Annotated in this window: 52 protein-coding genes and 1 pseudogene (2 of these 53 cut by a window edge); 27 read left to right on the top strand and 26 right to left on the bottom strand. The window is 40.2% G+C overall.

What is annotated here, in order from left to right; translation table 11 throughout:
* Positions 1-658, top strand: partial view of a 2-methylaconitate cis-trans isomerase PrpF gene (gene prpF / locus CAP51_RS02040; protein ID WP_087619080.1) — the 3' portion only. It extends 533 nt beyond the left edge of the window; the window shows 658 of its 1191 coding nt (coding positions 534-1191); the start codon falls outside the window, past its left edge; the stop codon is at positions 656-658.
* 199 nt (positions 659-857) lie between these two features.
* Here prpF and CAP51_RS02035 read toward each other — a convergent pair whose 3' ends face one another.
* Complete coding sequence (locus CAP51_RS02035) at positions 858-1772, bottom strand: MBL fold metallo-hydrolase (protein WP_171294710.1); 915 nt, start codon at positions 1770-1772, stop codon at positions 858-860.
* Positions 1773-2082: 310 nt separating this feature from the next.
* Between CAP51_RS02035 and CAP51_RS02030 the strand changes: the two genes are divergently transcribed.
* A complete protein-coding gene (locus CAP51_RS02030; protein ID WP_087619074.1) occupies positions 2083-2433 on the top strand; it encodes a zinc ribbon domain-containing protein YjdM in 351 nt (116 codons plus the stop codon).
* Between the two features lie 14 nt (positions 2434-2447).
* Complete coding sequence (locus CAP51_RS02025) at positions 2448-3344, top strand: polyprenyl synthetase family protein (RefSeq protein WP_087619072.1); 897 nt, start codon at positions 2448-2450, stop codon at positions 3342-3344.
* Between the two features lie 9 nt (positions 3345-3353).
* Here CAP51_RS02025 and CAP51_RS02020 read toward each other — a convergent pair whose 3' ends face one another.
* Positions 3354-3902, bottom strand: coding sequence for an NUDIX hydrolase (locus CAP51_RS02020; RefSeq protein WP_087619069.1), 549 nt, complete (start codon positions 3900-3902; stop codon positions 3354-3356).
* Between the two features lie 181 nt (positions 3903-4083).
* On the opposite strand from CAP51_RS02020, the gene CAP51_RS02015 reads away from it, so the two are divergent.
* Together CAP51_RS02015 and CAP51_RS02010 are read left to right on the top strand one after the other, a co-directional pair.
* Entirely contained in the window at positions 4084-4683 is a 600-nt protein-coding gene (locus CAP51_RS02015; protein WP_087619066.1) for a CoA pyrophosphatase, read from the top strand.
* Between the two features lie 96 nt (positions 4684-4779).
* Positions 4780-5313: a gamma carbonic anhydrase family protein gene (locus CAP51_RS02010; protein WP_087619065.1), complete on the top strand. Its 534-nt coding sequence runs from the start codon at positions 4780-4782 to the stop codon at positions 5311-5313.
* Here CAP51_RS02010 and CAP51_RS17275 read toward each other — a convergent pair.
* On the bottom strand, positions 5310-5477 hold the full coding sequence (locus CAP51_RS17275) for a hypothetical protein (protein WP_171294709.1): 168 nt from the start codon (positions 5475-5477) through the stop codon (positions 5310-5312). The genes CAP51_RS02010 and CAP51_RS17275 overlap by 4 nt on opposite strands.
* 86 nt (positions 5478-5563) lie before the next feature.
* On the opposite strand from CAP51_RS17275, the gene tsaB reads away from it, so the two are divergent.
* The 13 genes from tsaB to CAP51_RS01945 all read left to right on the top strand — a co-directional run bounded on the left by tsaB (position 5564) and on the right by CAP51_RS01945 (position 21137).
* The gene (tsaB, locus tag CAP51_RS02005; RefSeq protein WP_087619062.1) at positions 5564-6232 is read left to right on the top strand and encodes a tRNA (adenosine(37)-N6)-threonylcarbamoyltransferase complex dimerization subunit type 1 TsaB; all 669 of its coding nucleotides are present in this window, start codon (positions 5564-5566) and stop codon (positions 6230-6232) included.
* Between the two features lie 17 nt (positions 6233-6249).
* Complete coding sequence (locus CAP51_RS02000) at positions 6250-7074, top strand: undecaprenyl-diphosphate phosphatase (protein WP_087619060.1); 825 nt, start codon at positions 6250-6252, stop codon at positions 7072-7074.
* Positions 7075-7884 (top strand): class I SAM-dependent methyltransferase, encoded by an 810-nt coding sequence (locus CAP51_RS01995; RefSeq protein WP_087619058.1) that lies wholly within the window; start codon positions 7075-7077, stop codon positions 7882-7884.
* 166 nt (positions 7885-8050) lie between these two features.
* Positions 8051-9469 (top strand): C13 family peptidase, encoded by a 1419-nt coding sequence (locus tag CAP51_RS01990; protein WP_087619057.1) that lies wholly within the window; start codon positions 8051-8053, stop codon positions 9467-9469.
* Between the two features lie 3 nt (positions 9470-9472).
* Positions 9473-10318: an S-formylglutathione hydrolase gene (fghA, locus tag CAP51_RS01985; protein WP_087619054.1), complete on the top strand. Its 846-nt coding sequence runs from the start codon at positions 9473-9475 to the stop codon at positions 10316-10318.
* A gap of 106 nt (positions 10319-10424) precedes the next feature.
* A complete protein-coding gene (locus tag CAP51_RS01980; RefSeq protein WP_087619053.1) occupies positions 10425-11561 on the top strand; it encodes a YjgN family protein in 1137 nt (378 codons plus the stop codon).
* Positions 11562-11576: 15 nt separating this feature from the next.
* The gene (locus CAP51_RS01975) at positions 11577-12575 is read left to right on the top strand and encodes a M48 family metallopeptidase (protein ID WP_087619052.1); all 999 of its coding nucleotides are present in this window, start codon (positions 11577-11579) and stop codon (positions 12573-12575) included.
* Between the two features lie 74 nt (positions 12576-12649).
* Positions 12650-13336 (top strand): ribulose-phosphate 3-epimerase, encoded by a 687-nt coding sequence (gene rpe / locus CAP51_RS01970; protein ID WP_087619050.1) that lies wholly within the window; start codon positions 12650-12652, stop codon positions 13334-13336.
* Between the two features lie 99 nt (positions 13337-13435).
* Positions 13436-14005 (top strand): dCTP deaminase, encoded by a 570-nt coding sequence (gene dcd / locus CAP51_RS01965; RefSeq protein ID WP_087619048.1) that lies wholly within the window; start codon positions 13436-13438, stop codon positions 14003-14005.
* Positions 14006-14304: 299 nt separating this feature from the next.
* Positions 14305-16356 carry a hypothetical protein gene (locus CAP51_RS01960; RefSeq protein ID WP_245809054.1) on the top strand — a complete coding sequence of 684 codons (2052 nt, stop codon included), beginning with the start codon at positions 14305-14307 and terminating at the stop codon, positions 16354-16356.
* A 15-nt stretch (positions 16357-16371) separates the two neighbouring features.
* Positions 16372-17097, top strand: a complete 726-nt coding sequence (locus CAP51_RS01955; protein WP_245809053.1) for a DUF6160 family protein — start codon at positions 16372-16374, stop codon at positions 17095-17097.
* A gap of 21 nt (positions 17098-17118) precedes the next feature.
* Entirely contained in the window at positions 17119-19548 is a 2430-nt protein-coding gene (locus tag CAP51_RS01950; protein WP_087619046.1) for a DUF6160 family protein, read from the top strand.
* A gap of 26 nt (positions 19549-19574) precedes the next feature.
* Positions 19575-21137: a hypothetical protein gene (locus CAP51_RS01945; protein ID WP_087619045.1), complete on the top strand. Its 1563-nt coding sequence runs from the start codon at positions 19575-19577 to the stop codon at positions 21135-21137.
* A gap of 177 nt (positions 21138-21314) precedes the next feature.
* On the opposite strand, the gene CAP51_RS01940 is transcribed toward CAP51_RS01945, so the two are convergent.
* The 8 genes from CAP51_RS01940 to hflX form a co-directional block, all read right to left on the bottom strand.
* Entirely contained in the window at positions 21315-23030 is a 1716-nt protein-coding gene (locus tag CAP51_RS01940; RefSeq protein ID WP_087619044.1) for a proline--tRNA ligase, read from the bottom strand.
* A 228-nt stretch (positions 23031-23258) separates the two neighbouring features.
* The gene (locus CAP51_RS01935) at positions 23259-26363 is read right to left on the bottom strand and encodes an efflux RND transporter permease subunit (RefSeq protein WP_087619043.1); all 3105 of its coding nucleotides are present in this window, start codon (positions 26361-26363) and stop codon (positions 23259-23261) included.
* A gap of 45 nt (positions 26364-26408) precedes the next feature.
* Complete coding sequence (locus CAP51_RS01930; protein WP_245809052.1) at positions 26409-27521, bottom strand: efflux RND transporter periplasmic adaptor subunit; 1113 nt, start codon at positions 27519-27521, stop codon at positions 26409-26411.
* Positions 27522-27568: 47 nt separating this feature from the next.
* Positions 27569-28150: a hypothetical protein gene (locus tag CAP51_RS01925; protein ID WP_140404391.1), complete on the bottom strand. Its 582-nt coding sequence runs from the start codon at positions 28148-28150 to the stop codon at positions 27569-27571.
* A gap of 364 nt (positions 28151-28514) precedes the next feature.
* The gene (locus CAP51_RS01920; RefSeq protein ID WP_087619040.1) at positions 28515-28973 is read right to left on the bottom strand and encodes a DUF2147 domain-containing protein; all 459 of its coding nucleotides are present in this window, start codon (positions 28971-28973) and stop codon (positions 28515-28517) included.
* Between the two features lie 297 nt (positions 28974-29270).
* Positions 29271-29963 carry an LrgB family protein gene (locus CAP51_RS01915; RefSeq protein ID WP_245809051.1) on the bottom strand — a complete coding sequence of 231 codons (693 nt, stop codon included), beginning with the start codon at positions 29961-29963 and terminating at the stop codon, positions 29271-29273.
* 36 nt (positions 29964-29999) lie between these two features.
* On the bottom strand, positions 30000-30365 hold the full coding sequence (locus CAP51_RS01910) for a hypothetical protein (protein ID WP_087619039.1): 366 nt from the start codon (positions 30363-30365) through the stop codon (positions 30000-30002).
* Between the two features lie 53 nt (positions 30366-30418).
* Positions 30419-31756 (bottom strand): ribosome rescue GTPase HflX, encoded by a 1338-nt coding sequence (hflX, locus tag CAP51_RS01905; protein ID WP_087619858.1) that lies wholly within the window; start codon positions 31754-31756, stop codon positions 30419-30421.
* 198 nt (positions 31757-31954) lie between these two features.
* On the opposite strand from hflX, the gene CAP51_RS01900 reads away from it, so the two are divergent.
* Positions 31955-32770: a lysophospholipid acyltransferase family protein gene (locus CAP51_RS01900; protein WP_087619038.1), complete on the top strand. Its 816-nt coding sequence runs from the start codon at positions 31955-31957 to the stop codon at positions 32768-32770.
* A 55-nt stretch (positions 32771-32825) separates the two neighbouring features.
* On the opposite strand, the gene CAP51_RS01895 is transcribed toward CAP51_RS01900, so the two are convergent.
* The gene (locus CAP51_RS01895; RefSeq protein ID WP_087619037.1) at positions 32826-34355 is read right to left on the bottom strand and encodes a phospholipase D family protein; all 1530 of its coding nucleotides are present in this window, start codon (positions 34353-34355) and stop codon (positions 32826-32828) included.
* Positions 34356-34696: 341 nt separating this feature from the next.
* Here CAP51_RS01895 and CAP51_RS01890 point away from each other — a divergent pair, with 341 nt between their 5' ends.
* Complete coding sequence (locus CAP51_RS01890; RefSeq protein ID WP_087619036.1) at positions 34697-35695, top strand: metallophosphoesterase; 999 nt, start codon at positions 34697-34699, stop codon at positions 35693-35695.
* Between the two features lie 128 nt (positions 35696-35823).
* On the opposite strand, the gene CAP51_RS01885 is transcribed toward CAP51_RS01890, so the two are convergent.
* From CAP51_RS01885 to CAP51_RS01835, 11 genes and pseudogenes are all read right to left on the bottom strand, one after another.
* Positions 35824-36174, bottom strand: a complete 351-nt coding sequence (locus CAP51_RS01885) for a hypothetical protein (protein WP_087619035.1) — start codon at positions 36172-36174, stop codon at positions 35824-35826.
* Between the two features lie 304 nt (positions 36175-36478).
* Positions 36479-37204 carry an amino acid ABC transporter ATP-binding protein gene (locus CAP51_RS01880; RefSeq protein ID WP_171294736.1) on the bottom strand — a complete coding sequence of 242 codons (726 nt, stop codon included), beginning with the start codon at positions 37202-37204 and terminating at the stop codon, positions 36479-36481.
* Positions 37205-37218: 14 nt separating this feature from the next.
* Entirely contained in the window at positions 37219-37902 is a 684-nt protein-coding gene (locus CAP51_RS01875; protein WP_087619033.1) for an ABC transporter permease subunit, read from the bottom strand.
* Positions 37902-38648 carry an amino acid ABC transporter permease gene (locus tag CAP51_RS01870; protein WP_087619032.1) on the bottom strand — a complete coding sequence of 249 codons (747 nt, stop codon included), beginning with the start codon at positions 38646-38648 and terminating at the stop codon, positions 37902-37904. Before CAP51_RS01870 ends, CAP51_RS01875 begins: the two co-directional genes overlap by 1 nt.
* A gap of 72 nt (positions 38649-38720) precedes the next feature.
* The gene (locus CAP51_RS01865; protein WP_087619031.1) at positions 38721-39668 is read right to left on the bottom strand and encodes a transporter substrate-binding domain-containing protein; all 948 of its coding nucleotides are present in this window, start codon (positions 39666-39668) and stop codon (positions 38721-38723) included.
* Between the two features lie 698 nt (positions 39669-40366).
* Positions 40367-42634, bottom strand: a complete 2268-nt coding sequence (locus CAP51_RS01860) for an ATP-binding cassette domain-containing protein (protein ID WP_087619030.1) — start codon at positions 42632-42634, stop codon at positions 40367-40369.
* A gap of 350 nt (positions 42635-42984) precedes the next feature.
* The gene (locus CAP51_RS01855) at positions 42985-44136 is read right to left on the bottom strand and encodes a sterol desaturase family protein (RefSeq protein WP_087619857.1); all 1152 of its coding nucleotides are present in this window, start codon (positions 44134-44136) and stop codon (positions 42985-42987) included.
* A 185-nt stretch (positions 44137-44321) separates the two neighbouring features.
* Positions 44322-44525 (bottom strand): annotated as a pseudogene (locus CAP51_RS01850) (hypothetical protein); the annotation flags it as partial.
* A gap of 2 nt (positions 44526-44527) precedes the next feature.
* Positions 44528-44824, bottom strand: coding sequence for a type II toxin-antitoxin system RelE/ParE family toxin (locus CAP51_RS01845; RefSeq protein WP_087619028.1), 297 nt, complete (start codon positions 44822-44824; stop codon positions 44528-44530).
* 6 nt (positions 44825-44830) lie between these two features.
* Positions 44831-45016 carry a hypothetical protein gene (locus CAP51_RS01840; protein ID WP_087619027.1) on the bottom strand — a complete coding sequence of 62 codons (186 nt, stop codon included), beginning with the start codon at positions 45014-45016 and terminating at the stop codon, positions 44831-44833.
* 67 nt (positions 45017-45083) lie between these two features.
* Positions 45084-48029, bottom strand: coding sequence for a valine--tRNA ligase (locus CAP51_RS01835; RefSeq protein WP_087619026.1), 2946 nt, complete (start codon positions 48027-48029; stop codon positions 45084-45086).
* 155 nt (positions 48030-48184) lie between these two features.
* Between CAP51_RS01835 and CAP51_RS01830 the strand changes: the two genes are divergently transcribed.
* The 3 genes from CAP51_RS01830 to CAP51_RS01820 all read left to right on the top strand — a co-directional run bounded on the left by CAP51_RS01830 (position 48185) and on the right by CAP51_RS01820 (position 50495).
* Entirely contained in the window at positions 48185-48850 is a 666-nt protein-coding gene (locus CAP51_RS01830) for a hypothetical protein (protein ID WP_087619025.1), read from the top strand.
* A 28-nt stretch (positions 48851-48878) separates the two neighbouring features.
* Positions 48879-49670: an SDR family oxidoreductase gene (locus tag CAP51_RS01825; protein WP_087619024.1), complete on the top strand. Its 792-nt coding sequence runs from the start codon at positions 48879-48881 to the stop codon at positions 49668-49670.
* Positions 49671-49853: 183 nt separating this feature from the next.
* Positions 49854-50495, top strand: a complete 642-nt coding sequence (locus CAP51_RS01820) for an HD-GYP domain-containing protein (RefSeq protein WP_171294706.1) — start codon at positions 49854-49856, stop codon at positions 50493-50495.
* Positions 50496-50598: 103 nt separating this feature from the next.
* Here CAP51_RS01820 and lolA read toward each other — a convergent pair whose 3' ends face one another.
* The 3 genes from lolA to rplU all read right to left on the bottom strand — a co-directional run bounded on the left by lolA (position 50599) and on the right by rplU (position 52079).
* Positions 50599-51291 carry an outer membrane lipoprotein periplasmic chaperone LolA gene (gene lolA / locus CAP51_RS01815; protein WP_087619022.1) on the bottom strand — a complete coding sequence of 231 codons (693 nt, stop codon included), beginning with the start codon at positions 51289-51291 and terminating at the stop codon, positions 50599-50601.
* A gap of 202 nt (positions 51292-51493) precedes the next feature.
* Positions 51494-51748 carry a 50S ribosomal protein L27 gene (rpmA, locus tag CAP51_RS01810; RefSeq protein ID WP_087619021.1) on the bottom strand — a complete coding sequence of 85 codons (255 nt, stop codon included), beginning with the start codon at positions 51746-51748 and terminating at the stop codon, positions 51494-51496.
* Positions 51749-51767: 19 nt separating this feature from the next.
* Positions 51768-52079, bottom strand: coding sequence for a 50S ribosomal protein L21 (gene rplU, locus CAP51_RS01805; protein ID WP_087619020.1), 312 nt, complete (start codon positions 52077-52079; stop codon positions 51768-51770).
* A gap of 400 nt (positions 52080-52479) precedes the next feature.
* Between rplU and sdsA the strand changes: the two genes are divergently transcribed.
* The 4 genes from sdsA to CAP51_RS01785 all read left to right on the top strand — a co-directional run.
* Positions 52480-53463 carry an All-trans-nonaprenyl-diphosphate synthase gene (gene sdsA / locus CAP51_RS01800; protein ID WP_087619019.1) on the top strand — a complete coding sequence of 328 codons (984 nt, stop codon included), beginning with the start codon at positions 52480-52482 and terminating at the stop codon, positions 53461-53463.
* A 31-nt stretch (positions 53464-53494) separates the two neighbouring features.
* Positions 53495-55525 (top strand): site-specific recombinase, encoded by a 2031-nt coding sequence (locus CAP51_RS01795; protein ID WP_087619018.1) that lies wholly within the window; start codon positions 53495-53497, stop codon positions 55523-55525.
* A 402-nt stretch (positions 55526-55927) separates the two neighbouring features.
* Positions 55928-56545 (top strand): phosphatase PAP2 family protein, encoded by a 618-nt coding sequence (locus CAP51_RS01790; RefSeq protein ID WP_087619017.1) that lies wholly within the window; start codon positions 55928-55930, stop codon positions 56543-56545.
* A gap of 10 nt (positions 56546-56555) precedes the next feature.
* A protein-coding gene (locus CAP51_RS01785; RefSeq protein ID WP_087619016.1) for an efflux RND transporter periplasmic adaptor subunit crosses the window boundary here: on the top strand, positions 56556-57671 show its 5' portion. Its footprint extends 147 nt past the window's final position; only the first 1116 of its 1263 coding nucleotides appear in the window; it begins with the start codon at positions 56556-56558; its stop codon lies off the right edge, out of view.

Below are 57671 nucleotides of genomic sequence, written 5' to 3'. Positions count from 1 at the left end.
TCTTGATCCGGCTGATGACGGTGAAGATGGTGGTGCAATGTTTCCGACTGGCAATCTGGTGGATACACTACAAGTACCAGAAATAGGCACATTTGAAGCAACTTTTATTAATGCTGGAATCCCGACAATTTTCCTAAATGCAGACGCACTTGGTTATACAGGTACCGAGCTACAGGACGCGATTAATGGCGATGAACAAGCGCTACAACGCTTTGAAACCATTCGTGCCTATGGGGCAGTACAAATGGGATTAATACAGGACATTGCCCAGGCTGCGACAAGACAGCATACCCCTAAGATCGCTTTTGTTTCTCCACCGAAAAGCTATATTTCCTCCAGTGGTAAAACAGTGAATGCCGATGATGTGGACTTGTTGGTACGTGCCTTGTCGATGGGCAAACTGCACCATGCCATGATGGGCACAGCAGCAGTAGCGATTGGTACCGCAGCAGCCATTCCTGGGACACTGGTTAATCTGGCTGCAGGTGGGGGCAATCGTGAAGCGGTTCGCTTTGGTCATCCATCGGGGACATTACGTGTAGGCGCACAGGCAATACAGGATGAGCAGGGACAATGGCAGGTGAAAAAAGCTATTATGAGCCGTAGTGCCAGAGTTTTAATGGAAGGCTGGGTAAGGATTCCTGCGGATACATTTTAGTTTTATCTAGGAAAATTTAGAGCCAAAATCTAAAGTGGATTTTGGCTATTTACAGTTAATTTTTATCATGATTTGCTTTAAGGTGTTTCTTAAATGCATTTCAAAAATAAATCAGAACAAGCAGCATGACTATAATAACAACGATAAGTCATTCTTGTAAAAAGTCCTCATAGACTCATTGTTTAGCTAAAAGAAAAACCTATTTCTTTTCAGTTAATTCCCGATAGACTACTTCTGAAAATGGTGCAAAACGTGGTGGTGGGCTACCTGCCGGAGTAGGTGGTGGATCACCAACAATTTTTTGAATTTCTGCTAAGGTTTTCTTTTGCGCAACCAGTGTCTTGATTTGATTTCTTTCATCAGAAACCAGTTTTACCCGTTGCGCAATACCCGCTTTATTCTGTACATCACCATGTCCCACCACAAATGTATCGGCATCAAGGGCCAGAATGTTTTGTGCATTGGTGACCCATCCTTCGGAGCTGCCTTGTTTGTTATAGTGAATAAGGGTGCGTGGCTGATTTAGGGTGAAGATATCACCAGTAAATACAGTGTGCTGCTCGGGTAGATAAACGATCAGATCACCAGCGGTATGTGCGGGTCCCCAGTGTAAAAGTTTTAAAGTAATACCTTGACGGACAATGGTTTCTTGTTGATCAATAAGATGGTTAGGTAAGTATTGGGCTGCATTGGCAAAGGTTGGACTATTTGCAATATTTTTGGCTGCATTCTTTTGCGCGATGATTTCTATATTTGCTGGAAAAGCAGTAAGACCATTTACATGATCGGCATCTTCATGGGTAAGAATTACAGTAGTGACAGGTTTATCAGTAATTTTTTTAATGCCAGCAAGCAACTGTTGTGCTGTGTCGGTAGAAACAGTGGTATCAATTACGATAACGCCTTGCGTACCAATAATGATCCCGACATTACCAACACCGCCACTGACCCAATAAATATTGGGTGAGAGTTGATGAAACTGTAAAGATTGAGTGGCTTGGGAAGCGGGTGAAACAGCGGTTGAAGCCTCTGTTTGGGCAAAAGTGGTTTGTATGCCCATCGCACTAACATTAAGACCAAGGATTAAAGCGGAGCAAACAAATATACGTTGCATGGGACACACCTCACTATTGTATATCGTATTTATATTAACCATATCCATTAAAAATACTATGATTTTTTTGATATGGATGTATCTGCTATGTTGATATAAACACGAATTTGATACAGGCGATCAAATGGATAGAGGGCTTGGCTGTGGAAGGAATAGTGAAGCGGATTGCTTGTTTTTATCGAGTGGAATCAGGGGAAAACCAGTAAAAACTGCCCGATTAAAATAGACCAACCAGATTTGTTGCTTGCTTAAAACAATCGATACAAACTAAACTAGAACTTTAATTTTTCTCTTTATTTGAGTTTTTATCATGTCTGATCAACTTCCTGCATGTCCACAATGTCATTCTGAATATACCTATCAAGACGCAGATCTGTTTATTTGCCCGGAATGTGCAAATGAATGGAAAGAAAATGAAAACCTCGGACAGGATGATCAGATCATCATTAAAGATGCCAATGGCAATGTTCTGGCTGATGGTGATAGTGTCACTGTTATTAAAGACTTAAAAATCAAGGGGTCATCATCTGTAGTCAAAGTCGGTACCAAAGTCAAAAGTATCCGTTTGGTTGCTGATGCCAGTGATGGTCATAATATTGATTGTAAAATCGATGGTATCGGTGCGATGAAATTAAAATCAGAATTTGTCAAGAAAGTTTAATTTAGAGCTTTGTCATGATTCTAGCCCCTCAAGCCTTATTGTCTGCTCAGCAACAAATTCAGCGTGATTTGCACAGTTGTCTGGATTATTTTGATCTCCCGCATCCGTTAAAAGATGCTGTTCATCATGCTGTGATGTTGGGTGGAAAACGCGTCCGACCTGCATTGGTGTATGCGTCAGCACAACTGAATGGTGATGTCATTTCTGCGGCTGCGCGGCGTGCTGCGGTTGCTGTGGAACTGATTCATTGTTATTCATTGACCCATGATGATTTGCCTTGTATGGACAATGATGAATTACGTCGTGGTCAGCCCACTTGTCATGTTGCTTATGGTGAAGCAACGGCTTTACTGGCGGGGGATATTCTGCAATCTATGGCATTTGAAGTATTGGGAAGCCGCATGTTTGAAACAGCAGATCTCCCCGATCCAGCGATTGCTTTACGTCAGATGCAGCTACTTGCAACAGCCAGCTCGAAAATGGTGTGTGGTCAGGTATTGGATTTACAGGCAGAAGGTCAGTCGATTGATCAGTCACATCTGGAAAATATCCATCGTAATAAAACTGGTGCATTGATTCAGGCGGCTATCATGCTAGGGGCGACGACAGTATTGCCTGTGGCTCATCCGTCATTTACGCATTTGCGGGTATTTGGTCAATCACTTGGGCTGGCATTTCAGGTACAGGACGATATTCTGGATATTACTGCCGATACAGAAATATTGGGTAAAACCGCAGGCAAGGATATTCAGGTGCAAAAATCCACGTATCCTGCTTTGCTGGGACTTGAAGCTGCACAGGTTTATGCACAGCAATTGCATGATCAGGCGTTAGAGGCTTTACAACAGGTTAAGGGTAATACTCAGCCATTACAGGATGTTACACAGTTTTTATTACATCGGCAGAGTTGATATTTTAGTTTAGCCTGTATGATCTAGACGAGTTCCCAATGTTTCAAGATGCATTGGGAATTCATCGTTCTGACGGTCTATAAAATAATGTTCTAGTGTGCGTTTGACACTTGGAAATGCCAGATCATCCCAAGGAATGTCCTGTTCTTCAAACAGTCGGCATTCTATGGTTTCTTCGCCTGCACCGAATTTACCCTCAATCAGATTTGCCTTAAATAGCACATAGATTTGTCCGATTCGCGGAATATTATACATACAGTAGAGTTGTTCGATGTCCACTTCGGCTTCGGCTTCTTCTCGGGTTTCTCGAGCTGCACCTTCTTGCATGGTTTCAAACAGTTCCATGTAGCCAGCTGGCAGCGTCCATAAACCATAGCGTGGTTCAATTGCCCGACGACATAATAAAACTTTGTTCTCCCAAACGACCAATGCGCCGCAAATCACTTTTGGATTCACATAATGAATTGTGCCACATGATGTACAGACTTCACGGGGCAAGCTATCGCCTAAAGGTATTTTGGTGGTTGTGGGCTGGCCACAACAGGAACAAAAACTCATATAATATTCGGTAAATCAGGTTAAAATAAATTAGCCATGAGCATAACTTAAAAAGTTTAGCACTGCATCAATATCTGTGTTATAGAGTATAAATTAAATAGAAATAATCGTGTTTGTTGATCATTGATAAATGAATGATAGATGAAATATCAACAAGCCCTCACTGATTTTAGAGGTTATCATGTCACGGCTATTGGAGCAGCCAGCACTTATTGAACAGTTACAGCAGAATCTATCTTTTCAGACCAGAACCCGATCTGCGGATGCTGCGGTACTGATTGCCATTACGCAGGAGCAGAATCCACAAATTTTGCTGACGCGTCGTGCTGCACAAATGCGCACACATGGTGGAGAGGTATCCTTTCCTGGTGGAAAGCGTGAAAAAAGCGATACCAGTAATATTGTTGTGGCCTTAAGAGAAGCCCATGAAGAAACGGCACTCAATCCTTATGATGTGAGTTTGCTGGGTGAGTTGCCAATGCAAAAAGCCCGTAGTGGCATGCTGGTCAAACCGATTGTGGGCTTGATTCAGCCTGAAATTCCTCTGATTCCGGAACCTAGTGAAATTGATCGTATTTTTTATATGCCCTTGCAGGAATTTATGCTGAGTACGCCACAAGCCTACCATGTCAAATATGCAGAGCAGAGTTTATATTTCCCTAGCATTCAATTTGATAATGAAGTGGTTTGGGGGCTCACTGCCAGAATTTTAGTCTCATTATTACAACGTGGTTTAGGCTATCATAAAGAATGGCCATTTTTATTAAATCCACCCCGCTAGTATCTATATAAAAAAGTGCTTCGTGCAGGCATGATTCATGCAAAAGATGTCCATACTATAGAGATTCGGCTAGGTATTTTAAACAAGGAAGAATGTATGCTTTATCAATTAGGAGAGTTACACCCAACAACAACGGTAACGCCATGGAATGGTTGGGTGGCCGACAATGCCACTGTCATCGGGCAGGTCGAGCTAGGGCAGGAGGTCAGTATCTGGTTTGGTGCGGTCATTCGGGGTGACAATTCCCTGATTAAAATCGGTGATTTTAGTAATATTCAGGAAAATGCTGTATTGCATACCGATGCCGGGATTCAGCTCAACATTGGTCAATATGTTACGGTTGGACATCAGGCGATGCTGCATGGTTGTACCATTGGTGATAACACTTTGATTGGTATTAATTCGGTGATTCTCAATCATGCCGTGATTGGTAAAAACTGTATCATTGGTGCCAATGCTTTAATTCCGGAAGGTAAGGTGATTCCCGATAATTCTGTGGTAATGGGATCACCGGGTAAAGTCGTTAAAGAAGCCTCTGAACAAGTGGCACAAATGATTCGACTCAGTGCTTTACATTATGCTCAGCACTTTAAAAAATTTAAGCATGAGTTAAAGCCTTTTCAACTTTAGCGCGTATCGGTGTTGGGATTATTCTCTTGCTGTTCTTGTACTAATGCTTCTTTATCTTCGGCTTGTTGCGTTTTTTCAGCAAGCCAAAGCAGCATTTCTTCATTATCTACCTGATTAAATGTTTCGACACTCTGTGTGTTAAACGTCAATGGCTTATTGATCATAACCTAAAAATAACAGATGTCCTGACAAGTTAAAAAAGGTATCATAACGCCCTGTTGAGATGAACCACGAGCAACCCTTTATTTATATGAAAATCCTTGCACTTGAAAGCGCAAATGAACAGTGTTCAGTCGCATTGATTGATGGCAGTCAACTTGTGTATTTTGAGCAGTATGATGAACCTCGTGCACAGACACAGCAAATTTTGCCCATGATTGAGCAGGCTTTAAAACAAAGTCAAACGACATGGCAAGACCTTTCTGCGATTGCTTTTAGCCGTGGACCGGGCTCATTTAGTGGTGTACGTATTAATGCCGCAGTGACTCAGGCACTGGCTTGGGCCAATGATTTACCCGTGATTGCTGTATCTACCTTGCAAGCATTGGCACAGCAGGCTTATCGTGAGGAAGGATTGGCGCAAGTGACCGCTGTGCTTGATGCGCGGATGCAGGAAGTTTATTTTGCACAATTTGCATTGAATGAGCAGGGCATTATGCAGGTGGTAGGTGAAGAGCAACTACTCAGTTATGATCAGGCGATTACCCAGATACAATATCCTGTGGTAGGCAGTGGCGCGACGTTACTTGGTCACCAGAGTTATACAAAAATACGCTATGCGAATGCGCAGGATATTGCTGAAATTGCGCAAGCTGAATTCCATCAGGGGCATACCGTCTCCGCAGATCAGGCTTTGCCAGTCTATTTGCGTGATAATGCATGGAAAAAAATAAGCGAACAAAACAAATCATCTTCTTAACCAAATAAGTGAACATTATGGATTTAATCCTCATTCTTAAAGCCATTGTCATGGGTATCGTTGAAGGTATTACCGAGTTTTTACCGATATCCAGTACTGGACATTTAATCCTTGCCTCAGAAATCATGAACTTCTGGACCACAGAAAAAAGTGCGGTATTTGTTGTTGCAATTCAAATGGGGGCAATTGCAGCGGTTATCTATCAATATTGGTCCCGTCTTTGGGGTGCAGCGACCGGGATCATTACCGGAGAACCCCAAGGGCGTCGTTTGGGGCTGGGCATTATCGTTGCTTCAATTCCAATTATTCTGATTGGTCTAACGCTTGGTCAAACTGTAAAAACTTTGCTTTTTAATGATGTGGCTGTTGCCATTGGTTTGATTGTCGGTGGTTTGATTATTATCTGGGTAGAAAAACATCCATTCAAAATTAATGCACCTGAAGTTGAAAATATTACTTTTAAACAGGCTGTTTATATTGGTTTGATTCAGGTCCTGTCATTGATTCCGGGAACATCACGTTCGGGTGCAACGATTATTGGCGGTATGATGTTGGGTTTGTCGCGTAAGTCTGCAACTGAATTTTCTTTTTTCCTCGGGATTCCTGTCATTATCGGTGCTGGCTTGCTGGATCTATGGCAAAGTCGTGGTGTGCTGCAAGGCAGTGAGGACTGGACCGTTTTGGCTGTGGGTTTGATTACGTCTTTCGTTTCGGCTTTATTGTTGATTCGTGCCTTGGTGGCCTATGTGGCAAAACGTGATTTCATGGTTTTTGCTTGGTATCGTATTGCATCTGGTTTGGTGATTTTATTATTCGCATTTACTGGCTGGAAATTGTGGTAAATGCAGGATTTGAATTTTCTCCTGTATGCAGCGCCCGGACATCAGACTTGTGCACTGGCATGGCAAAAGCAGTTATCTGATTTGAATGTGCACACCCAGATTGAATGGGTTGATGAGATAAATGCACGTTTTTTACGTTTTCATCCGGAACTCGGGTTAATTGTTGATGAACATGGTTTATGGCTTGCTGCAAATGGCATGAAAATGCAACCTGCTTGGCAAGCTGAGATACCACGTTTAAAGCGTGCGAGTCCTAAAAATGAGTTAATTGCCCGTGCCTGTCAGGTGAATAAAGTTGAAACAATACTTGATGCAACGGCAGGTCTTGGGCATGACGGTCTGTTGCTGGCATGGTTGGGTGCAAAGGTGACTTTACTGGAGCGCCATCCTGTTTTGTTTGCACTTTTGCTCTCGGCACTGGAGCAGGCAAAACAGGATCCACTATTGTCTGATGTGGCACAGCGGATAGAATTATTACATGTCGATGCAGAACACTATTTAGATTTAGCTGATATCGCATCTGATCAGTATGATGTCATTTATCTTGATCCAATGTTTCCTGCCCGGGATGCCAACCAAAAACAGGAAAAGAAACAAGCACAAGTTAAAAAACAGATGCAACTTTTACATACCTTGTTGCCTGTTGATGGCGTCATGGATTTAGGTGAAAATCTGTTAAAACAGGCACGATTGAAATGCAGTCGTGTGATTGTGAAACGTCCAAAACATGCGGTTTTTTTAGCGGATCAAGTACCGCAACATCAATGGCAGGGCGATGCCTGTCGTTTTGATGGTTATTTCCAGATTTGATTTTTCGCAAAGTATAATCGGAAAATTCATTATCATTTTGTTATTACAGTTGTATTTCTCATTGTCAAAAAAAAATAAGGACTTACACTATAAGGGCTTGTTGAACGCTTCTTTTGAGTGTCATGAATAATCAACAACCCCTAATCAACTTGCTGCTTGTCAAAATATGATTGAGATTAAAGCTACGCCCTTTTTTTTACGCAATTTACGTAATAATCAAATCGCAGGAATGTGGTTGTTTCTCGGCTCTCGGCGTTGTTTTGACTGGGTTGCACCGACACCTTTACAATTTTTGTTCTGGGGACTTGCAGGCTGTTCTGCCAATACTTTATTTAGCTGGTTGATTGCCAATGGTCAGGGTGAGTTTAATTCTCAAGGGCTGATTAGTTATTTACTGTGGCCTTTTCTGGCTTTGATTGCCGGTATTTTTATTTCACAGCGTACCGAAATGTCACGGGTTATGCTGGTGCCTGCATTGTTGTGGCTGATTCTCGATGTGCATGTCGCCTTATTGCAAAGTTTATTGCAATATTTGGGACAGCTGGACCTATTACCTTATTTTACCTATAGTTTTTTACCACATCTATTTATGTTGCTGTTTGTCTGGCAAAGTCTGGCTGTGGTATGGGTGTTTTCTCGTGCATTGAAATGGCCATGGTGGGAGCGGGGATTGATCCTTGCGGCAACGTTGTTTACGTTGGTGGTGTGGCAATCGTCGGTCAAAAGTCAGCCGATCTGGAAAATTGAAGATGTCGAGCCGACACTTTCAGAAAAAGCATTGTATGAACAATCTATATTGCTTAATGAAAGTTTACAGGCTTTGCAACCTAGTAATTATACCGATACCCAATGGTATTTTATGGGTGTTGCAGGTGCGGGCTATCAGAATGTATTTAGATCCGAAATTGAACGAATCAAGGAGCAATTCGATACTCGTTTTGGTACTTATGGGCGTTCTATTGCTTTAATTAATAATGATGCGACGACCGAAACCCTACCGATGGCGACCCATATCAGTATTCAAAACAGCCTCAATCGTATTGGTGCGTTAATGAATCGTGAGAGTGATGTGCTCTTTCTGTATATGACCTCTCATGGGCTGGTGAATCAGTTTGAATTGTCACAAGAACCGATAGCCATGCAACCAGTTGATCCTAAATGGTTGCGACAGGCACTGGATACAGCCGGGATTCGCTGGCGTGTGATTGTGATTTCATCATGTTATTCTGGTAGCTTCATTCCGGCATTACAATCACCGGATACCTTGATTATTACCGCTTCGGCAGCGGATCGTAGTTCATTTGGCTGTAGTAATGAAATGGATTATACCTATTTCGGTCGGGCATTTTTTGATGAAGCGATGCGGGAAAATCATTCATTAAAAACTGCATTTGCACAGGCACAAAAAACTGTTAAACAGTGGGAAACTGCACAGGGCTTTGAACCTTCTGAACCGCAGTGGGTGATGGGGGAGAATATGAAACTAATCCTGCCACAATTTGAGCGTCGATTATTTCCGGATACCACACTGAATATGCCACCTCAAACCACCAATATTCCTTTTTCACTGAAAGCGGAGCATTAATTCATGACATTAGAATGTATACAAAAGCATCAATGTTTTGCTGGTGAGCAGCAATTCTATCAACATCAGGCAAATACTGTTGCTTGCAAAATGAAATTTGCAGTGTACTTGCCGCCACAGGCTTTAGCTGGGAAATCCTGCGCCACCGTTTTTTATCTGGCTGGTTTAACCTGCACCGAAGAAACTTTTGCCATCAAAGCACATGCTCAATATTGGGCTAGCCAGCTAGGTTTGATTCTGGTTATGCCGGATACCTCACCTCGTGGTGAGGACGTTGCAGATGATGCCAATTGGGATTTGGGACAAGGGGCGGGATTTTATCTCAATGCCACTCAACAACCTTGGGCAGCACACTTTCAGATGGAAGATTATGTGGTCAATGAGCTCTATGATCTGGTAAAAAAACAGTTTGCTTTAGATGGTGACAAGATTGGTATCATGGGACATTCTATGGGGGGTCATGGCGCACTGACACTGGCATTTAAATATCCACAAAAGTTTCAGTCGGTATCTGCTTTTGCACCGATTTGTGCACCAACGCAATGTCCATGGGGAGAGAAAGCATTTAGTCATTATCTCGGGGATGACCAAACCACATGGCAAGCGCATGATGCAGTGGAATTGATCAAGGCACAGGGCAAAAAATTTGATAGCATTTTGGTTGATCAGGGTAAAAATGATCAGTTTTATGCTCAACTGCATCCGGAAAAACTGCAACAGATTTGTGATCAGGCCGGACAGCCTTTAACACTACGTTATCATGATGGCTATGATCATGGTTATTATTTTATCCAGAGCTTTATCGAAGATCATTTAAAGCATCATGCCATCGCCCTTTATGATGAATAATCCCTGTTTTGATAGATTAAACGAGAATCATTTTTAATTATTGTTTTTCTTTTTTGATCGGATCATTTAGAATCTTGTTTTTCTTCAACAATAACTGTTTTATAAAATGAATAACGATAGTTTAAATGATCCCGTTTCTAATGATCCATTGTCAAATAATCGTGGTCCAAGTGAATCTGTTCCGCCACAATTGCCTGACGCCACGCCAATTCCTCCAGCATTTGATCATGTTGAATTGAGCAAAATCTGGCGCTTTGCTTTTCGTGGCACAGGACTGGAATATTTTAAAATCTGGATTACCAATTTATTTTTGACCATTATCACCTTGACTCTTTATGCACCGTGGGCAAAAGTTCGACGTTTACGTTATTTATATGGCAACACATATTTAAATCGTCGTAAATTCGATTTTACGGGTGTACCAGTGCGAATTTTGGTCGGGCGGCTGATTGCATTAGGTCTATATTTTATATTTATTCTGGTATCACAATTATCGGTTGAGGTGTATGCCATTGCTTTTATTATTGTGATGTTATGTGTGCCATGGCTCATCCGTTCCAGTATGCGATTTAAGGCAAGAAACAGTAAATATGAAAATAGTCGTTTTTATTTTTCAGCCTCGATGAAACATACCTATTGGGTATTTTTTTGCTGCGTTATCATTACTGTATTTAGTCTTGGAATTTTATATCCAATTGCACTGTTATGGTTTAAGCGTTATCAGCTTAATCATCTGTATATTGGGCAATTACAGTTTAAGCTTAAAGCAGAAGCTGGTGACTTTTTCGTTGCGGTCTTATTGCCTAGTCTAGCTTTTATGGTCTTAATGATCATTGCTATAGCATTGGTTGCGTTTAGTTACTTTACCGGATTTTCACCTGAACTTGCCTTTGGACTGGCAGGTGTTTTATATATTCTGGCGATTTTTTATCTGGGACCATTGATTCAGGGGTATTTATTTAAAGCGACCTGGTCAAATGTTGAGGTTGGTGTCAGTCAGATGCACACCGATATTAATCCATGGAAGTTTGCATGGATTCAGATGAGTAATAGCATTGCCATTATTTTCAGTATCGGTCTGCTTTATGCTTGGGCGATGGTACGAATTTATCGTTATAAAATTGAGTCATTAAGTATAACCTTTAATGATGATCCGCAGCATCTGATTAATATGGCGCAGAAAGATTACAATGCCATAGGTGAAGAAGTTGCTGATATTTTCGATTTTGATATTTCCCTGTAATGGTGATGGATAATCATGATGACAAGCACACAGATTCACTATTATGATGGCAAAATTAACCATGTTCATCTGGCAGAACTTTTGCCGCATCCGCAGGGTGCAATCGTGCGTTATGGTAATGAGGAAAAATTATATACGTTCGATCAGATGACCTATATCGGCGCACTCGGTAAAATTTTACCTGTGATTGAGTTGCCCCATGATGCCCGTATCGAGTTTTTAACTGCCGATGTGCCAGAGTGGTTGCAGTTAAAGCAACGTAAATTATCTGAACGTGTGCATAAAATTGAAGGCAGTTGGCGCTGGATTGCGGTAAGTTTTGTCGCAATGGTTGTGGTGGTTGTGACTACATTTAAATGGGGAATTCCTTTTGCAGCCCACGAAATTGCCATGCAATTACCGGAAAAAACACTGAATACTTTGGGTGATCAGGCGCAGCAATTTATCATTGATCAAACCGAAAAGTCCGAATTAACGCCACAAAGGCAACAGCAGATTCGTGCACTTTATCAAAATAATATTCAGGCCACTCGACCAGCAACCATTGTTTTTCGTAAAGGCGGAAATTTTATTCATGCCAATGCTTTGGCGGTTCCGAATGGTACCATTATCCTGACCGATGAACTGGTAAAACTGACCAAAAATGACAATGAATTACTCGGTGTACTGGCACATGAACAGGGCCATCTGGATCAGAAACATAGTTTACAACAGGCTTTACAGAGCTTGGGGATTACCATTTTATATGTGGCATTGACAGGGGACAGCTCAGATATTTTAAGCGGCTTGCCACTGGTGATGGTTTCTGCCAAATATTCCCAGAATTTTGAATTACAGGCAGATCAACATGCTATTGCAGAGATGCGCCGTTTAAATATTTCACCCAAATATTTAGCAGATTTTTTGCAGCGTTTAAGCAAGGAAAGTGGTGAGGATCAGGAAGCCAGTGATTTTTTACAAAGTCATCCGACCACGGCAAAACGCATTGCACAAATCGAGGCGCAATCTCCTTGATTTGATATGGCCTGCATTAATTTAACCATGTGATTCTGTTATACTGATGCCAATATTGCATTGCCAGGTGAATCATGTCCAAGCCTTATTTAATCGCACCTTCCATTTTATCTGCCGATTTTGCCCGTTTGGGTGCAGATGTTGAAAAAGTACTGGAAGCCGGTGCAGATGTTGTCCATTTTGATGTGATGGACAATCATTATGTCCCTAATCTGACATTTGGTGCACATATTTGTAAGGCACTTAAAAATTACGGTATTACCGCTCCCATCGATGTTCATCTGATGATATCACCTGTAGATCGTATGATTGGTGATTTTCTTGAGGCCGGTGCAGACATTATTACCTTCCACCCGGAAGCATCAGCACATATTGATCGTTCCTTACAATTGATCAAATCTGGTGGGGCAAAAGCTGGACTAGTTTTTAATCCGGCAACGCCATTACACTATCTGGATTATGTGCTGGATAAAGTTGACCAGATTTTATTGATGAGCGTCAATCCGGGCTTTGGCGGACAAAAATTTATCCCGACAACGCTGGACAAATTGCGTCAGGCACGTCGAATTATTGATGCAAGTGGTCGGGATATTTATCTGGAAGTTGATGGTGGTGTGGGGCCTGGCAATATTCGCGAAATTGCAGAAGCGGGTGCAGATATGTTTGTGGCTGGCTCAGCGATTTTTGGCAAACCTGATTATAAAACCGTGATTGACCAAATGCGCAGTGAGCTTGCCAAAGTGGGTAGTCAAAGCACTTAATATACTGGAGAAAGATCAATCATTATCTGGATATTTTATTTTTCATTGATATTCAGGTAGTATTTTTCCCAATTAAAAATTGATAGATACAGGATTAATATGACAATTAAATCAGATCGCTGGATTCGTGAAATGAGCGAAAAGCATGGCATGATTGAACCTTATGCAGCCAATCAGATTCGTTATGATGAACGAGGCGATAAACTCATTTCTTATGGTGTATCAAGCTATGGTTATGATGTCCGTTGTGCCCGTGAATTTAAAGTCTTTACCAACGTCCATTCTGCAATTGTCGATCCGAAGCATTTTGATGAAAAAAGCTTTATTGATATCGAAGCAGATGTTTGCATTATTCCACCTAATTCCTTCGCACTAGCCAGAACAGTAGAATATTTTCGTATTCCGCGTAATGTACTCACGGTCTGTTTGGGTAAATCCACCTACGCGCGTTGCGGTATTATTGTGAATGTGACGCCGCTTGAACCGGAATGGGAAGGACATGTCACGCTGGAATTTTCCAATACCACCAATTTACCGGCACGGATTTATGCAGGAGAAGGCGTGGCACAAATGCTCTTTTTTGAAAGTGATGAAGTCTGCGAAACATCTTATAAGGATCGTGGCGGGAAATATCAGGGACAAACTGGTGTAACCTTGCCAAAGGCATAGTCTGTTTTTTAAAATAGAATGTTGAAAAAGATAACCCGACAAACGGTTATCTTTTTTTATCTCTATGAAAAATAATTAGAAAATTTAAATATCTATTAAACAAAACTGTATTTTTAACAAAACATTTGTGGCATATTGCTTTTGATCATCGCATAATGCAAATTAAGTGTAAATCTGGGATAGAGTTCTCAGTTATTTAAGTGAAGTGATGTAATACAACAATAACCATCACACAGGATGTACAACAGATGTGTAAGCATCTAGATAGGACGAGTAAGCTTATGATGGGCTATTTATCTATGTCATTAAAATTATCTACTTTAAGTGTAGCATTACTTACTGCTACGTCTGTCACTTTTGCCTTAGAAAAACTGGATGATGCCACACTTGCCGATGCAACAGGTGAAGGGATTGCGATTTTGCCTGAGGACTTTTCCCTGCGTTTTAATGGCTCAAATGATAGTGGTGCTGGGACATTAGGGGCAGGTTATATCCACTTAATTCCTGTTGGCCCTTTAAGTGCAACACAGGAAAGTAAGAATTTCCAGAAATCTGATATTTACCTCTATGGTTTATCTCTAGCACAATCTAAAAAAGGATATGGACAAGGTCGAACTGCAAGTGACTGGGGTGTGCCATATGGTGCATTAGGTACTGGTGCAAATGATTTTGGTCAAAAAATTGGTTCATGGGGTACAGAAAGCAATCCATGGATTTTTAAAACAATTACAAACACTGTGCCAAACTTTATTGGTGAATCGAAAAGTGTGTCAGCAATGATTTTGGAGGCACCACTTAAACAGGTTGACTATACTGATGATGGCACTGGCGTTGAAAACTTAAAGCTTGGTCTATGGACTGATGCATTTATGCGCGATAAAAATGTTGTTGAAAATGGTTATGATGGTCTATCGAATCGTTTACGTTTAGGTATTGTCTGGGACGGCTTTGGTGTGAGTGGTTCGAATCTTAAGTTATTTCGTACCACTGGTGGTGTAACAAGTGCGATGGGTGGAACTTATACAGCCAATCTAAAAATTAATGATGTGATAACACCTAAAACTTTTAATTATGGTTTAAGTACCTCTTATAACGAAACGCTCGGTCTGGCTGGTATATTTCGCTTAAATAGTGGTAAAACCAATGGTGCGGATGCAAAAGCTACAGTGACCATGGGCCCAGTAACAAGAAATATTTATCAACTTGATTATGTTGGGCGGGATGCTGCGGGCAATCCTCTCTATACACAGGGGGTAAATGTTACTGCAAATCCAAATACCTCCTCAGGGTTGGTCCAAACCTATACACCACTTACCAATGCAAATGTACCGGGTAGTTATCCAAATGGTGGAATGTGTACCTCACCAGCTGCGAATACGTATCAATCATCAGCTGAAAATAATGGTGCCTGCTTTTATCGGGAAGGTTTTACTGCCCGTCGATTTGTTGCTTCAGCAACTAATAGCTGGACTATGCCAGCAGCAAAAAGTGTTTTAAGAATCAGTACTCAGGAATTATTATCCGCTGTAACGGCACTAGATAAGACACCAGCGCTGGGGGAAACAGCAGTTCCAAATTTTAATGCAAATAGTAGCTCGGCTGAAGGTTTATTTTTCTATAATCCAAATATTAATTTAGTCATTGGTAGTCTATATCAACCATTGGTATTTAATACGGATGGCTCAAATTTCTCTATTGAATTGGCACGTATTCCAAACAATGTGAATGTGTATAGCAAGATTTACCAGCGCTATTCGGATATTGATCCAGTTGCAACGGTGGATCCTACAGTGAACTATCTGGGTACGACCTGTAATATTCATAAATGCGGCGGTACAGTGACCATTGATGGTAAGACTTATCAGGATTCACAAGCTACCCATAGTAGTATTTCGATTGGTTCAACTAATTACGATGCAAGCACCAATCGTTTAACCGCTTATAATGGTATTGAATCTTTTGGGGTTTCTATTGGTGCGCTGGTTTCTGGAACAAATCTAACAGGGGGGGATCTAGTACAGGATTATACGCAGGTATGGAATAGTAGTAGAACTGCAACAAGAAGTGGGAATATTATCTTTGGATATACTTATGCATGGAATGCTTATGGTGCATGGACGGCTGTTGCACCCAAAGCGCCAACATCAACGAATTCTAATCCTTATGAAACAACCTACCGACAAAATACCAATAATCAGATTCTTGGTATTCAAACTACGATGCCCACAAATATCAATACTACTTTAAATAATATGAATCCGGTTGGTGCTACAGTCAATAATAACTTTGGTTCTGCGGTGATTGATGGGTTGTTAATCCAGCATTTTAAAATGACAACAACAGGTTTATAAGATGAGGCTATGGATATGATGAAATCTTATAAATTTTTACTTTTATCGGCATTCATGTTCTCTACGGTTAGTTTTGCTCAGGGAATGCAAGTATTGGACGATCATAGTTTACAGCAAATAGATGGTCAGGCTGGTGTTGATTTAAAACTTGAATTGCGATTAAACCATACCAATGACTATAAATTTGATACGACTGTGTGTACCAGTACGCAATTGGAATACTGTCATTTAGCCATTGCATTTAGTAATCGATATGACGATGGTTCACTTGATACCTATGATGCTGCGGGTATACGTCAACCTTCTACAACTGGCAAGAAACAGTGGATTGTGCTTAAAGGTTTGGAAGGAACAATTTTGATGGATAAACTGGCGCTTGATGGTGCAGATGTGACTTTTAAAAATAAGAGTAATGTCAGTACAGTTCGGGCAGCAATAAAGTTGGGGTTTGATGAAAATTTTCCAATAAAAATAAGAAATTTTGGTTTCCAGTCTTTGGCTATTGAAACTGATACAGGCGCAAATGAATCTGGTCCTGGTTATTTAAAGGCTGATAAATATTGTTCCACTGGGACAGTTGCTGGAGGAAATTGTTCGCTTGTAGGAAATACCTTTGATGGATTTAATCCTGAAACTAACGTGGGACGTGAGCGCGGTTTTTTAGGCCTAAAAATGGATGGGAATCTTGTATTGACGGGTTCCATGAAGTTTTTTTCCTGCTTAGACCATGCCCGATGCTAGCAACTAAAAAAGGATAAAATTATGTCAGGGAAGCCATATTACAAAAATCTGAAGCTGAATGTTTTGACGGTCAGCATATTATTGCTTAGTCATCAGACATTTGCCATGCAGGTATTGCAGGATCATGATCTTAGGCAGATTGATGGGCAGGATGGTGTGGAGTTGGTTACGCAATATTCAAAAATTGATATTGATCAGCTCTATTGGGAGGACAAAGCTGGCACGGTAAATAATTCGGAACAGTCGTTGCGTGCAGTCGCAAATGACGTAAAAATTCGCAAGAATATGGCATATGATGCTGGAAATGGTGTGGGTAACTATAATCTGGGCACTCAATATCAAATTAATATGGGGTCAGATGGCAATACAGCAGGAATCGACTTTCAGCTAAGTTCTAATCCATCCACCATATCTATTGGCAGTTTTCAGATTTGTGCACAAACACCTAGTGTGACGTGTAATGATAGTATTGGTAATCTAGCAATCCAGACTGGTACGCCTTTATTATTTGGATTTACAACCCGTGATGGCTTATTTAATAAAGATAAGCAAGTAGAACTCCATTTGGGTTTACAGAATATCAATCTTTATATGGGATTAAAGCCATCAAACGACACATCTTCAAATGTATATAATCAACTGCTGCTTAGAAATTTGAACTTTAATTTTAAAGCCAAAGGTGTTTGGTATATTGATGACAATAAAGGATTAATTCTACAGACAAATGTTGGTGATGTAAGGGCTAATAAAACTACGACTATTCCAAATAATACCGTATATGGTTATGCCGATTTAACTCGTGTGTCGGATGCAGATTTAGATGGTGCTGTTTATGGGACTTATAATGGTCAAAGTGCAGGTCTAAATCTAGAGTTTATGACAAAATCGAATGTACTTATTTCACCTACAGATCCTGAATATACACTGGCAGGAAGTAAGGGACTAATTCGAGTAGGTGCGAATGGACGTATTGTCAACGCATCTTTGCAAGTACGGGGTGTGAATGCAAATGGTATTGCTGCACCTGTAGATGACAATGGTACTAATACACATACCTTAAATAATGTATTGGGTTATGCAACACAAGGTAGCGCGACTGCATCCGGTGCAGATGGTACAGTCATCGGTTCAAGTGGTATTGGTTTACGCCTACAGGCAGAGTTTACGGCCAGTGGTGATAGTATGCTGACGGGGGGAGGACAAGCGACCACCCTAGAGATTGGTGGCGCAGGAAAAAATACCTTTGGTTTTGAGTTTGGAGAATTACAACCATTGGTGTCAGGTTCGAGTGATCGTGCCTATTTTGATAGTGGTAATGTTTATATTAATCTGGCGAATACAGGTACTTTATTGATGCCGGAGAATTCGGTATTACGACAAGCAAGATTTGGTGGAATTTCCAATGATACTTTAACGAAGTCCGAAGATTATACATTAAAAATTAGTGATTTATCAGTTAATCCTTTCAGTGTTGTATTGGCAATCCGTGGTATGGATTTTCAGGCAATATCTAAACGAGGTAGATTCACCTCAAGTAGTGGTGTAGATCCGACTAATGCAATTGCACCAACAGCGGGAATTGATAATAAATGGGGACTCGGGTTACCTTTTTATAATTTGAACAGTAATATCGCTTTATATACCACCAATTATTCTGGAAATATTTTTACGCTTAATAATGATACTAATCAGATTGCAACGGTTGCAGTAACGAATTCGCAACGGATTGGATTTGCGATGGCGTTGAGTGTTGAAGGTAAAAATGCTGATGGTAGTAAAACCACGTCTATTTTGGTGATTGATGGTGGTAATAACCCAAATAATGATAATAAACCGACAGATTATTATCTAGGTCTACGTAATATTGATATGCTTTTGAGTGGGCATGGCAGTCTTGGGTTTGAAAATGGCAACTTGAATGTCAGTTTAAAAGACTTATTAATGGTTATGGTCGCTGAACTTGCAGGTGGATATTTACCAGGTGCTAAATATAAAACTGGCAATAATTATTCACCTATAGATAATTTTAATTTAAAACAGGATGTACTCTTGACCTTAAAATTAAAATTAAAAGGGGATATGAATTTTGCTCTGGTACCGAATAATGAAATTTCTACAAAAAATGGTAATCGATTATCGGTCATTGGTGATTATAAATTGACAGAAGGTGCGATACAAATCGGTGATCCAATTGATGATTCCATGATAGGTCTGGATAATCTGTCCGGTTTAATCCGGTTTAATAATGCAATTGTGGTTAATAAAGATAATGTCGGATTTAATTATAGCTTTGACTTTAATCCAAATAAAAATGCAGAAGATGTATTTAGGGTAAAAGATATAAACTTCTATCCACCGGGTAATACCCTTGCTGGACAACGCTTGGGTGAAGTTGCTTTAACGGGTGGACGTTTAATTGGTAATGTGACATTAACACCACGGAACAATTAGGGATAGCAAGGAGAGGAGCATTAAAAATGTTAAGGTTGTCTAAAAAATATTTAGTTTTAAGTATGATTTGTTCCGCTGTGAGCATTCCTGTCTATGCTGTTTCTAATATGGTTGCATTAGATGATGGTGAGTTATCCAATGAGACAGGTCAGGCGTTATTAACCATGGCATTTACCAATCCATCTGGAAATGGGACAGGTAATGGTTATCTGGATTATGGTTATTATAAGCTGGGTCTAGAAGCGAAGATGGAATTGAATGCCAATATCAAAACTTTACAACTTGGTTGTGGTGGTATAAATGGAGCAGGTGGATGTGATATTGATATGTCAAATGTCTCATTAAGTGGTCCGGCAGATGGCAAAGTAACAAGCAGTGTCGTATCAGATAATGGGACACCAACTTGGTCAACATCTCGTGCCAATACTAGTGCTGTTTTGACGAATCCTTTTATTGAGTTTGCAATTAAAAATCCAGATAATGCGGCAACACGTGAAATTGTTGGTTTTCGTTTAAGTGCGGAAGAAATTTTGGGTTATCTCTCTGCGGGTACAGCCAATGTGGCTAATCCTACCGATGGTATTAAATCTTTTAGTGGTTACTTAAAGGTTGCACAAACGCCCGTTTCCGCATCTACGCAACAGGCCATGTTTGGAACAACCTCTGATCAACTGATTTATGCCAAAATTACAGCCTTAGGTAATAACCGTACAGTGACCACAAATGTGAATGGTATGACACAAGGTAGTGGGAGCTATACTACGCCACCGTCCTCTGCATATAATAATAGTTGGGGGATAAATGTACCAAGCCAAAGCGTAAATTTTAACTTTCCTCAAACTGCAGTAACTGGAAACCGGATGTCTCAATTAAATCTGGTAGTACGTGATGTACCGATTCCGACAATTGCTATTGGTGCAGATAGTGGTGCGTTATTAATGCGAATGGATGAAGGGATTCTGGGACTTGCAAATAACCCGGTATTTTATATGGGTGCTAGTGGAACAACTGCGGCTGGATGTGCTGCGACAATTAATACCAGTAATTGTTCATATATTACAAACTTGAAAGCTAATGTGACAGTAAAACAGAACTTTAATTTAATTCATAACTTACCGATTACTTCAGGGGGTTATTTGTCTTTACAATCGGTTGCGCTGAGATGGCCGGGAAGTGCTAGCGCCTATACCTATAATTTGACAGATGGCTCGATTGTGAATGTGGCGGATAACTATACCACTACCTCTAGTAATCTTATTTTGAATAGTGGTGATATTGCACAACCAGGTTGGTGGATGTCTTTTGCCGACCCTCTGGATTTTGGTGCATTAAATCCAACGACAGGTATACCGATGCAGGATGTATTACCACAAATTGCCACATTTATTACCGACTATTTATCGGAAAATAATATTTCTCTAGGCTTTTTTGAAGCAGTGGGTGCAGGTCTAGGTGCACCTATTTATAAAGGTATTGGCAATATTCAACTGGCTGATGATGCTCGAGCTGTGATGGTACTAGAAAATTTATTATTAGATGGTAATCAAAAACCAGTATCCAACTGTTGGGGTAATTTAAAATTCTGTTAATTTGTGGTTTTCCAGAGCAGTCGTAAGGCTGCTTTTTTTATTTATAGATAATATGGCTGGGAAATATCAGATAATAAGCAAGGCGGACTATTTTAAGACGACATAATTCATTCGTCTAAAATATTACCCCCAGATATTAATATCTGGGGATAAATAAAGATTCAATATCAAAAGTCTTTAAGCTTTAAGTTTTTCAAATAACTCGTCTTTGCTTAAATTCACCGATTCTGCATCACGACGGCCTTTATATTCAAAGGTACCTGCTGCAAGCCCTTTATCACCAATCACAATACGATGTGGAATACCAGTTAACTCAAGATCAGAGAACTTGACGCCGGGACGTTCATTACGGTCGTCGAGAAGCACATCAAAACCTTTGGCACTGAGTTCTGCATACAACTCTTCTGCGGCTTGTAGCGTAGCAGGGGATTTATGCGCATTCATAGGCACAATGGCAATTTCAAACGGTGCGATAGTTTGTGGAAAAATAATGCCTTTCTCATCGTAGTTTTGTTCAATTGCCGCAGCAACGACACGGGTGACCCCAATACCATAACAGCCCATGGTGACAGTTAATGGTTTGCCATCTTCTCCCAATACTGTACAACCTAATGCTTCAGAATATTTTTGACCGAGCTGGAAGATATGTCCGACTTCAATCCCGCGTTTGATTTGCAGGGTGCCTTTGCCATCAGGTGAAGGATCGCCTTCTACCACATTGCGCAGGTCATAGACTTCGGTGAATTGCGCATCACGTTCCCAGTTTACGCCAGTGGCATGCTGGTCTTTGTTATTTGCACCGGCAATAAAATCTGATAAAACCGAAGCTGCACGATCAATGATAACAGGAATATTTTTTTCTACCAAACCTTGTGGGCCGATAAAACCAGCAGTCAGGTCAAGTGCCTGAAGCTGTTCATCCGTTGCAAAGGTTAACGGTGCCGCAACCAGTGGATGGTGTTCTGCTTTAATTTCATTGAGTTCATGATCACTGCGCAGGAACAAGGCAATCACGGGTGTATTACCTGGTTCATCGGCAATACCTTGTACCAATAGTGCCTTGACTGACTGTTTAGGATCTGCATTCAGGAATTGACATACATCTGCAATGGTTTTTTGATCAGGTGTATCTACAATTGTAAGTGCCTGAGTTGGCGCAGCACGTTCACCGACGAAAAGTGCCTCAGCTTTTTCAATATTTGCGGCATAATCGGATTCGGTTGAGAACACAACATCGTCTTCACCACTGGCAGCAAGTACCTGAAATTCATGTGAACCTGAACCACCAATTGATCCTGTATCGGCTTGTACCGGACGGAAATCCAGACCAAGACGATTGAAGATGTTGCAATAGGTTTGATACATCACATCATAGGTTTCTTGTAAGGAAGCCTGATCGATATGAAAAGAATAGGCATCTTTCATCACAAATTCACGGGAACGCATGACGCCAAAACGTGGTCGTACTTCATCACGGAATTTAGTCTGAATTTGATAAAAATTCATGGGTAATTGTTTATAGCTTTTTAGCTCATTACGGGCAAGATCGGTAATGACTTCCTCATGGGTTGGACCGAGCACAAATGGATTGCCATGACGATCTTTAAAGCGTAGCAGTTCTGGGCCATATTGTTCAAAACGACCAGATTCTTCCCATAGGCTTGCCGGCTGTGTCACAGGCATCAAGACTTCAAGTGCCCCGGAACGGTTCATTTCCTCACGGATAATCGCTTCAACTTTGTTGAGTACACGTACCCCCATGGGTAACCATGTATATAAACCTGACGCAAGTTTACGGATCATGCCGGCTCTTAACATGAGTTGATGCGAAATGACTTCGGCATCATTTGGTGTTTCTCTTAAAGTTGCAAATAAAAAGCGACTCGCGCGCATGGATCATGTTCCTGATAGCTAGAGTGAAAGTGAGCATTATACGTCAAAAAATATCCTTACAATAAAATGTTAAGACTAAAATTGTTGACCTTTGATGTTTATAGAAGGAAGTAGTGCAATTAAAATCAAATCGTTTGAAATCTATTGCGATTAAACTATACATGGATATTCATATCATGTGATTTAGCCATACTCTGTCGAACAGATGCTTTAAAAGCCAAAGTTCAATTAAGATGATATTTTCTTGATCAATTTTAAGCTAAAGTTCTTTAAATCATCCAGATAGGTAAACACTACAGGAACCACAATCAAGGTCAAGAGGGTAGAGGTTGTTACACCACCAATGACAGCATGTGCCATTGGCGCACTTTGTTCTCCACCTTCACCTAGACCCAAGGCAAGCGGAATCATACCCATCACCATGGCGCTGGTGGTCATGAGGATCGGACGTAACCGGGTTTTACCTGCTTGTAGAATCGCATCTTGGCGTTGCTCACCACGTTCCATGGCTTTTTTGATAAAGTCGATGAGTAGAATGGCATTTTTAGTGACCAGTCCCATCAGCATGATAATCCCGATAATTGAGAATAAATTCATGGTACTGTTGAATAAAAACAGTGCCAGAAATACCCCGATCAGTGAAAGTGGGAGTGATGCCATGATGGCTGCCGGATGAATAAAGCTATTAAACTGCGAACCTAATACCATGTAGATAAAGATGATGGATAAACTCACCGCAGTAAGTGCGTAACTCGCAGATTCAGCCATATCCGCATTTGCACCTTGAGTGGAAAAGCTATAGCCCGGTGGTAGCTGGAAATTATTTTGTAGTCTTTCAATATCCTGACCGATATCCCCGGAAGGACGTCCGGCAGTATTGGCTTGTACCAAAATTTCCCGAGTTAGATCACGTCTGTTAATCTGTGATGCACCCATGATTTCCTGCATACTGGCCACCGCAGATAACGGAATAAATGGACTTTGACCTGTTGCATCGACATTGCTGGAACGAATAAATAATTTATCCAGATCACTAGGTGAGGTTCGTTCACTATCTTTTAAACGCAAGTTGACATCATAATTTTCACCACCCGGATCTTCCCATGTGGTGACATTATCGCCTGCAATCAGTGGTCGCAGTGTGGTGGCAATTTCGTTGACGGACAATCCTAAATCATTTGCCAGTTTACGATGGATCTCCAGTGTCAGCGTTGGTTTAGGTTCGCCGAGTGAGCTTTCTAGATCGACCAGACCCTCAATTTTTTGCATTTCCAGCATAAAGCGATCGGAGATTTTTTGTAATTCATTTAGGTCCGGACCTTTGATTGAAATCATGATGGGTTTTTGCCCACCTGAAACCGTTTCATCCGCAGATGCAATAGAGGTTACGCTAATACCTGCCACATTACTTAAACGATCACGAAAAGTATTACTGATTTCGGTCAGTGTTTCGCTGCGTTCTTGCCTTGGTGTTAAGCGAACCAGAATATTGGCTTTATTTTTCCCTCGATCAGTCACCGGATTGACTACACCATAGGTGGCGGTGACGTGCGGATATTGTCGCAGAATCGATTCGACTTGTTTTAGTTTTGCATCGGTATAGATGAGTGATGCATCAACGGGTGTTTCAAATTTAACAGTAATTTCACCCTTGTCCGGCGTAGGGACAAATTCAGTCCCGATCATTTTGGATAATGCCAATGCACCGAATAACGAAGCCACAGCAATTGCCAGCGTTAAAAACCGAAAATGTAGTGCCCACGTTAGAACTTTTGCATAGACATGACTTAACTGATCAAGTTTGTGTGAGGTCCAGTTAAAAAAGCGTTGCAGAATATTTTTCTTCTTAGGATTTTTATGCTTTTCAGCCCAATGTGCCGACAACATAGGATCAAGGGTAAAACTGACAAACATGGAAATCAGAACTGCTGCACTGACTGTAACCCCAAACTGATAGAAAAATCGACCAATAATGCCGCCCATAAAAGCGACTGGCAAGAATACAGCCACAATGGTTAAAGTGGTTGCCAGTACTGCCAGTCCGATTTCTTTGGTGCCATCTAGTGCTGCGGAGACATGGTCTTTGCCCATTTCGGCATGTCGCACGATATTTTCCCGTACCACAATCGCATCATCAATCAGCAAACCAATACTCAATGATAAAGCCAGCAAGGTCATCATATTGATACTAAAACCCAGTGCCCAGATAATGGTTAGTGTCCCTAGTAGGGCAATGGGCAAGGTCAGACCAGTAATTACGGTTGAACGAATGGACCCTAGAAACAGCATGACAATAAATACTGCCAGAATACCGCCTTCGATAATGGTTCTGGCGACATCTTTGATCGATGCGCGAATTCCCCGTGAGGTATCAGATACCACGGTTAGGGTTGTTCCTTCGGGGAGTTGGGTTTTAATGGTATCCAGACGTTTATAGAGTGCATCGACAACATTAATTACATTGGCATCGGAATTACGTAAAATATCAACCGAAAGTGCAGCATTACCATTTAAAAATGCACTGGTTTCTTGTTCTGCCTGACTGTCTTGTATGGTGGCAATCTGATCAAGTGTAATCGCAACCCCATTACGATTGGCAACCACCAGTGTATTGAAATCGGCAGGTTGTTTAAACTTGGCCTGAATTTCAACCACCAATTCGCGGTTTGCATTGCTTAAAGTACCACTTGGAATCTGAGTATTTTCGCTTTGTAATGCTTGTATGACCTGATTGATACCAATTCCGTAACTTTGCATACGCATTGGATCGATTTCAATTCGAATCTGGCGTTTTATATCGCCCATCATATCAACACGACCTACGCCAGCGACTGTGCGGAGTTGTGGTAATAGATATTGATCCACATAATCGCTCAGATCACGGATGTCCATGTTGTTGGATTCAAATACCACCGACATGATTGGGCTGGCAGAAGGGTCGTAACGTTCAATCACAGGATCATCGATTTCATCGCGGAATTGTGCAGTGATCGGCGCAATTTTATCTCGCATGTCCTGTGCCGCAACCGACGAATTCACATCAAGATTAAATTCGGTAACAATGGTGGACAAGCCTTCACTTGATGTAGAAATGATTTGTTTAACACCAGATAAGGTATTAATTTGCTCTTCAAGTTTTTTGGTAATTTCGCTTTCAACCACTTCCGGCGATGCACCAGCATAGGTAGTATGAACCACAACAAATGGAAAATCGACATCCGGAAATTCTTCAACATTCATGCGTTGCCATGATGCAAAGCCAAGCACGAGAAAGCACAGCATCATCATGATCGTGAACACAGGATATTTAATACTTATTCGTGTAAACCACATGATGTTAATCCTTATTTAAATGGCAGCATTTGATGCTGGCAGATATTATTTTTCTATATGAACTGATCGGTCTTGCTGTTGCGGTGTAAATTTAACCAGACTGATCTGATCATCTGCATGCAGACCTTTTACCAATGCTAGTTCCTGTTGCTGATCAAGCTGTAACACATCAATATTCACGCGCTGGATTTTATTGTCCCGTACCACCCAAACAAATGGGTTTTTCTGTACATCCTGTACACTGGCAAGCGGGATTAATTGTCCCTCAATATTGCCTTGCTGAATAATCTCACCTTCGACAAAGGCACCAATACTAAGTTGCTTGAGACTGGTTTGAGGTCGGGCAAAAAACTCGATGTTGCGACTGACAGTATCGGCAACCGGAGAAATCCGGCTAATCTGTGCAGGAAACAGGGTGGGATTGCCCTGAATACGGAAATTAATTTTTTGTCCAACAGCAATTTTGCCTTGATCACTGGCAGCAAGATTGGCTTTGATTTCAAGCTGGCTAGGATCAACTATATCAAATAACGTTTGTCCCATCGCAATGGTTTGCCCGACATTGACCTGACGACTGGTGACATAGCCTGAAATTGGACTACGGATCACAGCATCCTGTGCTGCTTTGGCTGCGATATCGACATTGGCCTGTTGTGCTTTGACATTTTCTAGTTGTGCCTTATATTCGACCTGGCTTTGTTCCCACTCCAGTTTTGCAATAAAGCCCTGATCAAACAAGCGTTTTTTTCGATCCATTAATGAGCGGTCTAGGGTTGCCTGCGCCTCGGCAGCGGCGAGATTGGCCTTCGCCTGCGCCAGTCGTGCAGCATTATCCTGATTATTTAGTTGAACCAACAGTTGACCTTTGTTGACCATTTGCCCGACATCGGCAGAAACCTGCAACACGGTGGCAGAAACCTGTGACTGAATACTGGTATGATTGACTGCTTGTATGCTGCCGGTAAAGGTGGTTTTTTGTTGTAGGTAACCTTGTTTGACTGCTACCAGATCTGCCGCAATAATATCAATTGGAGTTGTACTTGAGGTTTTTTCACTTTGCTGTTGTTGTGATGATTTATCACAACCTAATAATCCCATACAGAACAGATGAAGGCCAATGAACATGAGTAGAGAATTTATTTTAATCTTTGGACGCATAAAATCGTTCATAATGAATTAAATCAAGAATAGCCTCACTATAAAAACTATTCCATTCTTTGTAAACGGCTAATAATGTAATCAAATTGCTGTTCTTGCTTCACATAAGTGCTTTTTAACTGTTCAATGGTATTACGGGTATTTTTAATATGCAGCGCATTATTATCTAAAGTTTTTTGTAGCTGTGCCGGAACAGGCTTTTTATCCAGTATGTAATTTGAGCGTTGTTTAAGGTAGTTACCGCGATCTGTTTGTAATTGACGCATCTGTTGATATTGTTGATCAATCTGTTTTTGTAATACGGCAAGGGCTTCTTTCTTTTTTTGAGTTGCATAAGCAACATTGCGATAGGAGCGTTTTAAGACCTGATCTTTTCTGGCTTCTTCCGATTGTTTTGCCCGGGTACGTTCCTGTTTAAGATCTGCTTCAACGCTATAGGCAGGTACTTTATAAATCACCGCCATATTCCGATCCAGCGCTTCATAACCGCGGCGAATATGGGTTGGGGAAACATTTTTACTGACTGTCGCCACACCATTGTTATCATAATAACGGTAATACATGGTTTTGGGCTGTTGCAGTGTTTCTGCAAAGATAGACGTTGAGCATAAGGAGCTAAAAATAAACAAAAATAGCGCCACTGTCTTTACAATGACCAATTGCAACTGATTTGGCAGGGGAGATTTGTTTTTTTTCAGTATCATAAAATTATTTCTAAGAGATGTTGTGATCCTTATGGAGATTGTAAGCGTTTTTTTATCAAGTCAATAGTGGTGCAGCTAAAATAATCAAATTTCATCGTGCTTTAGGATAATCTTAGACGGGATCATTTGATGATTTCATATTTTCCGATTTATCTATGATGGATTATATCTAAAATTATATTAAATTTTAGAAAAAAATTAGGACCAATTAATTCGCCCTAATTTTTAATTTTATTTTGGTCTATAAACTTTAAAATTAAATCATTATAAATGACGTAAAGTAGATCATTTAGTCTTGACGGATCCAAGTCTGACTACGGCCGACCACTTCAACGCCAACATAACCGCGCATCGTAATTCGTGTGCCAGTACTATTCAGTTTAATTTTACTTTTATAGACTTTACCATTTAATGGATCAAGAATGGTTCCGCCTTCATATTCCAGATCATTTTTTGCAGATTTTTTCATGTTATTTAAAATTTGTAAGCCCAGTATCGGTTTATTTTTTAATGTACCTGTACATTGATCACAAACAATTTTTGGGGTGTAGCCGGGACGTGGAATCACCTCAATGATTTTTCCTGTATAGACACCACTGGCATCTTTAGTAATTTCGATAATGCCTTTACTAAAACCAGTTTTATCATCAATGCTGCGCCATTTACCAGTAATATCTTCAGCCGCAAAGAGATGTCCTGACATCATCAATAAACTGCCGAGTAGCAATATATTTTTGAATAACTTCATTGTACTCTTCCTTTAGTAATAAAAAGTCTCATTTATAATGTTAACTGTTAAACAGTTCTGAGTAAATAAAATAGTAGCGTTCATATTATTCTCTTTTTAATATTTAAATACAATATCGCTATTAGTATGATCTATAAAGTATAAATTTATATAATTCCTATTTATTATTTTGTGTGATGAGATTTTTAATAAAATATATTAGTGTGATGTATTTTATATTTTTAATGGACTATTTTTAATTTTTCTTTATGACTATGGCTAAAAATGATCATTTCTTATCATTTTTAGCCATAACATTTACCCTTTAAACAATTGAAAAACCAGTGGCACCCAGATTGATGTCAGTACAGCATTTACAGCCATACCAAAAGCTGCATATCGTCCGGCAACAAAACCACGCTGCCATGCCTGTACTGTGCCAATCGCATGAGCAGCCAAGCCTAATGCCAGTCCAGACGCACGTTCATCATTGATATTTCTTAAAATCAATGATGAAAAGGCCGCCCCAATCACACCGGATAAGATCACAATTAAAGTGACGAGGGCTAAAGGTGCATGTAATAGTGTTGCAATGTTGAGTGCAACAGGTGTGGTGACTGCACGGGTTGCAAAGGCTAGGATTGTTGGTTCTGAGAGATGTAATAAATAGGCCAGCCCCATTGGTAGTACAACAGCACTGATACTGGCAAAGACCAGAATCGCAATCATGGGTTTAAGGGGTAAATCATCGAGACGCATTGCAGCCAGTGGAATGGCCAGTGCAACTGTGACATAGCCTAATAGCCGACTAAATAATGGTTCTACATGACCCATATAATCATTGTAATTCCATGAGCATAACCACAATAGAATAATTAACCAAATCATGGCTGAAACAATAAGCGGTACTTTAGGAATATATTTATAGGTCAATTTGCCCATAAAATAAGCCACTAAAGTGATTAGAAAACCAATCAGAACCATGAGGCTATCAGGTACGTGATCAAACATGGTGATATATCCCTATTTTATTGATTCCAGATGTATTTATAGCCAACGTTTGGCAAGTTTTGCATAGACCCAAAGCGGGACCAAGGTGCTAAACACCATGACAAACAGGAATAGGGGAATTTCTTTCCCCATCACAATCAGCATTAAGATTGAACCGCCTGCAACGGGTAAGAATGCCAATGCGCTTTCCCGCATTAGATATGCGTTGGCATCAATCATGCGTAATGGAATGACTCCAAATCTGCGGACCAGAATAAGACCGATCAGTAATAGTCCTAGACCGATTAAATTCCCGAGTTCGGGATGACCAAACAAAGACATTAACCAGACTGAAAATTCACGTACCACGACAATAAGTAGAATGGTCAGCAATAATGCAGACCAGTCAAATTTAGTCTTCATAAAAATAACCCCAATGTCTGGTTTTAAATCCTGACATCTGTGCTGTATTAACTTTAAGACATTAAAGTTTGTTCAAAGGCTTCTAGCTCAGGTTTAAATTGTGCTGCCTGTTCACCTAAAATGCTGTCCAGATCAAAATGATTTTGACCAATGAGCTGCAACAGTTTTTCTGCTGCGATACGCACGGTCAAATGCAGGTTTCCCTGATCATCATAATGTTCGGATTGAATCACCTGTAGGTGATGGAGTTGACTATGCAATTTGCCATGTTGTGGCGCTAAGCATAGGTTGAATTGCTGCAATTGCCCGAGTAGGGCTTCCTGTACAGCCTGACGTAATAAATCCAGTCCCTGGCCTGTATGTGCTGAAACATAAACACGATCTGGCACATGCGGTTTGGCATAGACAATTTTTGCTTCATCGCCAGATAAATCAATCTTATTATAAATGCGTAAAATTGCAATATCTGCGCCGATTTCTTTAAGTACGGTTTCTACCGCTTCAATTTGCTCAAGCATATCTGGACTGCTGGCATCAATCACATGGAGTAGTAAGGTCGCTTCCAGTGTTTCTTCCAGTGTTGCCCGGAACGAATCAACCAATGAGTGGCGTAGGTCTTTGATGAATCCCACGGTATCGGCCAGAATTACCGGTCCCAAGCCGGCCCATTCTACACGGCGTAAGGTCGGATCAAGGGTGGCAAACAATTGATCGGCTGCATAGACATCACTTTGTGCCAATGTATTAAACAACGTGGATTTGCCAGCATTGGTATAACCAACCAGTGAAACCGTAGGAATGGCAGCTTTTTGCCTTGCAGCACGACCTTGTAGACGTGTCTGGCGGACTTTTTGTAATTTGTCCTTCAGCTGTGTGATCCGTACCCGAATGAGACGGCGGTCTGTTTCCAGTTGTGATTCCCCGGGACCTCGTAAACCAATTCCACCTTTTTGTTGCTCCATATTGCCCCAACCACGCACCAATCGACTGGCCAGATGCTGTAACTGGGCCAGTTCAACCTGTAATTTACCTTCATGGGTACGTGCTCTTTGTGCAAAGATATCCAGAATTAATCCTGTACGATCAATCACCCGACATTTCAGGATTCTTTCCAGATTACGTTCTTGAGCAGGGGATAGAGCATGATCAAAAATGACCAGTTGAATATCATGTTCTTGAACCAGTGTTGCAATTTCTTCTGCTTTGCCTGAACCAATAAAACTTTTGGGATCCGGGCGTTGTCGTTGGGTGGTGATGTGGTCAAAGATCGTTGCACCTGCCGATTGTGCCAGTAAGGCAAATTCTTCGGCATCCAGATCATTGAGAATGTGTACATTGACACTGACCAGTAAAGCCAGTTCTGCATTTTGTTGTGGTTCAAAAGATTGCACGTAGTGATATTCTCCATCCATTGAAGGACCATTGTAGGAAAATTTTAACTAAACTGCATTTTTTTATTGTTAAGTGTGCTTCTCACAGAAGTAAGGAATAAGGAAATAAAATGATAAAACTGGAATATTCGGAACTTTAATAAAATGAAAAAATAGATTATGTTTAACGACTAAGCTAAAGTAAGAGCGAACAACAACATGACGGTTCAGTCTGTACCCATGACAGAAAAACATATTCCACATCGAAATGTGTTATCAAAATTCTTTCTTTATAGTAAAAAAACGGCACATGTTTTAACCGTAGTGAGTGAAGGTTTTTATCTGATTTTTCGGCATCAATTATATAAGCAACCCAATAATCCGGAAAATACTCGTTATGTGCAGTACTTTTGCCGTCGTTTGGGTGAAGTTTTTAATGTAAAAGTTCAGGTACATGGACATATTCCACGGCATACTGCGCTTTGGGTCAGTAATCATATTTCCTGGTTGGATGTGGCGGTCTTGGGTACGGGTGCACGGGTATTTTTTCTGGCAAAAGCAGAGGTTCAATCCTGGCCAATTCTGGGTAAACTCGCTGCTTGGGGCGGTACTTTATTTATCCGTCGTGGTTCGGGCGATTCAGCCAAAATTCGTGAACAAATTGCGTCATTTCTAAAACAGGGTATTCCAGTTCTATTTTTCCCCGAAGCCACAACCAGCGATGGTCACTCGATTAAAAAAGTACATGGTAAATTATTGGGGGCGGCAATTGAAGCCAACAAACCAGTACAGATTTGCCTGATTTGCTATATCAATGCACAAGGGGAACTAGATCATGTGGTACCATTTATCGATGATCAGACCTTTATCGAAAACATTGCCCATGTGTTACAGATGGAGCAAGTGACGGCACATCTGGTTGCTTTACCTTCAATTGATACAACAGGTCATACGCTGGAAAGTCTAAGTGCAGAAGTACAACAGCAAATGACCGAAGGTTTGGAGAAACTTCATCAAGCGGTATTATCAGTTTAGAATCTGGCGTAACTTTCAGTTCGTATAAAGTCGTTCATTGATCAGGCTTTCATTGTTACATTTGTTTTTCAATGGGCAGCAATGAGAGTAATTTTAAACCGATATTTTGCCACCATTTTAACTGTGGTTCTTTATGGTAAATTTTGATTTGATCATCAATCTGTTTTTTCCAGATCAGTTTACCTTTTTCATCAAGTTGTACCTGATAGGCATATTTTAATAAATCATCATTCATGTTTTCATGAATGGCTTTGGCAAGATTAGGACTATCCAAAACCACGCCAATTTCAGTATTAAGATAAACCGATCGTTGATCAAAATTAAACGAACCAATAAAAACCTGTTGATTATCCAGCGTCATAAATTTTGCATGCAGGCTGCTGCGGCTCAAGCCGGTACGATTAAATTTATGGTTGCCAAATAGCAGACTACGGTCACTGCGGGTAAGTGCCATCGGTAAGACTGGTAAAAACTCAAAAAGCTGTATGCCGTCTTGTAAAAGTCTTTTCCGGTGTTTGGCATAAAAAGCATGTACGACAGGGACATCGTTGGCTTTAAATGAATTGGTTAATACCCGAATATCGACCCCCTGTGTGGACAATTGTTGTAATAAGTCAAGATTGTCTTTATTGGGCACAAAGTAGGCAGAAACCAGATCAACATGCTGTTCGGGGTGGTTTAAGATATTGGCAAGCTGGAAATTTAAATGCTGTTCCTGTGGCGTATCTTTATTGATTTTATCAGCAGAATCCTTGACTACAATGGCACTGACCCATTCCAGATTTAAATTCTGATTAAACCAGTTATCAAATGAAAGTGATGATGACAAAATATTCAGGTCATCTTGTACATTGCTTTTAAACCAGTTTGCTTCGAGCTGTTTACGCAAGCTTTGATAACTCAATCGATGCTGATAGCTTTTTGCAACTTGGGTAATCGGGTAGGCGTATTCATGATTCCAGTATTCATCGAATGAATCACTGATTTCCCCGACAGATTGCCCGACCAAGACCACATCCATATCGGAAAACTGGAAATTTTCACCAATATTATAATATTGGTTACTCATATTACGCCCGCCGATCAATGCCACTTCATGGTCACTGATAAAGGTCTTGTTGTGCATACGGCGGGTAATCCGGTTAAAGTCCAGCATAATGTCCAGCGCACGAAGACGACGGAATTTATAAGGATTAAAGACCCGAATCTGAATATTGGGATGTTGTGACATGGCAAGATAGGCGCCTTCCAGCCCTTTGGAATTATTATCATCAATTAACAGGCGAACTTTTACACCGCGGTCGGCAGCACGTAAAATTGCTTCCAGCGCTAATGCCCCAACTTTGTCGTTATCCCAAATATAATATTGCAGATCAAGAGTTTTTTCTGTTTTTTCAATAAGTTGTAATCTAGTGGTGAGTGCTTCATTGGGATCGTAAAGCACATGAAATCCGGTTAAATCGGGATGTTGTTGTTTTAATGGTTCAAATAGGGTCGATAGATAAGTATGTGAGGTATCAAATTGTGCAGTATATGTTGCTGTTACAGGTTGTCGCTGTGGTAATGTTGAACATGCCTGTAACATGAACAAGCAGCATAATATAAAAAAACGACACAGTAACTTTAAATGCATACGTTATGATAACCTTATCCGATGACGTATTTTGTAACTGCTCCCTTGATACGGGATGCAAATGTCCCAAAATTATAAAGATACATGAAAGAAATAGATATAGTGTGATATAGGGCAATTGTATAGGGTTAGCGAATCGGGCATAGATGGCCTAGAATGTTGACCAACTAACAATGGATGAACGAATAGCCATCGTTTGGGTTTTAGCGTGAGCCTGATATGATGGATGAATGTTGAATGTGCACTTCTATTGAATGATAAAACCCACGTTTATTTGGATGGTAATACTATAGATGCAAATCACCCATTTGTTGTCCTGGTCGCTTATTTTGATATTTGTTTGGGCAATGTTGCAAGCATGGCGTAGTGCCAAACGCACCGAAACCACCCAGCCATTGAAGGCATTTATTTTATTGGTGGTTTTTTATTGTAGTTATTTACTGTTTCCTTGGGTTTTGCTAACAGGATGGCAATGGTATCTTGCCGAAATCAATACTGTTCAGGCGATTTCTTATCTGGTGATAGCAATATTTTTGATTTATGCCAGATTTATCGAACCGCATCATGTGGTGGTTAAACATACCGATCTTAGCATTGATGCAAATCAGCCGTTACAGCAACCTTTAAAAATTGCTTTAATTGCCGATTTACATATCGGTCTATATTCGGGACATGAGCGACAACTGAAAAAAATTGTACAAAAAATCAATCAACAGCAAACTGACTTTGTCGTGGTTTCCGGAGATTGGACCTATGAGCCGGAAAATAAATTGGCACAGGAATTGGCGATTTTAAAGCAGATTAGTTGTCCGGTGTATTCCGTAAATGGTAATCATGATGAGCAATATCCCGGACCACCGATTCAGGCTTTACTTGCCCATGCGCTGGCAGTAAATAATGTCATCGACATCGAAAATAAAATTGTGGAATTTGATGAAGTGCGTTTATACGGGGTAGGTGATTTATGGGCAGGCAAAGCGCATATGGAAAATTTACCAGAATTACCGCAGGACAAACTATGGTTACTCTTGTCACATAATCCCGATACGGTGGATATGGTACCGAATTTACCGACCAAACCTTTGATGTTGTCCGGTCATACTCATGGCGGACAAATTGAGTTGCCGTGGCTAACCAGTTATGTGATGAAGAAAGTTTCTATGCTAGGACATAAACGTGGCTATTATCGACATGAAACAGCCAATGTATTTGTCACCGTCGGAACAGGCATGGTGGGTGCACCTTTTCGTTTTCGGGTACCGCCTACTGTCGATATTCTACATTTGCATTAGAACTTGTTGATCGAAAGTTGATTGCTTGTTAGATTTAACTTAAAAATAAAGAATGTGTATTGCAATGCTCTAGTTTCAATAAAGCATAAAAAAGCAGCCTTGATTTGGCTGCTTTTCTTTATATAGGTTTAGCGCTGTGCTTTAAAGCGAACTTCACATTTACCGTTAATGGTTTGTCCATTTACTTTAACACTTGTCGCCTGATTCAGTTTTTTACCTTTACATGCCTGTTCAAGTGGAGAATTTTGACCGCGTTCGCCACGTGGAAGTTGAGCATTACCTGTAGCAGCAAAGCCTAACTGGCATGTACCTTTAACAGTACGATCACCCATTTTGGTGCTGATGCTATCGCCGATTTTTTTACCATTACATAATTTATTCATTGCACTGCGGTCAAAACCACCACCTGCTGGCGGGTTGGCATGGGTCAATGCAGCGAATGAACTAAATAGGCAGATTAAAAGCAATTGTTTTTTCATAATAAGGCCTGATATGGGTCATATATTTTGTTGGTGAGTATAATCTATTACATAAAATTGAATAAACTTATATTTAGAATTGGAGTGTTTTGTAAAAATCATGAAGGAATCATGAATGAGTGCTGAACCAAAAAATATATCACCTATGAATGATGTCATGATCATCATTTTAAAAATTTAAAATGAATTCTAGCTAGACTCAAAAATCATCATGAATCTGTATTTTGATTGCTACCACGTATTTGGATAAGAAAAAGGCTGTAAACTTTTACGATTACAGCCTTTTGATAAATAATTTATTGAATTAATGTAATATTTTATTTAGGAATTGCTGTGCTCGGTCACTACGGGTGGTATTAAAGAATTCATCTTTAGTACAGTCTTCAACGATTTTACCCTGATCCATAAAAATAATACGATTTGCCACCTGTTTGGCAAATCCCATTTCATGGGTTACACACATCATGGTCATGCCTTCTTTGGCCAGCTCAACCATAACATCTAATACTTCATTGATCATTTCCGGATCGAGTGCAGACGTTGGTTCATCAAATAACATGGCAATCGGATCCATGCTTAAGGCACGGGCGATGGCAACACGTTGCTGTTGTCCGCCAGAAAGCTGAGCAGGGAACTTATTGGCTTGTGCACTTAGACCGACACGATCCAGATAAGCCAATCCTTTTTGCTTGGCTTCACTTTCTTTGCGGCCAAGAACTTTCACCTGCGCGATGGTTAAGTTTTCGGTGATACTTAAGTGTGGAAACAATTCAAAATGCTGGAACACCATGCCGACCCGACTACGCAACTTGGTCAGATCGGTCATTGGATCGGCAATAGAAATCCCATCAACGACAATATCGCCTTTTTGAAAGGGTTCCAGACCATTGACCGTTTTGATTAAGGTAGACTTTCCGGAACCCGAAGGACCACATACCACCACAACTTCACCTTGTGTGATTTTTGTGGTGCAATCGGTAAGAACCTGAAATTGTCCATACCATTTATTAACGTCTTGGATGTCAATCATCACTTTGCTATTGCTCATACTTTTAACCTTTTCTGTAATTTTTTAACTGCATAGGTAGCGAGGAGACTGATACTAAAGTACACCAGACCTGCGAACAGAATATATTGTGTGAGTAAAGACATGAGATCGCCACGTACATAGTTGGTACGGAAGAAATCTAGCAAACCAATGGCATATACCATGGTTGAGTCCTGAAATAAAATAATGGTTTGCTGTAATAGCAGAGGCGTCATTTTGCGAAATGCTTGCGGTAGGATAATCAGTCGCATGGATTGACCATAACTCATACCCAGTGCATAGGCAGCAAATGTCTGACCTTTGGGAATCGACTGAATCCCTGCCCGGACAATCTCGGCAAAGTAGGCTGCTTCAAACAGCATAAATGCCACAGTACTTGAAACCAGTGCCGTGTCAATGGTCAGATACTTGCCTGTAATCCCGGTATAAATAAACGGTACAGCAAAGTAAAACCACATCAATACCAGAAGAAGTGGAATTGAACGAAATAAATTGACATAGGATTTGGCAATAACATTGAAAACCTTAATGGATGATAAACGCATCAATGCCAGTATGGTACCAATGAATACACCACCAATTGCAGCAGTGACAACGACTTTAAGCGTAATGGTGAAACCGTGCCAAAGTGCTGGTGCCGAAATTTGTAAGTCTGATAAAAAAGAGGTAAGCCATTCCATCATTTACCTCCTCCAGTGGTTAAGCCTGGGACATGCAAGCGTTTTTCCAGATAACCCATCATTAAAATCAAAAAGACATTGATGGCAATAAAAATCAGGGTGACATACGTATAAATTTCGATGGTATTTTGCGTGTATTCACTAATGGTTTTCATCTGTGAAATAATCTCTGCGACACCGACCAGTGATGCGACCGATGTGTTTTTGACGCAGTTGGTCAACTCTGAACTCAAAGGTGGCAAAATTGTACGGAATGCTTGCGGTAAAATCACATAGCGGTAGAGCTGGGATGTCGAAAAACCCAAGGCAAAGCCAGCATTTTTTTGTCCAAGTGGTAAGGCTTCGATCCCGGTACGAACCTGTTCACAGACCCGTGCCGCAGTAAATAAACCTAGACCTACACTGGCAGAAATCAATGCAGTCGTACTATTGCTTAAATCATTCATCCACCACGATTTAATTGGGCCGGGTAGAAAGTTCGGAATTACATAGAACCAGATAAATAATTGAATAAGCAGGGGAATATTACGAAAAATAGTGACATAAGTGGTTGCAATATTGCGCGCAGTTGCACTCGGCAGGGTTCTCATGATGCCGAGAATACTGCCGAGTATCAGTGCGATTGACCATGCTATAACAGCAATAAGCAATAACCAGCCTATCCCTGTTAATATCCAGTCAAAATAGGTGGTGTTATTCACACCTGTAGACTGTGATAAAACACCCCAATTCCAGTTATAGTTCATAGAATCTCCAGTTAGGTGTTAATAAATTAAAATGACCCATCACATCAACCAGAGGATATGATGGGCTAAAGATTATTGATCTCTATCGTGCGGATTGGCAATTAAAGCTTTCACCTCATCCGACATTGGGAAGTTCAAATTGATGCCTTTTGGTGGAATTGGAGATTCAAACCATTTTGTATACATCTGATTGATTTCACCTGATGCAAATGTTGCTTTGATCGCATCATCTACCACTTGTTTAAAGCCGGTATCACCTTTACGTAGCATACAGCCATAAATTTCTTTAATTGGTGCAGTGCCGACAATCACCCATTGATCAGGATTCTTGGCTTTGGATTTTTCACCCGCCAATAAGATGTCATCCATCATAAAGGCAGCAGCACGACCATTTTGCAGCATCAGGAATGATTCTGCATGATCCTTGGCTGAAATCACTTCGCCCACGCCCAATTCGGTAGCATGTTGACGTAACCAGCGTTCGGAGGTTGTACCTGCTGTGGTCACAACTTTTTTACCTTTCAAATCGGAATAGTCATTGATGCCGGAATCTTTTGAGGTTAATAGGCGGCCACCGACTTCAAAATAACCTACAGAGAAATCAACCTGTTGTTGGCGTTCCTTATTATTTGTGGTTGAGCCACATTCAATATCCACAGTACCATTTGAGACCAATGGAATACGGTTTTGGCTTGTTACCAGATTATAGCGAATCTTAAGATCCGGTAAATTGAGTTTTTGCTTGACAGCTTCAACCACTTTTAACTGTAAATCGTGAGCATAACCGACAGGTTGCTGAGGATTATCTGCAATGTAGGAAAATGGAATAGACGAATCACGATAGCCAAGAACAATAGTGCCTGATTGTTTGATTTTATCTAATGTACCAGATGACGAGCTGGCTGAACCAGAAGCTGCATCGCCAGAAGCCGGTGCCTTGTTGTCACTACATGCACTTAAACCAAGCATAAGCGCACTGGCACAAAGCAAAGAAGTTACGGTACGTTTATTCGAAAGCATAAAAACTCCGTTTTTGAGTAATTCATCACTGATCTTATATTCAAAAGGCATACCACAATGACAGATATATGAAAAAATATATAAGTATATGCTGCAAATTGAACCAAATTTATCTTAATCTAATTTTACTGAGTGCTACAAGAGCGGAGTAAAATTTATTTTGTAATCTAAGTGATTAAAATTTATATATTTTTTAAAAAAACTGGTGAGGTACGATTTATCTGCTGAATAGACAGAATCATTTAAAATAATGAAGAAGTGTGAGATAGCCAGGAATTTATTTTGATTCTCACTTTTATTTAAGCATTATGCTGGGCATATTTCAAGAAATCGTCGTTAATTTTGTTCATTTACAGCGCGATTAAGCGTAAATAGAAGCCAATTTTGATTTCATTACTTCTCGTTTTCGGGTTGGGCAATCATTTTGTCTGTAAAACATGGCTTTAATGATTTTTAGTTATTTTTGTTTTAATTTGGTGCAAATTATTTTTAATGATTTGTTTTGGTGCATTATGGTTATATTGTTCTATTACATGCGCTAAAATAATTTTCTTTTTCCATCTAAAACTTGGCAATACCTCTATGCCCATCATTGCATCGAATCAGGTTTCGATGAATGATGGATTGATGTCATTATTTGTATGTTTCACCTTTTAATTTGAGCGTCAATTGAAAGGGTGATGAATGCTCAACACACGCTAGACAAGTCCTAAATATTTTCTGAGATAAAAAGCTGTGAATGATCTACCGGGATTGTTTATTAAATCATCCACTGTTCCAGCGAAAATCAATTCTCCACCTTGATCACCAGCCAGTGGTCCAATATCGATAATCCAATCGGCTTGGGTCATAATTTCCAGATTATGTTCAATCACAATAATGGTATTGCCCTGATCAACCAGATTGTTGAGTAATTGAATGAGTTTTTCGGTATCTGATGGATGGAGGCCAGAGCTGGGCTCATCCAGTACAATAATATGACCTGTTCCATTGATTTCTTTGCTTAATTTTAATCTTTGACGTTCTCCACCTGAGAAGGTATTTAAACGCTGACCAATTGCGATATAGTCTAATCCCAGACTCATTAATAACTGGAATTGTTGTTGTAAATATTCATGATCAAAAAAATGAATTGCTTCTGCGACAGTCATTTTCATGATGTCGGCGATATTTTTGTCTTTATAAAGGTATTTTAAAATTTTGGGGGCATAACCTGAACCATGACACATCTCACAGGTCATTTCGATATCATCCAGAAATGCCAAATCAACTTTTTCAATTCCAGTTCCCTTACATTGAGTACAGGCACCATCACTATTAAAACTAAATAGTTTTGCGCTGACGTTATTGGCTTTGGCAAATAATTGCCTGATTGGATCGAGAAGATCAAGATAGGTGAGTAAATTAGATCGTGCTGTGGCGGTAATGGCAGATTGATCAATCAATTTGGTTTCAGGATATTGTTGCGGTAATACTTTGCTGATCAAGGTGCTTTTTCCTGATCCTGCAACGCCTGTCACTACGGTCAGGCAATTTTTAGCAATCGGTACATCAATGTTTTTTAAATTAAATAAATGGGCATTTTTAATCCAAATCTTTTCATCATGTTGGCGGGGTATTTTTTTATAACCAGTAGGCTTACGGAAAAATTGTCCGGTGAGTCCTGCTGAATGTTTTAATTCGGCAAAATTACCCTGATAAATAATTTTTCCACCGTTTGTACCTGAAAGAGGTCCCATGTCAATCACATGATCAGCAATTCTAATCAGATCGGGATCGTGCTCTACCAGTAACACACTATTTCCCTTATCTCTAATTTTTTTAATAATTTCAATAATGTTTTCTAAATCTTTGGGGTGTAGGCCAATACTGGGTTCATCAAAGATATAAAGCAGATCGACCAGACTGTTGCCCAGATGTTTTACCATTTTAATGCGTTGTGACTCACCACCAGACAGAGTATTACTGATACGGTTTAGATTAAGATAACTCAAACCAACCAGATTTAAATTATTCAGTTTATTTTTGATTTCATTCAAAATGGTTTCATATTTTTCACTTTCGAGAGATTCAATAAATTCTAATAATGCTGTTACCGAGAGAGCAGTACAGTCGGCAATATTTTTGCCTTTAAATTTACAGGATAAAGATTTTTGATTCAGGCGCTGTCCGTGACATAAAGTACAGGGTTTTGTCGTAATGATAGGATCAAGGCTATGTCGATAGCGGTTGCGTTCTTGTGCTTCACCTTTTAAATAATTACGTTCAAATCGGGTGATTAAGCCTTCATAGAGTGCGGTTTTTTTCCAGTTACTGGTTGGATGTAAGGGTTTATGCTGGGGTGCATTTAAAAATAAATCCCATTCTTCTTTGCTATAGTCTTTTAACTTTTTATCCAAATCGAAATAACCGGAATCAGCATAGCGTGTCCACCGCCAGGCATGAGGGCGATAGGTTGGAAAATTAATCACACCGTCTTCATTAAGTGACTTATTTAAATCCAGAATTTTGTAAATATCAATGGTCTGTTCCAAACCAATGCCTTCACATTGCGGACACATGCCACTAGGATGATTAAATGAAAATACAGTCGCATAGCCTACAAATGGTTGGCCCATACGGGAAAATAACAAACGCAGGTTGGCATAAATGTCGGTAATGGTGGCAACGGTAGAACGAATATTTCCAGTCAAAGGTTTTTGATTAATAATGACCGGAACATTGAGATTCTCAATTTTATCCACATCTGCCACACCAAAATGCTGCAAACGATGGCGAATGAAACTGTCTTGTGTTTCATTGATTTGTCTTTGCGCTTCTGCGCCGATGGTTTCAAAGACTAAAGATGATTTACCTGAACCTGATACGCCAGTAAAAGCGACGATTTGATGTTTGGGAATTTTTAAAGAAATATTTTTAAGATTATTCTGCCGTGCCCCGTAAATATTGATTGTTTTATTTACCATTTTGTTCTGCTCCGGTTATGAAAATATGACTTTTATCTCTTTAAATGGCGATCGCGCACCAAGCTGTATTGGTGCAGTTACAATGCCAAGGATAATTTTCACTTATGATGTTTTGGACTGTTTAAGTCATTTTATCGCATATTTTTCTGATAACGTTGTTATAAACAGAATACCAACAAAATCTGATTTTATTTCTTATCGTAATCAATGAAGTTACGTTAAATAAGAATTCATTCATAATCTTTGATTTGATCGAGATGATCCCGATATTCATAATTTTGCTTTTAATAAGCAGGCTTGAATAGTGTGTATAGCCTATAGTTTATATGTTGATGATTGAATCGGAATTGCTATGTTCTGTTATTTCGATTTTTCCATTTCTTGATATATTTCTTGAATGGCCATGTAAATTGTTTCACAAAACTATTTGGAATTTTATAACCTACAGTACCGTAAACACTTGCCAAATGATTTGGTATATACATACTTTTAAAAATCACATCATATAATGGAATGAACGCTGCATAATTCTTATCAATTGCAGGTTTTTCCGAAGAGTGGTGCCAATGGTGAAATTCAGGTGTAGCGATAATCCAGCGTAAATAAGGAAAACGAAAGCGCACATTGGAATGAATAAAAATCGCATGAAATGAAATAAACACTAGATAGGCAAATACCGCAGACGTATGAAAACCTAATAAAAAAATGGGTAAAGTGGCTATAAATCTGGTGAGTAATATTTCAACGATATGTAAACGTGACGATGCGAGCCAGTCCATTTGTTCGGTAGAATGGTGAATCGCATGAAAACGCCATAAGAATGGGACTTCATGCATGGCACGATGCAGCCAATAGGTAGTGAAATCTACGACGATCAATAATTCGATAAATTGTAACCATAACGGCTGTACCTGAATGATCGGTGAAATTGGATTACTCGGTAAATGCGTAATCCAGTATTGAATCGGCATTACTGTCAAAAAGGTAAATAACTGCAACCCAATGTGGCTAAACATGAAATATTTCATATCAGTAATCCAGCCAACACGTAATATTTTTTGTTTGGGATTCTTTGCGAAAAAACCTTCAAGTGGAATAAAGACCAGTGCCAAAATGAATAAGGTCAATACGAAATAGTCAAAGCCTGCATAAAACGGCAAGGTCGGGAGGGTTGGTGCTTTGATTAATCCACAACCTAATACTGCGGCAATCACAGCGAAGCATAGGCCATAAAAACCAAAGCGATTTTGTCGAATAATGGCACTAAATGCACCAAAGCCGGCACTCATCAAAATTCCAAAAATTAGACTATAATAAAAAATATTGTAATATTTGCTATATAAAGGTCGAAGTTCAGGGGTTGTTAAAACACTGGGAAATAAAAAACAAAGAGCGCCAAAAATACACAATAAACCAATAGAAACAGAAAGAAATGCACTTACCTTACCCAAGCCTGCATTTAACTCTAAATTTTCAAATCGTTCTCGTAAATGATCCGTCATTGTTGTCATATTCTTTGTTGTTGCCTAAATAGAATATTAGCAAAAAATTTAATGTTATGTTTTTATTTAAGCTTATTTGAAGTCAATAAATTAGATGGAAATAAGAAAATTGATGTTTAAAATTAAAAAATCCCCTTAACTTTTTAAGGGGATTTTAGTTGCTTCTTTAAATCTATTACAATGACTTAAAGCGCAGCAATCTGCTCCATATTCGCCTTAATTTTTGCCAATTGATCTGCAAATTCAGCCAGTTTAGCTTTTTTACCTTCAACCACGGCAGCAGGGGCTTTGGCAACAAAACCTTCATTACTTAGTTTAGTTGTGATTTGATCATGCTGTTTCTGGATTTTATTCAGATCTTTTTGCAAGCGGCCCAGTTCTGCTTTGGGAATCAATCTAATTGAAATTGAGTTTGTTCTAATATTTGTCGCTTATGCACAATCGCTAAAATATAAATATCATTCTTTTCAATTTGATAGATGATTCGGTAACTATGGATAGAAAGTTCACGAATATGTTCTTGGTCCGTTTCTGGTGTGATTTTTCCAATTTTTAAAAACTTCTCTAAAATTTTAGTTTTTTGAGTGATATCAAGTACAGTTCGTTTGGCATAAAGCGGCGAGTCTTTAGCAATATAATTATGGATATCTCGCAGTTGCATTCGTGCGTGTTCAGTCCAAACTACCATAAAAAATTACCATGATTCGATATCCTGTAATAGCTGATCTACAGTGATGATTTGATGATTTTGAATATCATTTTGTCCTTTTTGGATATTTTCTAAAACATAAAGCTCATACATCATGCTTTCGATATCTACATTTTCAGGTAGTTTTTCTATCGTTAGTAAGACTCGCTGTTTAATACTTAAATCTGACATGAGAACTCCTAAAATACAGCCTAGAACATTGTTGTCCTAGGCTTGTTATATAATGAATTGCGATAGATTACAAGTTCGCAATCTGCTCCATATTCGTCTTAATTTTTGTCAATTGATCTGCAAATTCAGCCAGTTTGGCTTTTTCACCTTCAACCACGGCAGCAGGGGCTTTGGCAACAAAACCTTCATTACTTAGTTTAGTTGCGATTTGATCATGCTGTTTCTGGATTTTATCCAGATCTTTTTGTAAGCGGCTCAGTTCTGCTTTTGGATCAATCAAACCTTTCATTGGAACAAAGACGGATGCATGACCAACCACGGAGGAGGAAGAAAGAGGTGGTTCTTCGCCATTTGCCAAGAAGGTGATGTTTTCTACTTTTGCCAAGGCTTTAAACAATGGTTCAATGCGTTCAATCTGCGTACGTTCTGCCTCAGAAATATTTTGCAGCAGCACAGGCAGTAAACGCGCATTCCCTAGACCCATTTCACCACGAATATTACGCACCGCACCAATCAAACCTTGTAACCATTGCATATCTGCTTCGGCTTGTTCACTGATTTTATCTTGTTCGGCAACTGGGTAAGGTGCCAGCATAATCGTGTCACCACCTTTACCAATCATCGGTGCAAGGGTTTGCCAGATTTCTTCGGTCAGGAATGGCATCAACGGATGCGCCAGACGTAAAGCCGTTTCCATCACACTGAGTAATACACGACGCACTTCGGCCTTACGTTCATCAGAAACACTGGCATCATTTAAAACTGGTTTTGTTAGTTCGACATACCAGTCGCAATATTCATTCCAGATAAAGTCATAAATGGTTTGTGCCACCAGATCCAGTCGATAGGTAGCAAAACCTTGCTGTACTGCTTGTTCAGCTTTTTGTAAGCGACTGACAATCCATTGCTCCGGTAATTCCCAAAGATCAGGACGAGCAGTTTGACCAACTGTCTGACCTTCGACATTCATCAGCACAAAACGGGTTGCATTCCAGATTTTATTGGCAAAGTTACGGTAACCTTCAACCCGTTTTAGATCGAATTTGATGTCACGACCAGTATTGGCCAGCGCACAGAAAGTAAAGCGCACAGCATCTGTACCATAGGCATTGATACCATCCGGGAATTCTTTACGGGTGGCTTTTTCAATTTTTGCTGCCTGTTTTGGATTCATCAAACCCGTAGTACGTTTGGCGACCAGACTTTCCAGATCAATACTGTCGATCAAATCCAATGGATCAAGCACGTTGCCTTTGGATTTGGACATTTTCTGACCTTCACTATCACGTACCAGACCATGCACATAGACAGTTTTAAACGGTACTTGTGGTGTGCCATCTTCATTTTTCATAAAGTGCATGGTGAGCATGATCATGCGCGCCACCCAGAAGAAAATAATGTCAAAACCGGTGACCAATACATCAGTCGGATGGAAGGTTTTCAGGAAATAGTTTTCCGCATCTTTCTTGGCATCACCAGTCCAGCCTAGTGTAGAGAATGTCCACAGACCAGAGGAGAACCAAGTATCCAGTACATCTTCATCTTGGTAGATATAATAATCTGCCGCCAAATTGTACTTTTGACGAACTTCGGCTTCGTCACGACCAACATACACCGCACCATTTTCGTCATACCATGCTGGAATACGATGACCCCACCACAATTGACGGGAGATACACCAGTCCTGAATATTGTTCATCCATGCCATATACATATTGGTATATTGTTCAGGCACAAATTTGATACGACCATCTTTCACGGCTTCAATGGCAGGTTGTGCCAGTGGTGCAATTTTGACATACCATTGATCTGTTAATAAGGGTTCTACGATCACACCGGAACGGTCACCACGTGGCGCTTTGAGGGTATATGGATCGATTTTTTCCAGCCAGCCTTCAGCTTCTGCCTCACTCACCAGTTTTTTACGGGCGTCATAACGCTCTAAACCGACATAATCTTCAGGTGCAACCAGTGTCTTACTGATAGGTTCACCTGCTTTTTCCATCCAGTCAAATTCACCGAGAATTTCGGCATTTTTATTAAAGATATTGATTAAAGGCAGATTGTGGCGTTTACCTAATTCATAATCGTTAAAGTCATGCGCAGGGGTAATTTTGACACAGCCTGTCCCAAAGTCTTTTTCTACATAGTCATCGGCAACAATCGGTACAATACGATCGGTAATCGGCAAACGAATATTTTGACCAATCAGGTGCTTATAGCGTGAGTCGGAAGGATGTACTGCAACTGCTGTATCACCTAATAACGTTTCCGGACGTGTGGTGGCAACCACCAGATAATTTTTACCGTCGGCAGTTTTTAAATTTTCGTCGGCAAAGAAATATTTAAAATGCCATAAAGAACCTTGTTCTTCATTGCTTTCTACTTCCAGATCAGACAGGGCAGTATGCAGTTTTGGATCCCAGTTCACCAGACGTTTACCACGATAAATCAGTCCTTCTTCATGCAGTTTGACAAAGACTTCTTTAACTGCATTGGATAGACCTTCATCCATGGTAAAGCGTTCACGTGACCAGTCTACCGAAGAACCTAAACGACGGATTTGACGGGTAATATTACCACCGGATTGTTCTTTCCATTCCCAGACTTTTTCAATGAATTTTTCTCGTCCAAGATCATGACGGCTAATACCTTGCGCACCAAGCTGGCGTTCTACCACCATTTGGGTGGCAATCCCAGCATGGTCGGTACCTGGCTGCCACAGGGTGTTTTTGCCATTCATACGGTTATAACGTGTCAAGGCATCCATGATGGCATTGTTAAAGCCATGTCCCATATGCAGGCTACCAGTAACATTCGGTGGCGGAATCATGATACAAAATGATTCACCTTCACCAGATGGTTTGAAATAGCCGTTTTCTTCCCACACTTGATACCATTTGTTCTCGATGAGAGAGGGATCATAAGTAGTGGCAATATTTTCGGCAGACTGGTTTTCAGCAGTTTGGTTTGCAGCGGAAGTGTGCTGATTTGTGCTATTGGTGTCAGACATATGAACTAAAAAGTATTAAAAAAATTTCATCTATTGTAGCAAAAAAATAGTTGTTCAGTCGCCCTATTCAAAGCACGAAATAAACATTGGGTCGATGATCGGTTTTTGTTAGTATAAATTGAATGAATAAAGAGAAAGCCTGTTGAGGGAATGACATGGCCATACGATTTGTAAAAATACCAGTCAATCAAGACACCTATCAAAAGTTACAACAGATCACGCAGGCACTCAATCGTGGTGAGAAAACACCATTGGCAAAACCACTTGGTGAGGTATTTACCGAGTTAACCTGTGAAGTGCTGGATCAGGCATTTGGGGCGTTGGCAAAATCTCAAGAAAATACTGATGATGTACAGGCACAGGAAACAGCCAAAGTCTTAGGTCAGATTGATACACACTTACAGAAATATATGCCTTGGTCGATTTCATTGTTCAGTAATATACGTTTACAACCTGTGGCAAACTATATTTTGGATCAGTTTGATTGTGATGATCCGCAGCAGATTTATTTACAATATGCACTATCTCCGACGCTTGCCAGCAGAGTGCAGCAGAATTATGAGAGATTAATGCAAAATGATTCGCTGGCTGTTGTGCCAGTGTTTGATGATTTGATCGAGGTCATTGATACCGGAGTAACAGCCCATATCCGTACCCCGAAAACCATATTAAAGTTTAATTATGTGGTCGATAAAACCCTGACCAGGATAATCAATTTGGTGACTAACCTAGGTTATAAGCGCATTGAAAAAGTTGCTAGACATTTATCGCTTTCTCAAGCACAACAATACGCCAGACACTTCAATGGTTTTATCCAGTAAATAATGTTATGAATAAAGGAAAATAAGGATGTCGAAAAAGCAAACAGTATGGATCACAGGTGCAAGTTCTGGAATTGGTGCAGCTTTGGCACAGGTTTTTGCAGCACAGGGCGCAACAGTCATTTTAACTGCCAGACGTTTGGATCAGCTTGAGGCGGTACGGGCAAAATTGTCTAATCCAGACCAGCATCATTGCATTGCACTGGACATTACCGATTTCGAACAGGTGGACCAAACTGTCAAAGCCGTCTTTGCAAAATTTACGACTGTAGATGTGCTAATTAATAATGCTGGTTTGAGCCAGCGTGCATTAATTGCTGATACAAGCATGGACACGGAACGAAAAATCATGGAAGTCGATTATTTTGCTCAGGTCAATCTGAGTAAACAGGTATTACCTTATTTTGTACAGCAAAAATCCGGACAGCTTGCGTTTGTCTCGAGTGTGGCAGGTTTATTGGGTACACAATATCGTGCCAGTTATTCTGCGGCCAAAGCGGCAATTCATATTTGGGCTAATAGTTGTCGTGCCGAATATGCAGATCAGGGGATTAACGTATCTGTGATTTTTCCGGGTTTTGTACAAACGGATGTGGCGAAAAATGCACTCAATGGCGCAGGACAACCACAAGGTCATGAGGATGAAGCAACAGAAAATGGTTTAAGCGCTGAAGATTTTGCCCGGCAAGTGGTACATGCTTTGACAGCAAAACAAGAATATATCGTGGTCGGTGGCAGTAAAGAAAAATTGGGTGTATTGGTTTCTCGGCTTTCCCCAAAACTGTTATATAAAATGATTCGTAAAACGCAAGTGAAGTGATGCAGTCCCATCAAGCTTAAGGATTTGATGATACTTGAATCTATCTGATTAAATTTTTAGCGTGTGATGGGATTATGTCTTATTCCAAATAGTTTAGGCTTGTGTTTAAAGCATTAACATGTTTTTATTTATCGATATTTTAATTTTTTATGTTTAGAAGCTAATTTATCGATGCAGCATGCCATGGTTTCTGACAGTTCTGGTCATCTTGAAGTCGATCAATGTCAGCAAAAATTATCCGAAATGACTCAAGCACTGATTCAGCTTTTGTCAAAAGTTCATCGCTTGCAGGATGTTTACACTGCCGGACATCAGCATCGGGTTGGTTTATTCTGCAAGGCAATTGCAGAAGAAATGGGTTGGGCAGAATCCGACTGTGGACAAATGTATTATGTTGGGTTATTGCATGATTTTGGTAAGATTGCGATTCCACATCAGGTCTTGCATAAAGTGGGCACACTTGAGCATGAAGAAAAAAAATTAATCAAAAGCCATGTTGAAGTGACATATGATCTTTTAAAAGATATTCCGTTTGAATTTCCTTTGGCAGAAATTGTGGTCCAGCATCATGAACGTATCGATGGAAGTGGTTATCCAAAGGGGTTAAAAGGCGACCAAATACTGCCCCAAGCCAATATTTTGATCGTTGCAGATGTGGTCGAGGCAATTGCTGCGAAAAGGTCTTATCGTGAGGCTTTGGGACTAGATTTTGCACTAAGTGAATTAAAAAAAGGGCAGGGTAAAATCTACGATCAAACGGTGTGTGATGCTGTTTTTCGTCTTTTTTATGAAAAAGACTATGCTTTACCGACCTCAGAACAATAACCGAAAATTGAATACCAAGTAACTGTGATATGAAAATGTCGCATTCTTTAACTGCAATGTGATAAAGAATGCGAGGTATTGATTCATGGATGTTTAGCTGGTTTTATTGCTCAATAATATCTGTGCCTTTGGGTGGGGTAAAATTAAATACACTATTACTAATCTGTGCATTCAGTTTTACATTTTTAAACTTGATGGTTGTGGTCTGACCCATTGAGTCCTCTAGAATCATTAAGGTTGGTGCTTTGTTTGGACCAAAACTAATTAACAGACGTTCAAAAGCACCTTCTTTATTCTTGGGCGTTAAACTGTAATAGGTTTTACTGGCATCAGGCTGCCCTACAGTATAGGCATTCATAATTTCCTGTGCATTACCGGATAACAGTAGAGCTGGGGTATTTGCAACCTGATCATCCAGACTTTGTTTTACGGCTTGTTGTAAATCTGGATCATAAATCCATACCGATTGTCCTGTGGTTACAATGGTCTGTTTGGCAGGTTTGGTGGTTTCCCAATAGAATTTGCCGGGGCGGGCGACCTTCATAACACCACTAAAGTTTTGATTGAGATGTTGAGGTGTCGGTTTGTTTTGTTGCTGGCTATTACGTGCCTGTGTTAAGCGGGTACTTTGTTCAAAATCGGCAGTTAGGCTCTGGATGCTGCTGAGTTGTTTGACCAGATTATTGGTGGCTTGTTGTGTGGTTGCGGCGGCGGCATAACTTTGAGTGGTCATCATTGAGGATAGACCAAGTGCTGTAATGGCAAAAGCATAAGATGATTTTTGTAAAAGATTCATAACGTAATTTAATCCTGATTCCCACGATTTATGCTGACATCTTACTGGGTTTTAAATTGAAAAAAATGGAGAAATGACAGGATTTTGTTTAGATTCAGTCGTAAATTGCATATCTGTGTAGCGAAAAATACTATTTTATGAAAAAGATGTGAAACTTTAAATAAAAAAACCCGCAAAAGCGGGCTTTTTGAACCATTAAAACTTATGCTTCAACAGTTACATAGCGACGGCCAAATTGACCCTTCACTTCAAACTTTACTACGCCATCAGCAGTTGCAAATAAAGTATGGTCACGGCCCATACCTACATTGTTACCTGCATGGAATTCTGTACCACGTTGACGAACGATGATGTTACCTGCTGTTACAGTTTGACCACCGTAGATTTTTACACCTAACATTTTAGGATTCGAATCACGACCGTTTTTTGTCGATCCACCGGCTTTTTTCGTTGCCATGTCTATTTACTCCTCGTGATTAGCCTGCAATACCAGTAATTTTCAACTCGGTAAACCATTGACGGTGACCTTGTTGTTTACGGTAGTGTTTACGACGACGCATTTTAACAATACGCACTTTGTCATGACGACCATGACTAACCACTTCTGCAGTTACTTTTGCGCCAGCAACAACTGGAGCACCGATTTGAACGCTTTCACCGTTTACAAGCAATAATACATCATCAAATGTAATTGTTGAGCCAGTTTCTGCTTTCAATAATTCAACTTTAAGGGTTTCACCCTCAACTACACGGTGCTGTTTACCACCGCTTTGGATTACTGCGTACATAATGTACTCCACACATGCCCGTGTCGTCGTGTCGATCAGGAATAATCGAACTTCAAACGAACGCCACTGGGGTATATAAGGGGCAGAATTTTACGAAATTTTCGATCAAACAACAAGTGTTTGTATAAAAAATAACAATGAATTTTGTCTGCAAGTTCTTTTTTATCGTTGGTATATGCTCTTTGTCGTTTAGATCCGAGCAAAATTATCAATACAGATGTGATTTAAAGTCAGTAAATAGGCTTGCAAGTTGTAGGGACATTCATGACAATGGCAACTTGGCGAAGATTGATTTTATTAAATTGTTAAAATTTAATATTTTGAATCATCGGCTTTTGATAAGATAGGATGACAAAGTCAGATCGCAATACATAATTGGCAGGATAAATGAGGTTTTTGCATGACGATTGATTTTAAACGGGATGTGCTTGCTCCGGTTGCGCATGACTTCGCTGCGATGGATCAATTTATTAATGAAGGGATTACCTCCAAAGTTGCTTTGGTGATGTCAGTCAGTAAACATGTGGTAGAAGCCGGCGGAAAACGCATGCGTCCAATCATGTGTTTACTTGCAGCAAGAGCTTGTGGTCTGTCGGATATGACCCATGCTCGCCATCTGGCTGCAATTATCGAAATGCTACATACCGCCACACTGGTACATGATGATGTGGTAGATGAATCTGGTTTGCGTCGTGGTCGTCCCACTGCCAATGCAACATGGAATAATCAGACTGCGGTATTGGTTGGTGATTTTCTAATTTCTCGTGCTTTTGATTTGTTGGTGAATATTAAAAACTGGGATCTTCTTAAGGATTTTTCTACAGGTACCTGTGAAATTGCCGAAGGTGAAGTTCTGCAATTGCAATGGCAACACCAGCCGCATGCGACTGAAGATATTTATTTGCAAATTATTCATGGTAAAACTTCGCGTCTTTTTGAATTGGCCACAGAGGGTGCAGCTATTCTGGCCGGACAGGAAAACTATCGAGAAGCCATGCGCCATTATGCCGGGCATTTTGGTAATGCCTTTCAGATCATTGATGATATTCTCGATTACACTTCCGATGCCGAAACGCTGGGTAAAAATATTGGTGATGATTTGATGGAAGGAAAACCGACCTTACCATTGATTGCAGCTTTAAAATTGACAGATGAAAATGCCGAAGAACATCAAATTGTATATAAAAGTATTGCAACTGGTGGAACATCTCAGTTAGAGCAGGTCATTTCGATTGTAAAAAAATCGGGTGCACTTGACTATTGTATGCAACGCGCTAGAGAAGAAACGGAAAAAGCTATTGAGGCATTACAGGCTTTGCCAGAAAGTGAATATCGGCAAGCGCTGGAAAATCTGGCGCAACTTGCGTTGGATCGTATCCAATAAACCCAGCCACTAAAAGGAGAGGTGTTCTATCATGCATGCTGAGTTGCAGAATGTGTTATCCAAAATGCAAATTCAGACCGAGATGGAACATCTTGATCCTCAATTGATGCTACAACTGGTCGAATGTTTACGTCCGCAAGACCCCAATGATCGGCAAGAGATCCACCAAAAGATCCAGAATTTTATTCAGAATATTTTAATCACTCCCACTGCCACTGAAATTTTACAGTGCTTTGCCTTAAGGCTTTTGAATCAATATAAACAAGTTAGTTTATATACCGAAAGTGGCATTTTAAGCTCAGAAGGATTTAATACTCAATTATTACAGCGGATTGGCGCACATTTTTTACCCCTGCTCAAAGATAAAACTGAACTCAAGGAATTGGTTGGTCTGGTTTTTTATCGCAAAACTGACCAGACTTGGTTGGAAAATATAAGCTCTGAAGACTGGCAGGGTATTTTAAGATTATTTGCGCAGTCCAATGCCAATCAGGAACAAAAGCACAATCTTCGTATGCAGATGATTCATGCGATTATGGTGTTATCGTATCGTATCAGCTCAATTGGTTTGCATCCCGAATTTAGTCATGCTTATCCAAAGATTGACGAATATGAGTCACCTTTTCTGATTCAGAATCGTGAAATTATTGAATATATTGAACTCTATAAAAAATATGAAGCACAATATGACATTGCATCCGTAATGCCATTACCAGATCCGGGGCAGGCACTGGTGATGCTGGATCAATGTCGAGATATTCTACTTCGAGTCAAACGTAGCACAAAGCGCAGTGGTGTCAGTTTAAGTCTGACCTATTTGCTGGTATTGCTTGAGCAATGTTTACAGCGTATAGAAACACTACTGCATGTGGTGTCTGATCAGCAACAGAGCCAGCAAATTGCGATTATGGCGCTATTACGCAATTTGACCTCTGCCTATTACGATGATCAAAGTGTCAGGGCGTTATTAGCCACCAATACCGAGTTAATTGCCTTACAGGTCACCGAAAATGCCAGTCGGACTGGAGAGCATTATGTCAGTACTGACAAACAAGGTTTCTTTAAAATGTATCGCTCAGCTGCCGGAGCAGGTGTCATCATTGCCACTATGGCAACTTTGAAGGTACTGGCTGCACGGATCAGTATGGCACCCTTGATGCAGGCTTTTGTCTATAGTATGAATTATAGTCTGGGCTTTGTTTTGATTCATTTTTTACATTTTACCGTGGCTACCAAACAACCTGCGATGACCGCTGCAGCGTTGGCTTCGACAATTCAGCACAGTAAGGGCTCGAAAACTGCTCAAATGGCAGAGCTGGCAACATTGATTATTAATATTATGCGGACGCAGTTTATTGCGATTGTAGGGAACATTTCGATTGCTATTCCTGTGGCTGCGTTGATTTCTACACTTTGGTTGCATGGCATGGGAGAGGCACTGGTTTCTCCAAGTAAGGCCAATCATTTGTTGCATGATTTAAACCCGTTTACCTCTTTGGCAATACCGCATGCTGCGATTGCTGGTGTTTGTCTATTTTTGTCGGGTTTAATTGCCGGTTATTACGATAATTTGGCGGTCTATCGAAAAATAGGCGCACGTTTGCAGGCCCATCCAGGGTTAAGAAACATGCTGGGACAAACACGGTTAGATCGGATGTCGCATTATATTGAGCGTAATCTTGGTGCAATCATGGGGAATTTTTTGTTTGGTATCATGCTTGGTAGTATGGGTACCTTGGGCTTTATTTTAGGCTTGCCACTTGATATCCGCCATATTGCTTTTGCTTCTGCCAATCTGATGCAGGGGTTGTTAAATATTGAAGGTACACCTGATATTGGGCTGATTTTTGTATCTTTTCTTGGTGTGCTTCTGATTGGTGTCACCAATTTATTCGTGAGTTTTAGTCTTACCATCTTTGTTGCACTGCGGGCTCGTCGAGTCCGATTAAAAGACTGGAAGTCTTTGTTTAAATTGATTTTAATACATTTTTTTACTCGGCCAATCGATTTTTTCTGGCCGCCAAAACAGCCTTTAAAAATTGATGAACAAGCAAAAAATTAGGTTAAATGTCAGTAGAGTTTTAATCATTAGCTGTGATCATAACTACTATCATGCTTTGTACAGAAAATTGGAAAACATGCAAGACTATCATTAAAATGATTTTTGGTTATGATGATTGAATCGGAAAATGTTTAGATGAGACATTTTTTTACAGCCTGAATTCTTTGGGGTGGGTAGGGAAGTTAAGGTATTTTGCGTGGTTTACTAACTTATAAATTGTGGATAAACGAAGGGTTTGGCAACAAATAATGAGATTGTCAAAATTTACAAAAATACTAGGATTTCTTTGCTATTCTTAAAATCTCCTTATTGAAAAAAAGTGTACCAATCAGTACACTTTGCATTCGGAGTGAACTACGTGTTTAATAATTGATTCTTTAATATTCATTTAAAGGTGAGCTGATGCGAGTTATTGGCTTCAGTTTATGGATTTTCATGTTGATGTTATGTGGGATTGCAATAAAATTTCCAGAAAACATCTTTGATTTGAAAAGCATTCAATATTTTCAACAGACTCACTCGGATTTTGCGATACAGCTGGCACAATATTTGGCATATGTGGGTGGTTTGCCCGGGACTGTCATCTTGGTATTGCTGTTGGTCATGTATAATTTGTTTAAAAGGCACAGGCTTGAAGCATATACATGTATTTTGGGATTATTATTTACAGCTTCAACAACGTGGTTATTAAAATGGATCTTTGCTCGTCCACGTCCTGTGGTTGAAACACAAGTTGTAGAAGTATATGGGAGTTCCTTTCCAAGTGCGCATAGTGCTTATGCCATGATGTTCGCATCTATGTTGATGATCAGTTTTCCATTAAAAGAATATCGCTGGATCTGGAGTATGGCGTGTTTTTGGTTCATTTTAATGGGGTTGTCTCGCGTATATCTTGGTGTTCATTATCCTACAGATGTTTTTGCGGGTTGGAGTTTGGCAGGTTTGATAATGTTATCTATTCATGCAAATTTATATCGGTCTGGAATAAAGCAACAAAATAGTCAAAAAGCGTTGTATTAGAGGTGAAATGATGAAATCGGCAAAGTGTTGGGCTCCTACGCTAACTGCTTGCACATTGGTGTTAAGCATGGCGTTGGTAGGATGCAGCAAGAATTCAGAAGAAGCAAAACAAGGTGCAGCCGCAGCGCAACAGACGCCGCCAGCTCAAGTGGGTGTCATTGTGGCGCAACCACAAAGTGTTGAAAGTACCGTTGAGCTTTCCGGCAGGACTTCTGCATATCAAATTTCTGAGGTTCGTCCACAAACCAGTGGCGTAATTTTAAAACGATTATTTACCGAAGGTAGCTATGTCCGTGAAGGTCAGGCACTTTATGAACTGGATTCCCGAACCAATCGTGCGGCATTTGAAAGTGCAAAGGCAAGTTTGCTGCAACAGGAAGCCAATCTTAATTCTCTCAAAATCAAATTAAACCGTTATAAACAGCTGGTCTCAAGTAATGCTGTTTCAAAACAGGATTATGATGATTTGCTAGGTCAGGTTAATGTTGCTCAGGCACAAGTGGATGCAGCAAAAGCCCAAGTACGAAATTCGGAAGTTGATTTGGGATATTCGACCATTCGTGCGCCAATTTCAGGTCAGACTGGTCGTTCTTCAGTAACAGCAGGGGCATTGGTGACCGCGGGTCAGGCAGATGCACTGGTGACGATTCAACAGTTGAATCCAATTTATGTTGATATTAATCAGTCCAGCACAGAATTGTTACGCTTACGTCAACAGTTAAGTAAAGGTACGCTGGATCAAAGTAATAATACAACAGTCAAACTGAAGCTGGAAGATGGGAGTACCTATCCGATCGAAGGCAAACTGGCATTTTCTGATGCAAGTGTAGACCAGACCACTGGTTCTGTGACATTACGTGCAGTATTCCAAAATCCAAATCAGTTATTGTTGCCAGGTATGTTTGCCAATGCACAAGTTGTGCAGGGTGTTATTCCCAATGCTTATCTGATTCCTCAGGCAGCGGTAACACGTACACCAACAGGACAAGCGACTGTATTTATTGCCAATGATAAAAATGTGGTAGAAACCCGTAATATTCAAACTGCCGGTGTTCAGGGACAAAACTGGATTGTGACCGAAGGATTGAAAGTTGGTGATAAAGTGATTGTTGAAGGTGTGGCAAAA

It is taken from the genome of Acinetobacter populi (assembly GCF_002174125.1).
Taxonomy (GTDB): domain Bacteria; phylum Pseudomonadota; class Gammaproteobacteria; order Pseudomonadales; family Moraxellaceae; genus Acinetobacter; species Acinetobacter populi.
This window is presented reverse-complemented; position numbering and strand designations above follow the sequence as displayed.

What these genes read in the sequence shown, in the direction of transcription:
- CAP51_RS02035 (WP_171294710.1), bottom strand. Translation starts at nt 1,772, where the DNA reads ATGCAACGTATATTTGTTTGCTCCGCTTTAATCCTTGGTCTTAATGTT.
- CAP51_RS02030 (WP_087619074.1), top strand. Translation starts at nt 2,083, where the DNA reads ATGTCTGATCAACTTCCTGCATGTCCACAATGTCATTCTGAATATACC.
- CAP51_RS02025 (WP_087619072.1), top strand. Translation starts at nt 2,448, where the DNA reads ATGATTCTAGCCCCTCAAGCCTTATTGTCTGCTCAGCAACAAATTCAG.
- CAP51_RS02020 (WP_087619069.1), bottom strand. Translation starts at nt 3,902, where the DNA reads ATGAGTTTTTGTTCCTGTTGTGGCCAGCCCACAACCACCAAAATACCT.
- CAP51_RS02015 (WP_087619066.1), top strand. Translation starts at nt 4,084, where the DNA reads ATGTCACGGCTATTGGAGCAGCCAGCACTTATTGAACAGTTACAGCAG.
- CAP51_RS02010 (WP_087619065.1), top strand. Translation starts at nt 4,780, where the DNA reads ATGCTTTATCAATTAGGAGAGTTACACCCAACAACAACGGTAACGCCA.
- CAP51_RS17275 (WP_171294709.1), bottom strand. Translation starts at nt 5,477, where the DNA reads ATGATCAATAAGCCATTGACGTTTAACACACAGAGTGTCGAAACATTT.
- tsaB (WP_087619062.1), top strand. Translation starts at nt 5,564, where the DNA reads ATGAAAATCCTTGCACTTGAAAGCGCAAATGAACAGTGTTCAGTCGCA.
- CAP51_RS02000 (WP_087619060.1), top strand. Translation starts at nt 6,250, where the DNA reads ATGGATTTAATCCTCATTCTTAAAGCCATTGTCATGGGTATCGTTGAA.
- CAP51_RS01995 (WP_087619058.1), top strand. Translation starts at nt 7,075, where the DNA reads ATGCAGGATTTGAATTTTCTCCTGTATGCAGCGCCCGGACATCAGACT.
- CAP51_RS01990 (WP_087619057.1), top strand. Translation starts at nt 8,051, where the DNA reads ATGATTGAGATTAAAGCTACGCCCTTTTTTTTACGCAATTTACGTAAT.
- fghA (WP_087619054.1), top strand. Translation starts at nt 9,473, where the DNA reads ATGACATTAGAATGTATACAAAAGCATCAATGTTTTGCTGGTGAGCAG.
- CAP51_RS01980 (WP_087619053.1), top strand. Translation starts at nt 10,425, where the DNA reads ATGAATAACGATAGTTTAAATGATCCCGTTTCTAATGATCCATTGTCA.
- CAP51_RS01975 (WP_087619052.1), top strand. Translation starts at nt 11,577, where the DNA reads ATGATGACAAGCACACAGATTCACTATTATGATGGCAAAATTAACCAT.
- rpe (WP_087619050.1), top strand. Translation starts at nt 12,650, where the DNA reads ATGTCCAAGCCTTATTTAATCGCACCTTCCATTTTATCTGCCGATTTT.
- dcd (WP_087619048.1), top strand. Translation starts at nt 13,436, where the DNA reads ATGACAATTAAATCAGATCGCTGGATTCGTGAAATGAGCGAAAAGCAT.
- CAP51_RS01960 (WP_245809054.1), top strand. Translation starts at nt 14,305, where the DNA reads ATGTCATTAAAATTATCTACTTTAAGTGTAGCATTACTTACTGCTACG.
- CAP51_RS01955 (WP_245809053.1), top strand. Translation starts at nt 16,372, where the DNA reads ATGATGAAATCTTATAAATTTTTACTTTTATCGGCATTCATGTTCTCT.
- CAP51_RS01950 (WP_087619046.1), top strand. Translation starts at nt 17,119, where the DNA reads ATGTCAGGGAAGCCATATTACAAAAATCTGAAGCTGAATGTTTTGACG.
- CAP51_RS01945 (WP_087619045.1), top strand. Translation starts at nt 19,575, where the DNA reads ATGTTAAGGTTGTCTAAAAAATATTTAGTTTTAAGTATGATTTGTTCC.
- CAP51_RS01940 (WP_087619044.1), bottom strand. Translation starts at nt 23,030, where the DNA reads ATGCGCGCGAGTCGCTTTTTATTTGCAACTTTAAGAGAAACACCAAAT.
- CAP51_RS01935 (WP_087619043.1), bottom strand. Translation starts at nt 26,363, where the DNA reads ATGTGGTTTACACGAATAAGTATTAAATATCCTGTGTTCACGATCATG.
- CAP51_RS01930 (WP_245809052.1), bottom strand. Translation starts at nt 27,521, where the DNA reads ATGCGTCCAAAGATTAAAATAAATTCTCTACTCATGTTCATTGGCCTT.
- CAP51_RS01920 (WP_087619040.1), bottom strand. Translation starts at nt 28,973, where the DNA reads ATGAAGTTATTCAAAAATATATTGCTACTCGGCAGTTTATTGATGATG.
- CAP51_RS01915 (WP_245809051.1), bottom strand. Translation starts at nt 29,963, where the DNA reads ATGTTTGATCACGTACCTGATAGCCTCATGGTTCTGATTGGTTTTCTA.
- CAP51_RS01910 (WP_087619039.1), bottom strand. Translation starts at nt 30,365, where the DNA reads ATGAAGACTAAATTTGACTGGTCTGCATTATTGCTGACCATTCTACTT.
- CAP51_RS01900 (WP_087619038.1), top strand. Translation starts at nt 31,955, where the DNA reads ATGACGGTTCAGTCTGTACCCATGACAGAAAAACATATTCCACATCGA.
- CAP51_RS01895 (WP_087619037.1), bottom strand. Translation starts at nt 34,355, where the DNA reads ATGTTACAGGCATGTTCAACATTACCACAGCGACAACCTGTAACAGCA.
- CAP51_RS01890 (WP_087619036.1), top strand. Translation starts at nt 34,697, where the DNA reads ATGCAAATCACCCATTTGTTGTCCTGGTCGCTTATTTTGATATTTGTT.
- CAP51_RS01885 (WP_087619035.1), bottom strand. Translation starts at nt 36,174, where the DNA reads ATGAAAAAACAATTGCTTTTAATCTGCCTATTTAGTTCATTCGCTGCA.
- CAP51_RS01880 (WP_171294736.1), bottom strand. Translation starts at nt 37,204, where the DNA reads ATGATTGACATCCAAGACGTTAATAAATGGTATGGACAATTTCAGGTT.
- CAP51_RS01875 (WP_087619033.1), bottom strand. Translation starts at nt 37,902, where the DNA reads ATGGAATGGCTTACCTCTTTTTTATCAGACTTACAAATTTCGGCACCA.
- CAP51_RS01870 (WP_087619032.1), bottom strand. Translation starts at nt 38,648, where the DNA reads ATGAACTATAACTGGAATTGGGGTGTTTTATCACAGTCTACAGGTGTG.
- CAP51_RS01865 (WP_087619031.1), bottom strand. Translation starts at nt 39,668, where the DNA reads ATGCTTTCGAATAAACGTACCGTAACTTCTTTGCTTTGTGCCAGTGCG.
- CAP51_RS01860 (WP_087619030.1), bottom strand. Translation starts at nt 42,634, where the DNA reads ATGGTAAATAAAACAATCAATATTTACGGGGCACGGCAGAATAATCTT.
- CAP51_RS01855 (WP_087619857.1), bottom strand. Translation starts at nt 44,136, where the DNA reads ATGACGGATCATTTACGAGAACGATTTGAAAATTTAGAGTTAAATGCA.
- CAP51_RS01845 (WP_087619028.1), bottom strand. Translation starts at nt 44,824, where the DNA reads ATGGTAGTTTGGACTGAACACGCACGAATGCAACTGCGAGATATCCAT.
- CAP51_RS01840 (WP_087619027.1), bottom strand. Translation starts at nt 45,016, where the DNA reads ATGTCAGATTTAAGTATTAAACAGCGAGTCTTACTAACGATAGAAAAA.
- CAP51_RS01835 (WP_087619026.1), bottom strand. Translation starts at nt 48,029, where the DNA reads ATGTCTGACACCAATAGCACAAATCAGCACACTTCCGCTGCAAACCAA.
- CAP51_RS01830 (WP_087619025.1), top strand. Translation starts at nt 48,185, where the DNA reads ATGGCCATACGATTTGTAAAAATACCAGTCAATCAAGACACCTATCAA.
- CAP51_RS01825 (WP_087619024.1), top strand. Translation starts at nt 48,879, where the DNA reads ATGTCGAAAAAGCAAACAGTATGGATCACAGGTGCAAGTTCTGGAATT.
- CAP51_RS01820 (WP_171294706.1), top strand. Translation starts at nt 49,854, where the DNA reads ATGGTTTCTGACAGTTCTGGTCATCTTGAAGTCGATCAATGTCAGCAA.
- lolA (WP_087619022.1), bottom strand. Translation starts at nt 51,291, where the DNA reads ATGAATCTTTTACAAAAATCATCTTATGCTTTTGCCATTACAGCACTT.
- rpmA (WP_087619021.1), bottom strand. Translation starts at nt 51,748, where the DNA reads ATGGCAACGAAAAAAGCCGGTGGATCGACAAAAAACGGTCGTGATTCG.
- rplU (WP_087619020.1), bottom strand. Translation starts at nt 52,079, where the DNA reads ATGTACGCAGTAATCCAAAGCGGTGGTAAACAGCACCGTGTAGTTGAG.
- sdsA (WP_087619019.1), top strand. Translation starts at nt 52,480, where the DNA reads ATGACGATTGATTTTAAACGGGATGTGCTTGCTCCGGTTGCGCATGAC.
- CAP51_RS01795 (WP_087619018.1), top strand. Translation starts at nt 53,495, where the DNA reads ATGCATGCTGAGTTGCAGAATGTGTTATCCAAAATGCAAATTCAGACC.
- CAP51_RS01790 (WP_087619017.1), top strand. Translation starts at nt 55,928, where the DNA reads ATGCGAGTTATTGGCTTCAGTTTATGGATTTTCATGTTGATGTTATGT.